The 57671-nt window shown below is 35.3% G+C and carries 47 protein-coding genes, 1 tRNA gene and 2 pseudogenes (1 of these 50 running past the window's edge); 41 read left to right on the forward strand and 9 right to left on the reverse strand.

Annotated elements, in window-relative coordinates; translation table 11 throughout:
• Nucleotides 1-261 precede the first annotated feature (261 nt).
• The gene (locus tag EKM79_RS03010; protein ID WP_125565762.1) at nt 262-711 is read right to left on the reverse strand and encodes a PTS sugar transporter subunit IIA; all 450 of its coding nucleotides are present in this window, start codon (nt 709-711) and stop codon (nt 262-264) included.
• A 591-nt stretch (nt 712-1302) separates the two neighbouring features.
• On the opposite strand from EKM79_RS03010, the gene EKM79_RS03015 reads away from it, so the two are divergent.
• The 11 genes from EKM79_RS03015 to EKM79_RS03065 all read left to right on the forward strand — a co-directional run bounded on the left by EKM79_RS03015 (nt 1303) and on the right by EKM79_RS03065 (nt 13462).
• Nucleotides 1303-2073 carry a hypothetical protein gene (locus EKM79_RS03015; protein WP_125565764.1) on the forward strand — a complete coding sequence of 257 codons (771 nt, stop codon included), beginning with the start codon at nt 1303-1305 and terminating at the stop codon, nt 2071-2073.
• Between the two features lie 35 nt (nt 2074-2108).
• Nucleotides 2109-2324: a hypothetical protein gene (locus tag EKM79_RS03020; RefSeq protein ID WP_125565766.1), complete on the forward strand. Its 216-nt coding sequence runs from the start codon at nt 2109-2111 to the stop codon at nt 2322-2324.
• 188 nt (nt 2325-2512) lie between these two features.
• Nucleotides 2513-3484, forward strand: coding sequence for an ABC transporter permease (locus EKM79_RS03025; RefSeq protein ID WP_125565768.1), 972 nt, complete (start codon nt 2513-2515; stop codon nt 3482-3484).
• Between the two features lie 11 nt (nt 3485-3495).
• Nucleotides 3496-4416, forward strand: coding sequence for a carbohydrate ABC transporter permease (locus tag EKM79_RS03030; RefSeq protein ID WP_125565770.1), 921 nt, complete (start codon nt 3496-3498; stop codon nt 4414-4416).
• 9 nt (nt 4417-4425) lie between these two features.
• On the forward strand, nt 4426-5679 hold the full coding sequence (locus EKM79_RS03035) for a family 20 glycosylhydrolase (RefSeq protein WP_125565772.1): 1254 nt from the start codon (nt 4426-4428) through the stop codon (nt 5677-5679).
• Nucleotides 5680-5703: 24 nt separating this feature from the next.
• A complete protein-coding gene (locus tag EKM79_RS03040; protein WP_125565774.1) occupies nt 5704-7155 on the forward strand; it encodes an ABC transporter substrate-binding protein in 1452 nt (483 codons plus the stop codon).
• 15 nt (nt 7156-7170) lie between these two features.
• Entirely contained in the window at nt 7171-8628 is a 1458-nt protein-coding gene (locus EKM79_RS03045; protein WP_125565776.1) for an ABC transporter substrate-binding protein, read from the forward strand.
• A gap of 102 nt (nt 8629-8730) precedes the next feature.
• Complete coding sequence (locus tag EKM79_RS03050) at nt 8731-9336, forward strand: YesL family protein (RefSeq protein ID WP_125565778.1); 606 nt, start codon at nt 8731-8733, stop codon at nt 9334-9336.
• Between the two features lie 77 nt (nt 9337-9413).
• The gene (locus EKM79_RS03055) at nt 9414-11060 is read left to right on the forward strand and encodes a sensor histidine kinase (RefSeq protein WP_164505986.1); all 1647 of its coding nucleotides are present in this window, start codon (nt 9414-9416) and stop codon (nt 11058-11060) included.
• 4 nt (nt 11061-11064) lie between these two features.
• Nucleotides 11065-12549, forward strand: coding sequence for a response regulator transcription factor (locus EKM79_RS03060; RefSeq protein ID WP_125565782.1), 1485 nt, complete (start codon nt 11065-11067; stop codon nt 12547-12549).
• Nucleotides 12550-12565: 16 nt separating this feature from the next.
• Nucleotides 12566-13462: an ROK family protein gene (locus EKM79_RS03065; protein ID WP_125565784.1), complete on the forward strand. Its 897-nt coding sequence runs from the start codon at nt 12566-12568 to the stop codon at nt 13460-13462.
• 145 nt (nt 13463-13607) lie between these two features.
• On the opposite strand, the gene EKM79_RS03070 is transcribed toward EKM79_RS03065, so the two are convergent.
• Both EKM79_RS03070 and EKM79_RS03075 read right to left on the reverse strand, forming a co-directional pair.
• Nucleotides 13608-15704, reverse strand: coding sequence for a GH92 family glycosyl hydrolase (locus EKM79_RS03070; protein WP_125565786.1), 2097 nt, complete (start codon nt 15702-15704; stop codon nt 13608-13610).
• 11 nt (nt 15705-15715) lie between these two features.
• Complete coding sequence (locus EKM79_RS03075) at nt 15716-16750, reverse strand: GntR family transcriptional regulator (protein ID WP_125565788.1); 1035 nt, start codon at nt 16748-16750, stop codon at nt 15716-15718.
• 121 nt (nt 16751-16871) lie between these two features.
• Here EKM79_RS03075 and EKM79_RS03080 point away from each other — a divergent pair, with 121 nt between their 5' ends.
• The 8 genes and pseudogenes from EKM79_RS03080 to EKM79_RS03115 all read left to right on the forward strand — a co-directional run bounded on the left by EKM79_RS03080 (nt 16872) and on the right by EKM79_RS03115 (nt 27697).
• Nucleotides 16872-18149 (forward strand): glycoside hydrolase family 125 protein, encoded by a 1278-nt coding sequence (locus tag EKM79_RS03080; RefSeq protein ID WP_125565790.1) that lies wholly within the window; start codon nt 16872-16874, stop codon nt 18147-18149.
• A gap of 7 nt (nt 18150-18156) precedes the next feature.
• On the forward strand, nt 18157-20856 hold the full coding sequence (locus EKM79_RS03085; RefSeq protein ID WP_125565792.1) for an alpha-mannosidase: 2700 nt from the start codon (nt 18157-18159) through the stop codon (nt 20854-20856).
• A 122-nt stretch (nt 20857-20978) separates the two neighbouring features.
• Nucleotides 20979-22091, forward strand: a complete 1113-nt coding sequence (locus tag EKM79_RS03090) for an ABC transporter ATP-binding protein (protein ID WP_125565794.1) — start codon at nt 20979-20981, stop codon at nt 22089-22091.
• 18 nt (nt 22092-22109) lie between these two features.
• The gene (locus EKM79_RS03095; protein WP_125565796.1) at nt 22110-22964 is read left to right on the forward strand and encodes a helix-turn-helix domain-containing protein; all 855 of its coding nucleotides are present in this window, start codon (nt 22110-22112) and stop codon (nt 22962-22964) included.
• 16 nt (nt 22965-22980) lie between these two features.
• Complete coding sequence (locus EKM79_RS03100) at nt 22981-24354, forward strand: glycoside hydrolase family 1 protein (protein ID WP_125565798.1); 1374 nt, start codon at nt 22981-22983, stop codon at nt 24352-24354.
• Nucleotides 24355-24450: 96 nt separating this feature from the next.
• Nucleotides 24451-24939 carry a prolyl-tRNA synthetase associated domain-containing protein gene (locus EKM79_RS03105; protein WP_125565799.1) on the forward strand — a complete coding sequence of 163 codons (489 nt, stop codon included), beginning with the start codon at nt 24451-24453 and terminating at the stop codon, nt 24937-24939.
• Nucleotides 24940-25286: 347 nt separating this feature from the next.
• Nucleotides 25287-26984 (forward strand): annotated as a pseudogene (locus EKM79_RS12320) (EndoS/ChiA family endoglycosidase); the annotation flags it as partial.
• A 494-nt stretch (nt 26985-27478) separates the two neighbouring features.
• Entirely contained in the window at nt 27479-27697 is a 219-nt protein-coding gene (locus tag EKM79_RS03115; protein WP_125565891.1) for a P8 family protein, read from the forward strand.
• 103 nt (nt 27698-27800) lie between these two features.
• Here the strand turns inward: EKM79_RS03115 and EKM79_RS03120 are convergent, their stop codons facing one another.
• Complete coding sequence (locus tag EKM79_RS03120) at nt 27801-29495, reverse strand: phosphoenolpyruvate carboxykinase (ATP) (RefSeq protein WP_125565801.1); 1695 nt, start codon at nt 29493-29495, stop codon at nt 27801-27803.
• Between the two features lie 271 nt (nt 29496-29766).
• Between EKM79_RS03120 and EKM79_RS03125 the strand changes: the two genes are divergently transcribed.
• Nucleotides 29767-29839: transfer RNA gene (locus EKM79_RS03125), tRNA-Asn, on the forward strand.
• A 38-nt stretch (nt 29840-29877) separates the two neighbouring features.
• Here EKM79_RS03125 and EKM79_RS03130 read toward each other — a convergent pair.
• Together EKM79_RS03130 and EKM79_RS03135 are read right to left on the reverse strand one after the other, a co-directional pair.
• Nucleotides 29878-30711 (reverse strand): DNA-binding domain-containing protein, encoded by an 834-nt coding sequence (locus EKM79_RS03130; RefSeq protein WP_125565803.1) that lies wholly within the window; start codon nt 30709-30711, stop codon nt 29878-29880.
• Nucleotides 30708-32006: a sensor histidine kinase gene (locus EKM79_RS03135; protein WP_125565805.1), complete on the reverse strand. Its 1299-nt coding sequence runs from the start codon at nt 32004-32006 to the stop codon at nt 30708-30710. Before EKM79_RS03135 ends, EKM79_RS03130 begins: the two co-directional genes overlap by 4 nt.
• A 111-nt stretch (nt 32007-32117) precedes the next feature.
• Between EKM79_RS03135 and argF the strand changes: the two genes are divergently transcribed.
• The 5 genes from argF to EKM79_RS03160 all read left to right on the forward strand — a co-directional run bounded on the left by argF (nt 32118) and on the right by EKM79_RS03160 (nt 37895).
• Nucleotides 32118-33116 (forward strand): ornithine carbamoyltransferase, encoded by a 999-nt coding sequence (gene argF, locus EKM79_RS03140; RefSeq protein WP_125565807.1) that lies wholly within the window; start codon nt 32118-32120, stop codon nt 33114-33116.
• A gap of 62 nt (nt 33117-33178) precedes the next feature.
• The gene (gene arcC, locus EKM79_RS03145) at nt 33179-34108 is read left to right on the forward strand and encodes a carbamate kinase (RefSeq protein ID WP_125565810.1); all 930 of its coding nucleotides are present in this window, start codon (nt 33179-33181) and stop codon (nt 34106-34108) included.
• Nucleotides 34109-34172: 64 nt separating this feature from the next.
• Entirely contained in the window at nt 34173-35753 is a 1581-nt protein-coding gene (locus EKM79_RS03150; protein WP_125565812.1) for a YfcC family protein, read from the forward strand.
• A gap of 90 nt (nt 35754-35843) precedes the next feature.
• Complete coding sequence (locus EKM79_RS03155; RefSeq protein WP_125565814.1) at nt 35844-36572, forward strand: NrtR DNA-binding winged helix domain-containing protein; 729 nt, start codon at nt 35844-35846, stop codon at nt 36570-36572.
• 135 nt (nt 36573-36707) lie between these two features.
• Nucleotides 36708-37895 carry an MFS transporter gene (locus EKM79_RS03160; RefSeq protein WP_125565816.1) on the forward strand — a complete coding sequence of 396 codons (1188 nt, stop codon included), beginning with the start codon at nt 36708-36710 and terminating at the stop codon, nt 37893-37895.
• A 37-nt stretch (nt 37896-37932) separates the two neighbouring features.
• On the opposite strand, the gene EKM79_RS03165 is transcribed toward EKM79_RS03160, so the two are convergent.
• Nucleotides 37933-38592 carry a histidine phosphatase family protein gene (locus EKM79_RS03165; protein ID WP_125565818.1) on the reverse strand — a complete coding sequence of 220 codons (660 nt, stop codon included), beginning with the start codon at nt 38590-38592 and terminating at the stop codon, nt 37933-37935.
• Nucleotides 38593-38650: 58 nt separating this feature from the next.
• A complete protein-coding gene (locus EKM79_RS03170) occupies nt 38651-39304 on the reverse strand; it encodes a histidine phosphatase family protein (protein ID WP_125565820.1) in 654 nt (217 codons plus the stop codon).
• A 103-nt stretch (nt 39305-39407) separates the two neighbouring features.
• On the opposite strand from EKM79_RS03170, the pseudogene EKM79_RS03175 reads away from it, so the two are divergent.
• The 13 genes and pseudogenes from EKM79_RS03175 to EKM79_RS03235 all read left to right on the forward strand — a co-directional run bounded on the left by EKM79_RS03175 (nt 39408) and on the right by EKM79_RS03235 (nt 51001).
• Nucleotides 39408-40020 (forward strand): annotated as a pseudogene (locus EKM79_RS03175) (NAD(P)-dependent oxidoreductase).
• A gap of 4 nt (nt 40021-40024) precedes the next feature.
• Complete coding sequence (locus tag EKM79_RS03180; RefSeq protein ID WP_125565822.1) at nt 40025-40462, forward strand: flavodoxin domain-containing protein; 438 nt, start codon at nt 40025-40027, stop codon at nt 40460-40462.
• A 200-nt stretch (nt 40463-40662) separates the two neighbouring features.
• The gene (locus EKM79_RS03185; protein ID WP_125565824.1) at nt 40663-42039 is read left to right on the forward strand and encodes a class II fumarate hydratase; all 1377 of its coding nucleotides are present in this window, start codon (nt 40663-40665) and stop codon (nt 42037-42039) included.
• 69 nt (nt 42040-42108) lie between these two features.
• Nucleotides 42109-43563 carry a flavocytochrome c gene (locus EKM79_RS03190; protein ID WP_125565826.1) on the forward strand — a complete coding sequence of 485 codons (1455 nt, stop codon included), beginning with the start codon at nt 42109-42111 and terminating at the stop codon, nt 43561-43563.
• A gap of 81 nt (nt 43564-43644) precedes the next feature.
• Nucleotides 43645-44577 (forward strand): LysR family transcriptional regulator, encoded by a 933-nt coding sequence (locus EKM79_RS03195; RefSeq protein ID WP_246005607.1) that lies wholly within the window; start codon nt 43645-43647, stop codon nt 44575-44577.
• A 54-nt stretch (nt 44578-44631) separates the two neighbouring features.
• Entirely contained in the window at nt 44632-45195 is a 564-nt protein-coding gene (locus tag EKM79_RS03200; protein WP_125565828.1) for a sunset domain-containing protein, read from the forward strand.
• Nucleotides 45196-45197: 2 nt separating this feature from the next.
• Complete coding sequence (locus EKM79_RS03205; protein ID WP_125565830.1) at nt 45198-46049, forward strand: DNA/RNA non-specific endonuclease; 852 nt, start codon at nt 45198-45200, stop codon at nt 46047-46049.
• A 233-nt stretch (nt 46050-46282) separates the two neighbouring features.
• A complete protein-coding gene (locus EKM79_RS03210) occupies nt 46283-47047 on the forward strand; it encodes a GntR family transcriptional regulator (protein WP_246005608.1) in 765 nt (254 codons plus the stop codon).
• A gap of 14 nt (nt 47048-47061) precedes the next feature.
• Nucleotides 47062-47544, forward strand: a complete 483-nt coding sequence (agaB, locus tag EKM79_RS03215; RefSeq protein ID WP_125565833.1) for a PTS galactosamine transporter subunit IIB — start codon at nt 47062-47064, stop codon at nt 47542-47544.
• On the forward strand, nt 47545-48351 hold the full coding sequence (gene agaC, locus EKM79_RS03220; protein WP_125565835.1) for a PTS galactosamine transporter subunit IIC: 807 nt from the start codon (nt 47545-47547) through the stop codon (nt 48349-48351).
• Nucleotides 48341-49159, forward strand: coding sequence for a PTS galactosamine transporter subunit IID (gene agaD / locus EKM79_RS03225; protein WP_125565836.1), 819 nt, complete (start codon nt 48341-48343; stop codon nt 49157-49159). Before agaC ends, agaD begins: the two co-directional genes overlap by 11 nt.
• A gap of 1 nt (nt 49160) precedes the next feature.
• A complete protein-coding gene (locus tag EKM79_RS03230; RefSeq protein ID WP_125565838.1) occupies nt 49161-49589 on the forward strand; it encodes a PTS sugar transporter subunit IIA in 429 nt (142 codons plus the stop codon).
• A 110-nt stretch (nt 49590-49699) separates the two neighbouring features.
• Nucleotides 49700-51001: an L-cysteine desulfidase family protein gene (locus EKM79_RS03235; protein ID WP_246005609.1), complete on the forward strand. Its 1302-nt coding sequence runs from the start codon at nt 49700-49702 to the stop codon at nt 50999-51001.
• Between the two features lie 46 nt (nt 51002-51047).
• Here EKM79_RS03235 and EKM79_RS03240 read toward each other — a convergent pair whose 3' ends face one another.
• Nucleotides 51048-53069, reverse strand: coding sequence for an Ig-like domain-containing protein (locus EKM79_RS03240; RefSeq protein ID WP_125565840.1), 2022 nt, complete (start codon nt 53067-53069; stop codon nt 51048-51050).
• A gap of 247 nt (nt 53070-53316) precedes the next feature.
• On the opposite strand from EKM79_RS03240, the gene EKM79_RS03245 reads away from it, so the two are divergent.
• The 3 genes from EKM79_RS03245 to EKM79_RS03255 form a co-directional block, all read left to right on the forward strand.
• The gene (locus tag EKM79_RS03245) at nt 53317-55005 is read left to right on the forward strand and encodes a hypothetical protein (RefSeq protein ID WP_125565842.1); all 1689 of its coding nucleotides are present in this window, start codon (nt 53317-53319) and stop codon (nt 55003-55005) included.
• A gap of 346 nt (nt 55006-55351) precedes the next feature.
• Nucleotides 55352-57226 carry a 1,4-alpha-glucan branching protein GlgB gene (glgB, locus tag EKM79_RS03250; protein ID WP_246005610.1) on the forward strand — a complete coding sequence of 625 codons (1875 nt, stop codon included), beginning with the start codon at nt 55352-55354 and terminating at the stop codon, nt 57224-57226.
• A gap of 12 nt (nt 57227-57238) precedes the next feature.
• Nucleotides 57239-57671, forward strand: partial view of a glucose-1-phosphate adenylyltransferase gene (locus EKM79_RS03255; RefSeq protein WP_125565846.1) — the 5' portion only. The gene runs 713 nt beyond the window's last position; only the first 433 of its 1146 coding nucleotides appear in the window; it begins with the start codon at nt 57239-57241; the stop codon falls past the right edge of the window.

Consider the following 57671-nt stretch of genomic DNA (forward strand, 5'->3'; position numbering starts at 1 on the left):
GGCATAAAAAAATCCACACCATTTCTAGTGTGGAAATTGCTCTAAGATGTCTCACCAATACTATTTGACATAGAGCCGATATTTTTTCTTGGTATAAATCAAGAAAAATATCTAGCCTTTTGATTACGTTCAATTTCAAATAATATAGCACTTGTTTATTGATTTAGTTACATCACATAAAAAATAACAATCGGATTACTGGAGCCATTGGTCTTAATGCTCGAAAATTTACCATGCCTTGTTGCGCTCTGTTTTGAAAAATCAGTCAGTAAATGATTGATTTAGTTTGTTTAATTCACCGTTATTAAACTTGATGTCGTCTAATTGAGCAGAGTTATCGTGCATAATGTCAGTTACTTTTTCAGTTAAACTATCGATAGTATTTTGATCTGAACCGTCTGGGAAAACACCAACAATCAAGTAATCAATCGATGCTTTATCGTTTCCCCATGCCACTGGATCCTTAAAGGTTAGTGTCATTGTATGAGCACGACTCTTTTTATCGCTTGTCGTGAACATGAATACAGCACGATCCTCAATGATAGTATTGCCAGCAGCTGCACTGGCAAAAATACTACTTTGAATGTTTTGCTCGTCTACGTTGAACTCTTCGGCAGTCTTCTTTGCAGCGAGTTTTAGAGCACTCATTTGGTTGTTATCCTTTAATTCGACGTTAGCAGTTGTATGATTTTTTCTAAAAATTTTGAACATAATGAATATCTCCCTTGCATTTTTTTATAAATTCAATGAAGTGTTTCGACATGTCTTAACTTCTCTACATGAATTATCATATTCTATCGAACCCGTTTCATAGCAAGGGAAAAGTTCAAATTCTTTTAATAAATTATTTATCGAGTGATATATGAAACTAGAATAGCAAATTTTAGGCAATCGCTGGTATTATTTTAATAATCAATATAAAGGAATAGATATGAATAAATTTGCTGGAATGATAATAATGATGATAACTTTTATACCATTAACAGCGTGCTATCAAAATGAAACTAAATGTACTAACGATTCAATTAGAATGATCGATAGACGTAAAAATGACTTAAAAATTTCCGATGAATCGGTTTTAGATATTATTTATACAAATATTATTTTTAACATAAATGAATCAAGAGACTTGATATCTTACATGGATGATAGGAAAAGAAGGAACAACAAATTGAGGCGTAATTCTGATATAGTTATACTGCGAGACAGGATACCTTTTCTAATCGATTATTGTGATATCCATTTGAAAAATCTAAAGTATAATAACAATTGGCACCGTTATAACGGTTGTGTAGGGGAATAATGAAAAAAATCTGGGGAATTTTTGTGATACTTTTGGCATCTGCCATGTTAGTAAGTTGCGGTAGTGGTCATAATACTGACGGCCATGTAATAAGTGGTGAAAATGCATCGTTAAAACATAAAGTAAAAGTTAATAAAAAGTACTGGAATAAAATAACTGATGATGCCGTAATAGAGTATTTACCAAGTGAAACTAATTTTGATGAGCTTTTTCCAAATACTTGGCATGATTTTAAGGATAAGAATAATTATATTATTGAGGGTACCATCGTTAATTATGAAAAGATGGAACATCGGCCTTTTATAATTCAAACTAAAGCAACCATTCATGTTGATAAGGTAATAGACGGCGGTAAAGCGTTGGAAAATCAGTACATTGCTACAACTTTTCCGACGGGCTTTGCCTTTACTCATGATGTAGAGTCTAGTGTTGACGATCAGCTGAATAATAAGAATACAGAAGTTTTATACAAACAAACTAGTTTTCCATTACCTAATATTGGTAGTCATGTAATAATGGGTATTAACTCTAATAGAAAAAAATTTGAAAAAAATAAAGCTTTGAAAAAGGAAATGGCCAAGTATAACCTGAATGGATCAAATTCATACTTTATAAATGATCCTAATTATAACTTTTGGATTAAAAATAGTACTGGTAAATTTGTAGTTAATAATTTGGACATTAGAAATATGAAGAAAAACAATCCTAATTATGACAAGGTATATAGTTTAGTAGAATTGACTAAACAGTTAAATGGTAAGGTTAAGTAGTTCATGATATTATTGATTCAAAAGGGGTGAGGACAATGATGTATTCTTCTAGTTTATTAGTAATTCTACTTATTGGTCTAGTATGGTATTTAGCCTCAAACAAGAGTAACAGTATAGGAAATAACAAGAAACTTATTCCAATTATTCTAGGTATTACGGTTATAGCAGTACTGGCAATTACAGTGGTACCAATGATTGGTGGATTTGGTATGTATCATGGAATGGGTGGATACGGTATGAGATGTTGGTAATTATATAAATATATACATATAAAAGTGTGGTCTTATTTATGAGACCGCACTATTTTTTTGTCTAAAAATCATTAGTTGATATATCAAGCAAGTATTTGTGTACAAAAAAAGGATATGTAACTTATTTTGTTGTTTATAAAAACGATAGAATAAATCTCGAAAGCGGTTACACATAGGGAGGAATAAAAATGAAAGATGTGACACCTAAGAGTGGACTAGAGAATTCAGTTGGCCGAAAAAAAAGATCTAAATTCAGACAAAAATTCTCAAATAACGGTCCATTCATTATCTTCGCGTTGCCTGGTGCTATTTGGATGGTATTTTTCTTCTACATCCCAGTATTTGCCAACGTTGTAGCGTTTAAGGATTTTAAGTTTTCACCAGATGGATTCTTAGCCAGTCTTGCACAGAGTAAGTGGGTAGGATTTCAAAACTTCAAATTCCTATTCTCATCCAATGCAGCCTGGTTGATTACGAAGAATACTCTTTTATATAATCTAGGTTTCATTACGTTAAATCTAATTATTGCAGTTTTCTTCGCCATTGTTATGAGTGAGTTGAGACACAAGAAGTTAGTTAAGACGTATCAGACTTCAATGTTACTACCTTATTTCTTATCTTGGGTTATTATCGCCTACTTCGTTATGGCATTCTTAAATCCTGAAAAAGGATTACTTAACTCAATGTTACATACAGATATAAATTGGTATGCGGAACCAAAATATTGGCCATTTTTCTTATTAATGTTAGGGACTTGGAAAGGAATTGGGTACAACAGTATTCTGTACTTCGCTACAGTTATGGGAATTGATCCTACATACTATGAGGCTGCCATGGTTGATGGTGCTGGCAAGTGGCAACAGATTAAAAATATTACAATACCACAATTGCTACCACTTATGACTTTAATGACCATCTTAGCAGTCGGAAATATTTTCCGTGCTGACTTCGGTTTGTTCTATACAGTTCCACAGAATTCAGGAGCTCTTTATAATGTTACATCAGTTCTTGATACGTATATTTATAATGGATTGACTGCTACTGGTGATATCGGTATGTCCAGTGCTGCCAGTTTATACCAATCAGTCGTTGGTTGTATCTTACTTGTTTCTACAAATATGCTTGTACGTCGCGTTGATAGCGACTCAGCACTATTCTAAGAGGTAAAAAAATGAGGAAAAAGAAAGCTATTGAGGATGTTCAAGTACGTGCTTTTGGTAAGAAGACGGATTTGTTCTTTAATATCATAATTGGTCTTTTCGCTATTACTTGTATCTTGCCGTTATTCTTCGTAGTAGTTATTTCATTAACTGACGAGAATACTTTGTCACAATATGGCTATCAATTGTGGCCTAAAAAATGGAGCTTTGCGGGATATGAATATCTTGCAACCATGGGTGGAGAATTAATGAGATCACTCTGGATCTCCGTTATCGTTACAGTCTTCGGTACGATCATTAATGCTACGTTTACTTCTACATATGCGTATGCAATTTCTAGAAAATCTTTTAAGTATCGTAAGTTCTTTACAATCTTTTGTTTAATCACGATGCTATTTTCACCAGGTATGGTTGCCAACTATATTGTTGTAACTAATTTGCTTAATTTGAAGGATACGCTCTGGGCCTTGATCTTACCTATGGCGGTCAGTCCGTTTAACATTATCGTGATGAGGACCTTCTTCAAACGACAGGTTTCAGAATCCATCATTGAATCGGCACGTATTGATGGTGCTAGTGAACTAAGAATCTTCTTACAAATTGTTATTCCTTTAGCTGTTCCGGGTATTGCAACGATTAGTTTGTTTGCGGCTTTAGGTTACTGGAATGATTGGTTCAATGCTTTACTTTACATTTCAGATGATAAGTTAGTTCCACTTCAATACTTGTTGATGAAGATTCAAGCTAATATCGAAATGTTGACACAAAACTCTGGTGCGGGTGCGCAATATGCCGGCGGTCTTGCAGCAATTCCTAAGGAAGCTACACGAATGGCGATGGTTGTTATTGCTACATTACCAATTGCCGCTACATATCCTTTCTTCCAAAAATACTTCGTCCGTGGTCTTACCATCGGTGGTGTTAAAGAATAGGAGCAGATCATGAAGTCGTTTAAGTGTACGAATCTTAGTGCAATAGAGATTGAAGAGATAGAGTCAGTTGTTGATCATTACAATATTGAGTTGAACAAGTTTTCTAATATAGCTTTGTGTCTAACTCCAAATAGTGAAGAGAATGATGAATTTCGAATTAATCATAACGATAAGTTCTTGAATATAACGGCCAATAATTTGACGGGTATCAAGTATGGGTTGTACGAATTAAAGAATACGGAATATAAGCATTTAGATTTATCATATTCAGCCGATTTACATGAGAGAGCAATAATGGTCGACTGTGGTAGAAAATATTTTTCAGTTGATTTTTTTAAGCATTTGATTGGGGAAATGTTCATTAATAGAATGAACACTTTGCAACTGCATTTTTCAGATAATGAGGGTTTTCGGATTGAATCTGAGAAGGTTCCTGAAGTTGTTTCTGAGCAATTTTTGACTAAGAAAGAGATCAGAGAGATTATTGCTTACGCTCACAAATTTGGAATACAGATTATACCAGAACTTGATAGTCCGGGACATTTAAAGCAGATTTTGTCCAAGTATCCTCAGTATCAGTTGAATAATTCCAACGGATTGAACATTGCTGACGAAAAGGCAATTGAGTGGTTCCAAGGTATTTTAAAAGAATATTTTGAACTTTTCTCTGATAGTAAATATTTTCATATCGGAGGAGATGAGTTCGTTGACTTCAGCAAGATAGATGACTACTCAGAGCTGGTTGAATATGCCAAAAAAGAAATTAGTTCTGATGCAGGTGGAATAGATACGTATCTACGATACTTGAATAAAACTGCTGAATTTGTTAAGCAAAATGGTTTCATTCCCAGAGTGTGGAATGATGGATTATTTAGAAGAGAGTATGAATGTAAGAACACTAAATTAAGTCCTGATTTTGAAATAACTTATTGGACTAAATGGAACCAAAATATGGCTCCAGTTCAAAAGTTTATTGACGAAGGATATCAAATAGTAAATTATAACGACGGTTATTTCTACCACGTTCTGGGTGAGGCGGCATCATACAAGTATCCTTCACCTCAGAAGATAGCTAGGTGGCAAATAAATGAATTTCCAGAATATCAATACGTTGATCAGGCAGGGATGAATCAGGTATTGGGACAGTCGTTGAACGTTTGGTGTGATAAGCCTGATGCTCAAACTGAAAATGAAGTTTTTGAAGCGTTAATTAAGTGTATGCCAGTAATATATGGAAAAGAATGGTGCGTCAAGAATAGTTAAATATCAAGGGAATAGGTGGTAATTATGAGGAAATCTGTAAAGTATTTATTGAGTTCTATATTAGTCCTAATAGCTGTTATAGGACTTAGTGGATGTAGCAGTAAAAAAGAATCCAGCAAGGATTCAGTTCCAACAATATTGATGTATCAAATTGGTGATAAACCAAAGAACTATGATACTTTGATGGCTAATGCCAATAAGATTCTTGAGAAAAAAGTAAACGCCAAACTAAAGATTCAATACATTGGTTGGGGTGACTATGCTCAAAAGATGGCGGTTATTGTTTCATCAGGTGAAAACTATGATATTGCTAAGGCTGATAACTATGTGGTTAATGCTCAAAAAGGTGCATATGCTGATTTAACTAAGTTGTTGCCAAAGTATGCTTCATCAGCATATAAGGATTTAGATGAAGCTTATATTAAGGGTAATAAAGTTAATGGCAAGCTCTATGCTTTCCCAGTTAATGGTAATGTTTTTGCTCAACAAACACTTAGTTTTAATAAGAAATACTTGGATAAATTAGATATGAATTCAGATGATGTAAATTCATACAAGGATCTAGAACCTTTCCTAGCCAAATTCAAAGAAGATAACCCTAAGAAAGTAGCTTTAGCAACAGGAAATATGTTCAGAATTGCCGAGAACTTCGATTATATTTTAAGTTCTGAATTACCATTTGCTGTTGATTACAGTGAAGGTGCTGATGGTAAAACAATCATTAATCCTTATGACAGTGAAAAAATGAAGGAAGATATGCGTGTTATTCGCAGCTTCTACAAGAAGGGCTATATCGATAAAGATGCTGCAACAAATAAGACCGGTTATCCTTTGACAACAGATAATTGGCTAGTTAGACAAGAAACACAAGGTTCATTAGGAATTGGTAACCAAGCACTGTCAGAAGCAGCGGGTAAGGAAATGGTTTCTAGATCAATTACTACCCCAGCTAAGACTAATACTCAAGCTCAAATGTGTGACTTTGTTATTAATAACGCATCTAAACATAAGATTACTTCATTGAAGATTTTGGGCGAAATCAATAGTAACCCTGAATTATTGAACGGTTTGGTATATGGTGTTGAAGGTGAAGCCTGGAAGAAAGTTGATAACGATCGAATTGAATTATTAAAGGGTTACAAAGATGGTTACCACATGGCTGCTTGGAACACAGGTAATGCTGATATTGTTTATAATACAAAAGATGTAACAGATGAAATGATTGAACAAAAGAAAGAAGATACAAAGAATGCTGTTCAATCACCAGCTCTAGGATTCCAATTTGATTCTTCAAGTGTAAAGACTGAAATCACTAATGTTTCAGCTGTTATGAACAAATATATTGCTGATCTTAATACTGGTACAGTTGATCCTGATAAGACAGTTCCTAAGTTGGATAAGGAATTGAAGAGTGCTGGATACGATAAAGTTCTTAAAGAAATGCAAAAACAATATGATGAATTTTTACAAAAATAATAGGGGGACCATTCGATGAAGAAATGGGTTAAGTATTTATTCGGATTAGTGCTTTTACTATCTGTAAGTGTTGTTGCTGTAGCATGTGGAAATAAGAAGAGTTCATCTGGCGATGGTGATACACCGACACTTTTAATGTATCAAATTGGTGATAAACCAAAGAATTATGACACTTTGATTGCTAATACTAATAAGGTTCTTGAGAAGAAAGTACACGCTAAGCTTAAGATTCAATATATCGGTTGGGGTGATTATGCTAAGAAGATGCCCGTAATTGTTTCATCAGGTGAAAATTACGATATAGCTAAAGCTGATAATTATGCGGTCAATGCTCAAAAGGGTGCATATACTGATTTAACAGAGATGCTTCCAAAATACGCTCCAAAAGCTTATAAGAATTTAGATCCAGCTTATATTAAAGGTAACAAGGTTGATGGTAAATTATATGCATTCCCTGTTAATGGTAATGTTTATGCCAAACAAGTAATTACTTTCAATAAGAAGTATTTAGATAAGTACAATTTAAGCATTGATGATATTAAGTCATACGATGATTTAGAAGCTGTATTTGCTAAATTCCACAAAGAAAACCCTAAAGTTCAAACTTTCTCAATGGGACAAACATTCAGAGCTGCTTCAGACTTTGATTACCCATTGACAGACGTTTATCCATTTGCGGTTGATGTAGTAGATGGTAGAGACAAAATCGTTAATCAATATGATTCAGAGAAGATGAAGGGTATTCTAAGAACACTTCATAAGTACTATCAAGAAGGTTATATTGCCAAAGATGCTGCAACCAGTGTCACTGATTATCCAATTAGTGGTAATACATGGTTTGCTCGTCAAGAAACTCAAGGACCTTTTGATTACGGTGACAATTTATTAACTATTACAGCCGGACAACCATTGGTATCAAAAGCCGTAACACCAGCTATCAAATCAGCTGCTCAGGCACAAATGTGTAGTTTTGTTGTAAGTAGTTCATCTAAGCATAAAGAACTTGCAGTAAAGGTACTTGAAGAGATCAATACTAGTCCTGAAATTTTGAACGGTTTAGTTTATGGTCCAGAAGGCGAAGCTTACAAGTATGTTGATGACAAGAAACGTGTTAAATTACTAAAAGGTTACAAAGAAAAATATCACGTATCTGCTTGGAATACTGGTGATAACAGTGTAATTACACCAACTGAAAATGTAACTGATGAAATGATCGAAACACGTGTTAGTGATACTAAAGATGCGATTGATTCACCAATTTTAGGTTTCCAATTTAAGACAGATAAAGTAAAAACAGAATTAACAAATATCTCTAATGTAATGAACAAGTATATCTCTGGCCTTAACACAGGTACATCTGATCCAGACAAAGTAATCCCTAAGATGGACAAAGAATTAAAAGATGCCGGATTTGATAAAGTTCAAAAAGAAATGCAAAAGCAATATGATGCTTTCTTAAAAGATAACAAGTAGAGATCGATTAGAGATTGTGGTTATTTCACAATCTCTTTTTGCTTTGAGATAGAAATTAAATATGTATACTAAACAGTGTAAATATGATTAAGGGGAATTCTCATGGTTTCGAAATCCATTCAAGTGCTCTTTATAAGGATATATACGATAATCAAATTGAATTTGATTTTTTGGGTCTTAGCGTTTGCTGGCGGAATAGTTGCGGGTGTTGGCCCCGGAATTTTAACAGTTAGTGAATTGTATTATACTCACGGATTTGATTACCGTGAGATAACATTTAAGTCAGCGTGGTCTAGTTTCAAGGGCAATTTTAAAAAGGGCAATACGATTTTTTGGACTTTTGCAGCAAAGGAATTATTTTTGTCCTATAGCCTCTATATGTCAGTGCAACTGCAAGGACCGATTTTTATCATAAGTGATTTTGTGATTATTGCGATGCTGTTATTGTCGATTTGTTTGTTTTGGTACGTAATGAACATTCAAAGTGGCTTTGAGATAGATTATCTTAATTCTTTAAAACTGGCATTCGCCCATTTCTTTTATAATTTTTTTGATAATGTGAAAGAAATTATCGGCTTAATTGTCATAATCGGTGTAACTTATCGCTACAAAGGCTTGATTTTGTTTGCTAGCATTAGTGCCATGATCTTAATTACGCATGCGATTGGAAAGAACTGGATCAAACATGTAGATGAAGTTTATAAATGATGAAAAAATTTGTTAAAAGGTTTTTTAAACACCAATATAACTTGCATCGAATAATGTATGTTTATACTCGAATATTAATGGCAACGGTCACTGTTGTATCACTGATTCTTTTAGGAGTTGCTGTGTCCAATATTAAATTTCAGTCCAATCAATCGTTGTTAATTGGCTTGTATAATTCCGCGGATATTATGTCTGACCAGCAAGCAGAGGTTAACAAGTTTGCTAGAGATTTGTCTGATGATCCTAGTCGTGTTCGCAATTATCGTGATTTCTTCTCGTTGAATTCTGAAGATTATTTGAATAAGAGCCAAGATGATTTTTCTGGTCAAACCTTTTATTATCTACCGACTGTTATGTATGATTTCTTTGATCAAAATAGTAGCTTGAGGAAAGTAACACTTAATGAGAATAGTTCTAAGGATAGCATGGTTATTACGCCAGATAATATTGGTGGAGAGAGAATCAAAGCAAATAACGTTCGAGCTGAAGGATTGTACTATACAGCACCGCTAGTTGATAAAACATCTTTGACTAATTTTGGTTCTGTATTAGTTAATTTTTCACCGCAAAGAATTACACAACGTTTTGATAGATTGAGTTTTAGCAAGGGATTGCAATTTTTAGTTTTGTCAGATACTGGCCAAATCCAATATGGATATAATCTTGATAATAGAATGAGATCTAGGAAATTGAAGAACGCTTGGATCGGTCAAAATTACCAATTTATTTCCAAGGATCTTAGGCAAAACTATTTTATTAAAGGCCTTAATATGACGGGGAATAGGTATATTTATACTTTGATTCCTAAGCGGGATGTTTATTTAAAAATGTTTATTTGGTCGTCAATGATTATAGTTCTGGCAATAGCAATTGAGTTATTCCTCAAATGGAGCTTTCGTTGGGTGTTCAAATACTATAATCAAGAATTATTGTGGATGACTGATTCAATGACCGCTATATCTAATGGTGAAATCGATGCTAGGTTACACGTTCCTAGGCAAGCTGGTGAGATTCGAACCTTAGCTGAAGGTATTAATACGATGCTGGATGCAATTGACAAGTATGTTTTACAAATTTATCAATTAAAGTTAGCTCAAAAAGACGCTAATTTGAACGCTTTACAGTCACAAATAAACCCACATTTTTTGTATAACACATTAGAGTACATTCGCATGTACGCTCTGAATGAGGGCAAAGATGAGCTGGCGGAAGTGGTCTTTAACTTTGGTAGTTTGATGCGTAATAACATTAGTCAAGAAACTAATGTCCCACTGGAACAGGAATTTGATTTTGCTGAAAAGTATAGTTATTTATATCAAATGAGATATCCGGATCAAGTTTCATATCAGTATTCGATTACTAATGAAGTGAGAAAAGTAGTGGTTCCCAAATTCATTATTCAACCGTTAGTGGAGAATTATTTTAAATACGGTTTGGATTTGACTAAGATTGACAATGCAATTCATGTCTCTGCCTTTGAAGAAGGAGATAATTGTGTGATAAAAGTTGAAGACAATGGTAAAGGGATGTCTGAAAAAGAATTGGAACAATTGAAGACACATTTGGATTCAGATATTGATGCACTTATTAAAAATTCTAAATCTGTTGGGATAGCTAATATACAGGCACGTATGCAGCTCCGATTCAATGGAAATTTTGATTTAAATATTTATCGTAACAAGTATCACGGAATCACAATACAAATGTCGTTCAAATTGAGGTGATCGTATGTACTCAGTAATGCTAGTCGATGATGAGTATATGATTTTGAAAGGTTTAGAGAGAATAATTGATTGGTCAGAATTCGGCTTTGAAGTCAGTGTAACTTGTAAGAGTACGGTCAAAGCGTTGGAATATTTGGAGAATTCATCGATTGATTTAGTGGTTGCAGATGTGAACATGCCAACTATGACAGGACTTGAGATGATTGAAGCTGCTAAACAAAAAGACATTCCTTTTGAGTTCGTTATTTTATCAGGCTATCAAGATTTCGAATACGTTCAACGTGGTTTGCAGATGGGTGCAGTTGATTATTTGCTCAAACCAATTGATTCTAATAAGTTGAAGGATGTTTTGACTAGGATTAAATCCAAATTGGATGCTGACAGTATTTTAAAAAGTAAGTTGTCTAAAATTCAAAATATAACTATGCAGCAGTTATTATTGAACAGGTTGAACGATTCGGAAAAGAGTGAGTTCCTGGATAATTATGGAATATCCAATGATATTATCGAATCCGGAATTACCGTTATCGCTTGTAATCGTCTGAATAATTTTGATAAGATATTAGAATTTTGTCATAAACAGAATCAGCCGTTGTTGTATACAGATGAGGATACATTATTTATCGCTTTTATTGGCAATAATGGTAGTTTGATCAAATTTATGCGTTCATTGGAAAATCTGCAATATATTACCGGCGAGTCTTACATTACCGTTGGATCGAGGGTAAATGATTGGACCAGCTTAACTGAAAGCTTTGAGCAATCTAAGAAATTAGGATCACTTTATAAGTTTTATACGCGTAAAGATAATTTCTTGAGTAATCAAACCAGAATGGATTGGTTAAATCAGGCAACTGTACCGAAGTTTACATTGTCAGAGATTCGCAGTGCGCTTAATGAAAATGATTATGAATCATCAATTGAAATTTTGAGGAAGATTTTTTCAGAGTTTTCTAAGAATGCGATAAATCCTAGTTATGCTAGGCAGATGGCCTTTTTGATCTTCTTAGAAATTCATAAAAAAATGGACTTGTCAGATGACGAATATCAGGACATAGTGGTCAGAATTAATAAAGCATCCAGCTGGAAAAAATTGGAAGATTTATTAGTGTCAATGATCGATGAATTGATAGATATTCGAGATAATAGTGAATTCCTGTCTTTGAATGTTCAAAAGACGATTGAAATAGTTAATCGTGAATACAAAGACGATATTAACTTATCGTTGATTTCTGAGCGATTACAATTAAATACCAATTACTTAGGACAACTTTTTAAGAAAGAAATTGGTGAGAGCTTTGCTAGTTACCTCAATCATTACCGTATTAGCAAGGCAAAGGATCTATTAGGCAATAGTCGCATGGGTATTGCAGATATTGCATTAGAAGTTGGTTACGTTAATACTGGATATTTCTTTAAGAATTTTAGGAAGATATCTGGTTTATCTCCAAAGGAATTCCGTCAAAAGATTCACGAAATGTCTAATTAATAATGAGGATAGTTAAATGAACAATTTGGGCTTGATCGATATTGGTGGTACATCCATCAAATTTGCCATTTGGCGAAACAACGAATTAGAGAAACTACCAGCGGTAAGTACACCGGATAATCTGGAAGAATTTTATCAGATTCTTACCAATATGGTTAATAAAATGAAGAGAGAAACTGGAATAGTTGGTGTAGGCATCAGTTCACCTGGAGCTGTTAATAAGGCTACAGGCGTCGTTGAGGGGACATCAGCAGTAACGTATTTACATGATTTTGATATTCTTAGTTCTTTAACTAAGAGGTTTGGTCTTCCAGTGAGTATGGAGAATGATGCTAACTGTGCTGCTTTAGCAGAATTGGAAGCAGGGGCAGGTAAGCATGCTGATAGTCTGATATTTTTGATTTTAGGAACTGGTGTTGGTGGATCAGTAATCGTTAATCACCAGATTTGGCATGGTGCACACCTTTTCGGCGGTGAGTTTGGATTTATGTTGGTAGAAGACTATAAGACTTTGAGTAAATTAGGAACGGCTGTTAATGCTGCGTCTAGATATAACGCTTCTCATGGCACAAGTTATTCAGGAAAAGAGATATTTGAGCTTGCTAAGTCTGGGAATATTGATGCAGAACAAGAAGTAAGAACTATGTATCAAGCGTTAGCTAGAGGAATTTTTAACTTACAGTATAGTTTTGATCCAGAATTAGTAGTAATTGGGGGAGCAGTGTCGAATAATCCAGATTTGATACCAGCGATTGAAGAAGAGATAGAGAATATTAGAGATGAAATTACAATAGCGTCTATCAAACCTAAGTTAGTTACCTGTAAATTTACGGATGGAGCTAATCTACGTGGTGCGGCTGTTGATTTTTATCAAACATTTAATACAAAACAGAGCGTGGAAAAACACGTTTAACTTCTGAGTATAACCTAGAATACCCCCGTATTTACGTAAGTAAATGCGGGGGTATTCGTAGTTAAACGGAAGAAGTTGTGTTTTACCGCGCGTTTACGCTGCAAATTTAATGAATTTTATAGTTATGTTACAACCTCTTTGTGCATTAATTTGGTAGAAGTATAGCGCGACTAATAATTGTTCCACCAGCAATTATTTGTTCGTGAGTAAGATAGTTTTTAGAAACTTTTTCACCGTTGACAGATTCTAATTGATTAAATTGATTTTGTGGAAGGTTGTCCTTAACCACAATAGTTGTTTTTAAATCATGAGGTAATTTAATGGTTATTTGATCAAATTGAGGTTTTCCCAGTATATATTGGTTACTTCCAGGACAAACAGGATAAAAACCTAATGAAGAGAAGATGTACCATGCAGACATTGAGCCATTGTCCTCGTCTCCAGGATAGCCATTGATACCATCATTGAACTTGTTCATCAATTGATTGACCAATATAGGAGTATATTCAGGCTTGTCAGTGTACATGAACAAGTATGGTATGTGGAAGCTAGGTTGGTTGGACAATGCCAATTGACCAAAATTTAGTTGGGCCATTTCAGTCATTTCGTGAATTTCCATCCCATATCCACCTACATGAAATAGTGGTTTTTGATTACATAACTTTATTAATGTATTTCTGAAACCATACTTTTCAGAGTATAGATTTTTCAGCCCATCAATGTCATGAAAAACGGAAAAACTATTTTGCCAGGCACTACCTTCCGTGTAATCTGTTCCCCAGCTGAGTGCATCAAACGGTTCTTTAAATTTGCCATTTGATAGTTTTGCCCGCATTAATCCAGTATTTTTATCAAATAAGTTTTTATAATTTTGTGATGATTTAAAATATTTTTGATAAATATCCCTTTCGTTTAGAATTTTCGCAACTTGACTGATACAGAAGTCACTATAAGCGTAATCGAGCGTATTGTTCACACTTTCAGAATACTTATCTGCCGGTAAATATCCATAACGGTCATAGTCATTTGTACCTTGTCTACCGAATTTATCATTTTTTGTCTGTTTAGTAGAACTGTCAATCATTGCTTTTAGGAATAATTTTAGTTTATTTCTTTCAATCAATCCCTTTGTGGCAGCGTCAGCAATCACAGCGTCTATTAGTGTACCCGGCATCATGCCTCGTTCGTCTGGAGCAAGCCATTTTGGCAAAAAGCCACTCTCTAGGTAACTATTGTAAAAACCATCTAGCATTTGCTTCATTTCGTTAGGGATAAGTATTGAAAACAAAGGATAAATAGTTTTACTAGTATCCCAGAATCCATTATTCATATATAAATAACCGGTTTTAACATCATTATTGTAAATATCATAATGAATAGGTTCGTCGTTATGGTCCAGTTCATAGCACTTTTGAGGGAATAAGAATACTCGATATAAATTATGATAAAAAGTAGAAATTTTTTTACTATTTTTATCGCTAATATCTACTAAATCGAAGAAACGCTGCCATTCTAATTTGGCAATGTTTTTTGAGACTGTTAGATCGGAATTTATTCGAGAAAGATTTAATATCACTTGTTCAGCACTTATGAATGAAGCTGCCAGTCTAACGTTCAGTTCGCCAATATTACCGAATTTGATCAGTACAGTTTTACCGTTATTGTTATCTATATGCTTTGTTTCTAAGATATTTGATGAAAATTCGAAGCAAACATATTCAATAAAATGCTTGCTAAAGTCTGAATGGTAATTTTGAACCCGCAGTGTGATGCGATTGTTTGTTACTTCGAGATTACTATCGCCAGGAATTTTGATCAGTAAACTATTATTCATGTTTTCGTAACGATAGTTAACGGTGGCACCATATGTGTGAGGCACTAATTCCGATGTGACGTTATAACGCTGGTCAAATATTTTTAAATAATTAGGTTGGAAGATTGCTTCATCAGGATTATAAGACCCACTAATATAATTCAAATCCTCAATGTCATTTAATCCACTTGTAGCGATGAAGCTAAGTTGTTGAAAGTCACCAATCCAGGGACTAGGTTGGTGAGTCAATCTAATGCCGCAGTAGTTGTGATCGATTGGAGAAAAGAACCAAGAAGTATCTTCATCGGTTGTTTGTGCACAAAAATAATTCATCCCAAAGGGAACTCCTGTGTAAGGTAAAGTATTCCCATGTGAGAAATTTGAATTATTGTTAGTACCGTGTCGGGTGTCGATATTTTCGATGTTCATTTCAGAACTCCTTATTTTGTAGATTGTCGACTTATTAATTTAACAGGAATAGTTATTGTGTCGGGTACAACAAAGTCAGGATCAGCAATCTCGTTTAACAATATTTCAGTTGCTTTTTGACCTATTAAATTGAAGTCTTGATTTATTGTAGTCAGACTAGGATAGCTAAGTGATGCCGCTTGGATATTATCGAATCCTACTATTGATATTCTTTCGGGAATTTCGATTTTTTGTTCGTGAAGATAATTGATAATGTTAATTGCGACAACGTCATTTTCAGCAACTATCCCGTTGATTTTGCCTTGTACGATATTGTCAGAAATAAGTTTAAGATCACTTTTTTTGTTCAATGTAATTAGTGGAATATCAGTATGAATATTTTGCTTTTTTAGTGTATTTAAAAATCCTAAATAGCGAGAGCGAACAGATATTTCTGATAGTGATGAGTTAGCAATGAAACAAGGTTTCGTACTACCTTTTGTGACAGCCTCAGTAGCTAATTGTCCACCGGTTAGATTATCTGGCATTACGCATGGCAATGGGAAATTTAGAATTTTTTTATCTAATAAAACGACTGGTATTTGTTTCAAATATAGTGAGCTTAAAATACTAATATCTTCGCTAACATGATTGACGTAGTAAAGAATACCAGCCACGTTTGTTAAGTTTTCGGGGTAGTATTTTTTGAATTCTTGATTACTAATAGTTTTCAAATGATATTCATTTGTATTATTTATCGCTGCGAGCACACCGCTCATATAGTCACCAAATTCGTAATTATTAGAAAATGGAATGACTAGTAGTATTTCTTTGACATGAATATCTTCAGAAACAGAGTTTTGGATGACAATTGTTCCTTTACCTTGTTTACGGGCAACTAACTTATCTTGTTCCAATTCGTTTAGAGCACGTTTAGTTGTTATACGACTAACTTCATATTTACTGGCTAATGATAATTCACTAGGAAGTGTCGATCCTATAGGATATTTTTGAGAAAGAATATCTTTTTTTAGAGATTGGTATATCATTTTATACTTAGGTTGCATGGCTATCCGTCCTTTACTTTACTGAATATAACATAAAATAATTAAAAAACAACTAGTAATTTGTTACCGCTTGCATTATACTTTCACTTGAATATGATATATCAACTTATGGAGGAGAATAATGAAATTAACACAACCAATTAAGGATTTTATGGAAGAGGTATCATCGAAAGCCTCTAAGACACCGGATTGGTCCAAAGTTTTTGAGGTTACTTACACTAATACTTGGGAAACGGCTATAAAAGAAATGCCTGAAAACGGTACTTTTGTTCTAACTGGTGATATTCCTGCTATGTGGCAACGTGATTCCACTTGTCAGGTACGACCTTACTTAGTTATGGCGCAACAAATCCCTGAAGTATCTAACTTGATATATGAAGTAGTGAAGAGACAATTTTTTAATATGAATTTAGATCCATACGCAAATGCCTTTAATGCTGAGGCCAATGGTGCCGGTCATCAAAGAGATTTGACTGAGATGACACCTTGGATTTGGGAACGCAAATTTGAAATAGATTCATTGTGCTTTCCAGTTCAGTTGTCATATCTATTGTATAAGAATACCGGAAGAAAAGATCAATTTGATGGACAATTTGTCAGTGGAATAAAAAAAATGTTAAAAGTTTTTGAGACAGAGCAGCATCATAATTCCTCTGATTACCGTTTTGAAAGAACCTATGATCGTCCAGAAGATACTTTGGTAAATGACGGGAAAGGTAGTGATGTTGGATATACGGGAATGATCTGGTCAGCATTTAGACCGAGTGATGACGCCTGTGTATATGGATATTTAGTTCCAGCGAATATGTTTGCGGTGTTAGTGCTTGATTATATTCAAGAAATATTTACTGAGATCATACCAAATGAAGAAATTTGTAATAAAGCAGCGAATATTCAACGAGAAGTAAGAGCTGGTATTGAAGCATTCGGAACGACGATTAATGCTGCTGGTGAAAAAATTTATTCATATGAGACAGATGGTTTGGGACATCATCTTATTATGGACGATGGTAATGTTCCAAATCTTCTAAGTGCTCCGTATTTGCATTATGTATCAATGGATGACCCCACGTATATAAATACACGGAAGACAATTCTTAGTTCAGAGAATCCTTATTTTTATGCTGGTAAATATGGACAAGGGTTAGGTAGTCCGCATACTCCAGCTAATTATATTTGGCATATTGCAATGTCTGTTCAAGGGTTAACCCAATCTAGTCAAGAAGAAAAGGCTAGGTTATTACAGAATATGGTCGATACAACTGCCGGAACTGATATGATGCACGAAGGCTTCGATGTGGATGATCCAAATAATTATACTCGTGAGTGGTTCTCATGGGCGAATATGATGTATTGCGAACTATTCCTCAACTATTACGGATATGAAATTAAGGAGTAATTTTAAAATGAAGAAGAAAAAAGTTTTTGTAGTTTCACACAGTCATTGGGATCGTGAATGGTATATGGGTTACGAACATCATCATATGAGACTAGTCCAATTGATGGATGATTTATTGGATCTCTTTAAGACAGAACCTAGATTCAATAGTTTTCATCTGGATGGTCAAACAATTATTTTAGACGATTATTTACAAGTAAGACCAGAAAGAGAAGCTGAAGTTAGAAAATATATTGCGGCTGGTAAGTTAAAAGTTGGACCATTTTACATTCTTCAAGATGATTTCTTGATTAGCTCAGAATCTAACACAAGAGATATTTTGATCGGTGCACAGGAGTCTCAAAAATGGGGTAACAAAGTTAATTTAGGTTATTTTCCAGACACTTTTGGTAACATGGGACAAACTGCGCAAATGATGAAATTGTCCGATCTTGATTTTGCGGCATTTGGTCGTGGAGTTAAGCCAACTGGTTTAAATAATCAAGTATTTGAAAATGAAAATTATAGTTCTCAGTATTCAGAGATGTGGTGGAAAGGTCCCGATGGTTCTAAGATCCTAGGTCTACTATTCGCTAATTGGTATAGCAATGGTAACGAAATACCAGTAGAGCGTGATGAGGCCAAAAGATATTGGAATCAAAAATTACAAGACGTTGAAAAATATGCTTCCACAGATAATTTGTTAATGATGAATGGTGTTGATCATCAGCCGGTTCAAAAAGATGTAATTGAAGCTCTTGATGTAGCTAGTGAATTGTATCCAAATTATGAATTCATTCATTCTAATTTTGATGATTATTTAAGAGCTGTTTCACAAGATGTACCAGAAGACTTATCATCGATTGATGGTGAACTAACGAGTCAGGAAACAGATGGTTGGTATACATTGGCCAATACGGCTTCTAGTAGAACTTATTTGAAGCAGGAAAATACAAGTGTTCAAAGGCAATTAGAGAATATAACTGAACCATTAGCAGCGATTGCCTACAAAGGAACTAATGATTATCCTCATGATCAATTAAAATATGCTTGGAAAACATTAATGCAAAATCACCCACATGATAGTATTTGTGGATGCTCGGTTGACGAAGTTCATCGAGAAATGTTAACTAGATTCGAAAAGGCTAGAGAAGTGGGTGCTTATCTAGCTAAAGATGCACTGAACATGATTGCATCAAGAATAAATACAGATATTTTTGATACCAACAGCAAACCGTTCGTTATTGTTAATACACAAGGTTATGAAAAGAGTCAGATGGTATCGGTTGATATTGAGTGGGACAGAGCACCGTTTTCAGAAGGTAAACCAAATGATCAGTATGAGTCAATACAGGCAGAATTAAATAACTTACCAGAGTTAGAAGTAGTAGATAAACACGGCTATAGTATTCCGTTTGAACTAGTTAATGCCGAAACTAGATTTGATTATGACCTTCCTGGAGATAGATTCCGTATTCCATATATGGGATTATTTATAACTATTCGCATTCCTGTTGAGAATTTACCTGCTATGTCTTGGACAACGCTAGCATTACAGGAAAAGTCTCAGGCTGTTGTTAAGTCGGATAATAAGTTGTTTGATGCGAATAGTAATGCCTTAGAGAATAATTGGCTTAAAGCAACTATCAATCCAAATGGTAGTTTGAATATTCTTGATAAGAAGACTGATCGTACTTATGATAATCAGCTTGTTTTTGAAGATACCGGTGATATTGGTAATGAATATATTTATCGTCAATCTGCCGATAATAAAACTATTTATTCATCTGATAGTTCATGTGAAATAAAAGTACTAACTAATAATGAATATGAGGCTCAAGTTCAATTAACACAAGAAATGCAGGTACCAGTATCAGCAGATGAAAGGTTAGAATATGAACAAAAATCTGTGATTGATATTACTGAAAGAACAGCCAGACGTTCTAATGCATATCGAATAATCAAGCTCTCAACGGTTATTAGTATTAATAAGATGGAAGATCAACTTAAATTTAAGACGACCTTTGATAATAATTGTTTAGATCATCGTATGAGAGTATTGTTCCCTACCAATTTAGATGCTGATACTAACAGCTCCGAATCAATCTACGAAGTAGTAGAAAGAAATAATCGAGTGAGTGATTCATGGAAGAATCCAACTAATCCTCAACATCAACAAGCTTTTGTTAATATTTCTGATAAACGTGGCGGCGTTACGGTTGGTAATTTTGGACTTAATGAATACGAGATATTACCAGAAAATAATACAATTGCTGTTACACTATTACGTTCAGTCGGTGAAATGGGAGATTGGGGTTACTTTGAAACAAAAGAAGCTCAGTGCCAAGGAATTCAGAGTTTCAATTTTAGTATTTCATTTAATGATGAGACTGAGTCTAGTCGTGTAAATAGTTATATGCAGGCCCGTAATAACCAAGTCTCATTACAGACAATTCAGACAGATATACATAAAGGTGATTGGAAGACTAGTCATTCTGTTTATAAGTTAGAATCCGATAATTATGTGATCACTTGTTTCAAACAGGCGGAAGATGGTACGGCTGATATAATTCGTGGATACAATGCTACTCATAAGTCTGAGTCCATAAAACTGAATGTTGAAGCTGATAAATTACAAGTAGTTAATTTATTAGAAGAGCCCTTAAATGATATATCCAAGGATATACTTAATCCAGCGGAAATAAAGACTTTCAAAATCAATTGGTAAGTGGTTTTTGAACAAATCAACTAAAAAGTATATCAATTTTTTGGATACTTTGCCGTTTTTATGAAAACGTTTCTATCATATTCTTATTATCGTAAAGAATAATAATAAAGGACGTTAAAAAAATGGTAGAAATCGACTTAAATCACATATATAAAAAATACGCTAATGCAGAAGAAGAAAATTCTTATGCTGTTTCAGATTTTGATCTTCATATCAAAAATGAGGAATTTATAGTTTTTGTTGGACCATCAGGTTGTGGTAAATCAACGACATTGCGTATGATTGCTGGTCTGGAAAGTATCACTGAAGGTGAATTAAAGATCGATGATGAATTAATGAATGATGTTGTTCCAAAGGATCGTAATATTGCCATGGTTTTCCAAAATTATGCTTTGTACCCTCATATGAGTGTTTTTAAGAATATGGCGTTTGGTTTGAAGTTACGTAAGTATGAAAAAGAAGATATCGAACAACGTGTTAAATATGCCGCCGATATTTTGGGATTGACGGAATACTTAGATCGTAAGCCTGCTGCTCTGTCAGGTGGTCAAAGACAACGTGTAGCATTGGGTAGAGCTATTGTCCGTGATGCACCAATATTCTTGATGGATGAGCCATTATCAAACTTAGATGCCAAACTACGTGTAAGCATGCGTGCTGAAATTGCAAGATTGCATCAACGTCTTCACACAACGACTATTTATGTTACTCATGACCAAACAGAAGCTATGACTATGGCTGATAGAATTGTTGTTATGTCAATGGGTGAAGTACAACAAATAGGTACTCCACAAGAAGTTTATGTAACGCCAAGAAATAAATTTGTTGCAGGATTTATTGGTTCTCCAGCAATGAACTTCATCGATGTAACGTATAAAGACGGAGTTATTACTGATACGGAAGGATTAAAAATTGCCGTTCCAGAAGGTCGTGCGAAGGTTCTTGAAAAACAAGGTTATAACGGTAAGAAGATGACTCTTGGAATTCGTCCAGAAGATATTCATGCCGAGGAAGCCTTCAATGAAACATGGCCTAACTCAGTTGTCGAAGCTGAAGTTGTTGTTTCAGAATTATTAGGTGCAACTTCGATGTTATATTCAAGAGTTGATGGAACTGAATTTGTTGCAATCGTTGATGCCCGTGATTATCATAAACCTGGAGAAAAAGTTAAATTATCTTTCGATATCAATAAGGCTCATTTCTTTGATATCGAAACAACATTAGCAATTCGCTAACACTCAAGGAGGCAATATATGGTAATTGATCAATTATTAAAGATGTATCCCAGTGCAAAGGTCGTTACAAGTCCAAATTGGAATGATCAATTAGTGTTTAATTACCATATTGCTGATAAGTGGATATCAATATCTAAGGATGATGTTGACGATAAGCAGAATAAATTGCTGAATTTAATTAGTGATCATGCAGAAACAGAGATTATTAATAGTTGGTGGCAATTTTTGAATCATAGAAGTAGTGAAATGCCACTGGCTTCTAAAAAAATAGATAAAATTAAAGTTGTTCAATTTCATGTTGATGATTTAGAATCATCAGAATATTCGAATCAATGGATTAGAGCTTTTTCGTCTTTTTTTGAAAGAGTAGTTGATTCGTTTTGGGTAAATTCTGAATATGGGATACTGATTTTAAATAATTCAGAAGTATTTATGGAACATTCAGAATTAGTTTCAACGGTACAGTTACTGGACGAAGATTTCGGCACAAAGTCGCAAGTATACATTGGACAAACTTGGCCATTGGATGAGAATGTACCAGAGATATTTAAATTGGAGAAACGAATTTTTTCTCAAAATGATGGGGATCCTGTTAGTAACTTATCTACAGATGTTATATCGTTCATGTTTAATCAAAGTTTGGCCAACGAAAAGTTATTTATTACTTTAAAAAATATCATTACTTCTAATTCAGAATATATTTCAATGATTAGATCTTTATATATCAATCAGAATAATATTGCCAAAACATCAAAAGATCTGTACGTTCATCGTAATACATTGTTATATCGCATTGATAAGTTCAATCGCGAAACGGGTCTGAACTTAAAATCAATGGACGATTTAGTACTCTGTCATTTATTACTTTGTTAACGAGAAAGAGGTCAATATGATTAAATTCCCAGATAATTTTTTGTGGGGTGCAGCTGCATCGGCGCCACAAACCGAAGGCCATAGTTCAAGTGATGGTAAGTCTCCAACGACATGGGATGAGTGGTTTAAGCTTAATCCTGAAAAATTTAACGATGGGCAAGGTCCGCAGAATACTTCTAATGTGTATGAGATGTACAAAGAAGATGTCGCCAATATGCCTAAAGTGGGGATGAATTCCTATCGTACTTCTATTTCGTGGGCCAGGTTATTGCCTGATGGTAAAAATTTAAATGAAGAAGCAGTTAGTTTCTATCGTTATTACTTTCAAACGATGTTAGATAACAATATTGAACCCATTATAAATTTGTTCCATTTTGATATGCCATGGTGGTTGATGGAAAAAGGCGGATGGGAAAATTGCGATTCAGTTGAAGCATTTGCTTTCTACGCTAAAACAGCTTTTGAACAATTTGGAGATTTGGTTAAAACATGGTCAACATTTAATGAACCGCTGGTTCATATTGAGTGCGGATATTTGTATCAATTTCATTATCCAGCAATTGTTGACTTTAAGAAGGCTGTTCAAGTCGGATATCATACACTGATGGCGCATGTTTGTGCAGTAAGGGAATTTAGGAATAGTAATATTGATGGAAAAATTGGTATTATCTTAAATGTCTTACCTGCATATAGTCGTAGTGATAGTGAGGAAGATTTAAAAGCAAAAGAGGCAGCTGATTTACTTAATACGTATAGTTTCTTAGATCCAACGGTTCTTGGAGTGATCCCTACTAAGTTGGTTGAACTTTTAAGAGACAATAATTTAACTCCAGACATACAAAGTACCGATAAAGAATTGATCGCCCAGAATACAGTCGATTACATAGGATTGAATTATTATCAGCCTAGGCGTGTTAAGGCACCATCTAACAGTCAGCATCCAGCTAAGATGCCAAGTGATTTGTACGAAAGTTATGATTGGCCTGATAAGAAAATAAATCCTTATCGAGGATGGGAAATTTATCCAGAAGCATTGTATGATGTTGCTATAATGATGCGAGATCAATATCATAATATTCCTTGGTTTGTTAGTGAAAACGGTATGGGAGTAGCTGATGAACAGCGTTTTAAGGGAAAAGATGGAATGATAGATGATCAGTATCGAATTGATTTTATGAAAGAACATTTAGAATATCTTCATAAGGGTATAGAAGCAGGTAGTAATTGTTTCGGATATCATGTGTGGACTTATGTCGATTGCTGGTCGTGGCTTAATGGCTATCGCAATAGATATGGATTGTTCAGTGTTGATTTAGAAAATCATTACAAACGAACCATGAAAAAAAGTGGTCTGTGGTTCAAAGAACTTGCAGATAACAATGGATTTTAAATTAAAAAGCAGGATGTTTTCTGATATCAGAGAATGTCCTGCCTTTTGGTATACAATATGATTATTAATGAAATCACTTTTAGAAGGAAAATTATAATGTCCCCAGATAAACAAGTTACCAGCTATCTAGATAATTTAGGTATTGAATACAAAATGATCGAGCACCCCGCTGTATATACTACAGAACAGGCAGATGAGTACGTTAAGGGAATGGATGTAGCTCGGATTAAGTCGATGTTTTTGACGGATAAGAAGAAGCATAATTTTTATCTATTTATTATGGGTGATGATCATCGTCTTGATATGAAAAAGTTTGGTGAAGTAGTCGACGGAAAAGGTATCAAAATGGCTTCTGAGAAGAGTTTAAAAGATAAAATGAATCTGAGTGCTGGCATGGTATCTATTTTTGGCTTGCTAAATAATAAGGATAAAGACGTTAAAGTATTTATTGAAAAGAAAATTGCTCTTGATGGTTATATGACATTCCATCCTAATGACAATACCAAGACAGTCTTTATTAAAGCTGAAGATATGTATAGATTTATTAAATCCCTGGGATACGATTATCAAATAATTGATCTATAACGCCGTTATGGTCTGCTAGAGATTATCTAATTTTAGATAGTCTTTTTTTTAGCTGTAATTTGTTATCAAAGCTAAAAATAGTTCACTATCAATTTTTGTGAAATCGCTTACCATTATTTTGTGAGATGAGAAAGAGAAAATGAAAAAGGAAGGGATGGTGCAAAGTAGGGGCTCTTTCGTTACATCTTAAATTAATAATTACAAAAAATGATAAGGGTAATCATATGAGGATGAAGAAAAATACAATAAAAAAGACGTTTTTCCGTAGTTTGATTTTTGTAATGGGATTAATATTGGCGCTAGGTTCAGTAGGTAGTACAGCTCAAGCGGCAGTAACAACTAATAATAACAAGCATTTTATGGTTTACTATCGTGCTTTGCGTGATAAGACAATGCAGGGTGTGAATACTAGTTTGCCTGATGAGAACTGGATCACTATGAGTGATATACCATATGGTATTGATATCGTTAATGTATTCAGTTATGTACCTAAAGGTCAGGAAGCACAAGCACAACCATTTTATGATGCATTGAAGAATAAGTATGCTCCAGAATTACACGCACGAGGAGCTAGATTGGTTCGTGGAATTGATTATGGAGAACTATTAAAAATAAAATATGCTGGAGATTTCCCAACTGAAGAGGAATTTGATGCATACGCTAAACAAATGATAGCTGAATTCGTTGATTCCATTGGAATTGATGGGTTGGATATCGATATGGAAACAAAACCAACTGAAGATGAAATAAAAATTTCAGATGGTGTTATCAAAGCTCTATCGAAATATTTAGGACCTAAGTCTGGTACTAACAGACCATTCCTATACGATACAAATGCTTCAAATCTAGCACCATTTAAAAATGTTAGTGATTCTTTTGATTTCTTAGCTTATCAACAATATGGAAGTGATAATGTTCGTACGGATAAAGCTGTTAGTGATTACTCAGGTGTCCTACCAGCTAGCAGATTTGTTCCTGGACTAACTTTCCCAGAGGAACAAGATCCCTCAAATCGTTGGTATGATGCTACAGAACCATACTTGAACAGTAATTTTTATAAAGTGGCAAATTACGCTGATCAAAATAATCTTGGTGGAATGTTTGTCTATGCATTAGATCGTGATGGAAGAACATATGATGCATCTGATTGGACACACATCAAACCATCTAACCTTATTTGGACTAAGACAGCAATTATGCAAAGTGGTGGCGAAAGTGTTGCAAATGCCAAAGAATATGCCGACCATTTCTGGAATCGTGTTAAATATACGGTAAGTACTAAAGATGATATTACTGCACAAATTATGAATGCTAAGACTATTTATGATGTTAACAAAGTCATCCTTGGTAAGGATTACGGTCAAGGTATCAGTTCAACTTATGATCCAATCCTAGAAAAAGGATTGCTATCCATTAATACGGCTGAGTTAATTTCACAATTGAATACTGCTGATAAATATTTAGAACATTCAAAAGACTATGACAGTGCTAAAATTGCTGAATTAAAGAGTGTTAGAGATAAAGTAGCTAAGGGTTTTGCTGGAAAATCATATACACAAGTTCAAGTAGATTCATGGACTTCGCAATTGGCTACAGCTAATAATGGTCTGCTTGGATACTCAGAGACAAAAGTCAAAGGTATCGTAGATACTAAATCAGCTGATAGTTTGAACAAGTCATACGTTGAACTATATGATATTAATGGTAAGAAGATTTCTAATCGTGGCTTACAGCCAAAAACTGCATGGGCATTCGATAGAAAATTAACTAATAATAAGAATGGCAGTGTATATTATCGTGTAGCAATTAATGAATATGTTAACGAAAAAGATGTAACTGTACGCAATGGTAATTCAGTTGGCAATTTAACTAACATTGAAAAAGTTAAAGGTGTCTTGAACGTTGATAAGTCACAAGCTGGATATTCATTATACAAACAAGACGGTTCATTAGTTGGTAATCGTGCTTTAGCAGGTGGTACTAACTGGGTTGTTTCTGCTAAAGCAAGCAGTGCTAATGGTAATTTATTTTACAAGGTTGCCAAAAACGAATGGGTAATGAGTGGCAATGGAGTTTCATTTAACTGATTCATTTTGATATGTCTACTCCCTGGATATAAAAAATAATCAAATAACGAGAGAGTGGAACAAAACATGTTCAGCTTTCGAGCATTAAGGCAAATTACCCCAGTAATCCGATTTTGGATTGCTGGAGTAATTTGTATTAAGCGGAAAAAGCTATGTTTGGTCCCACGTTTATGCTGCATGTTTAAGGACAATAATAGTTTTGTCCCAAACATTTTGTGATGTTTGACAATTTGTAAAATCGAATATGTAAAGAATAGATGTTCAAAATACTGTAGTCGGTTGGGACAGTAATAATTATTGTGTCAAATAAAAAGCAAACAACTTATTAAATATTATTTATAACTTTATGAACTTGCAAATTAACAGTTGTTTTCACTAAACATATGCAAATAAACGACTATAATAGAGATTGTACAATGAAAGTTGTATCAATTAGAAAGGAAGCTTTAAGTATGGCTGCAGTAGTTGAAAAAAGAAGTTTGTTAGATGAAAAAATGAGTGAAGTTTATGACTGGAGTGACTCAGATCTACCAGTTCGTGATGCCCTTTGGGATCATTTCATGGAAGCATCAAATCACAACACTGATAAAACTGAAGCAGAAGTCAAACCTTACAATGATATGAGTAATGACGAATTGAAAGGTAAGGTTGAAGCAGTATTGAAGGCTTAATCATACGACCCTTGATAATTGTTAACAGACCGTAAGGTCTGTTTTTTTTATGTTAAAAACATTAAAGGACAGGCTTTTCGGCCTGTCCTTTAATATCTTAATTTTAGAAATTCATCAATTGATTCAATAGTTCTTTGGCTGATTCATTCAGGCTATCTTTTGATTTGTCATAACCTAGATGGGTATAAATTTCGCCCACGTAAACTTTATCTTCATATAATTTTTTAAATACTTTGTCGATAATTGGACGAGTTTTTTCTTCTTCCTGAACTGGTCCAAAAGGATTAGCAAAGAATGTTGTACTCATACCGACTTCGTCAGTCGTGCCAAGAGCTTTTCTCTTTCCAGAAACGAATGTTTCCTTAGCTTGAGATTCATCGGCAAATTGATGCAAGCCAATTTCAGCGTCATAGTTGTTAGCATAAACCCACATATCAATGTTGTGATGTTCAACTACGCGTTTATAGGTATTGGCTGGTAAAATTACACGAGCATTTTTCAATTCAGGATTCAAATAAATACCACGATCCATATTATTGAAGGCAACTGAACTGCTCAAATCATCTAAACGGACAAAAGCACCCGTTTCGGTTCCTTGAGCATAAACATTACCCTTTTCATCGAATGCAAAGCTACCCATATCATCAAAAATAGTTTCGATATCTATGATTTTATCATCAGCGACTTCTTGCAAAGCCTCAATAGATTCGGACTTTCCGGCACCCGAATCACCGAAGAAGACAACTGATTTTGTTTTACCATTGGAAAAACTAATACGAACCATTGAACCGTGAATTGGTAGGCGGTTCTCATAGATCATGTGAAGATTGTGTAATGTTAAGCACATTTTTTTCATATAGCCAAAATATGTAGTCTTGTCATTATAAGGAACTTCACCAACCCAGATGTCGTTAATTTCATCATGATAATAGTGGGAAGTATTGCCTTCAGTCTCATCTAACCCGAATAGTAAAATTTCGTCAGGCTTTTGGCCCTTAATACTTGCTTCATCGGCCACATCGAATAAGTTAGCTAGGGCTACGCCGCTGACAAAATAGTCACGTTGGAAGTAAATATAGGCAAGACTTTCACCGATATGTGCAGGGAAGCAGAACCAGTCATTTTGTGTTCCATTGAATTTTGAAATAGGGTTATTTTCAACGGCACTGAATACACCCTCACGTTTATTAGACTTTGTGTGCATCATCATAGGTGGACGGAGCATTAAGGTATCCAAGAAACGAATACTCTTTAGACCCTCGTATCCAGCCGGTGTTGGCCACTCAATTGATTGAGTTAATACACAGGCATTAGTACCAGCATTTACCTGACGATATGTACGATTTGCGAATCCTTGAACTTTTTCTTCTATGGCACGATATAAGTGTAAGACAATTTCATTGAAGTGATTGTCAATGTTCATGAAGTCGTTTTTGACGATATCACTATTGTGTTTGTTGATAAGAGAAACTCTGAAGTATGAACGATAATATGAGTATAGATCTTCAATACTCTTTAAGATCAGGTCGTTATCATATTTCCCGTAAACATCTTTATTATCAATTAAAATTGCTTTCAAGGTATTGATATAATCTTTTGGATCTACTCCTTCGTAACTGTTGGTCAATGATTTTTGACTTTCGTCTAAGTAGAGCTTTACAAAATTGTAAAAGCCTTCACTATTGATCAATTGGAATATATCTTGAACGTACTCCTCGTTATAGTTGATAACTGCTACCGAACGATCAGGATTCATATAAAATGCCCCTGATTCTACAGCATTTGATGTTTTAACCATGTAGTAAGTTCTCCTTTCAAATTATGAGCTTAAATAATATTTTAAAACAAAACTCTTGAAACTTACACAAAAAATTAAATAAAAATTAAAATTTTCTAATAAAAGGCTGATGTGATAGTCTTTTTAGGTATAAAAAACTTTTTTATATAAACGTCAAAATAAGTAACATACACACTGTATACAACACATCAGACAAATTATCAATAAATTGATTTTTAAATTAAAAAAATTGCAATATAGTTTTAATGATGATATATTCATACACATAAATTGATCAGTAGTTCAGTTGGTAGAACGCGTGACTGTTAATCATGAGGTCGCTGGTTCGAGCCCAGCCTGGTCAGTAAAAGCGAGTCCACAGTGAGTGGACTCGCTTTTTTTACTACTCTTTACTCTCTTCAACTAATCCATCGAAGAATTTTTGTAATGATACTTTGCCACCGGTACTACGCTTGTTTTCCAGAAATAGCATTTCATTTCGCACATTACGATATTCGTACAACATGTTGGAGTACTCTACAACTATTTCATCACCGAGATTGTCGATTGAGATATTTGCAAGATTAGTCAATCCTGTTTTAACCGAACGACGTATTCGTTGTAAAAGAACTTTGCGTTCTTGATCATTTATATTATATTCGTCCTCTAAGTTAACTTCGCTAAAACTTAGTTTTTTAGTAGTCATAATTTGAGCTAGTGACATTATGTCGGAAGCTCCTTTTTCGGAAGAAATTCCGAGATAAGTCAAAATGGATCTCACTTTTTCTTTTTGTTTGTGACCGTCATCAACTGGAGTGGCGGGAGAGTTACCACCGATCAAAGATTGAATGCTAGATAATTTTCGTTCCATTTGAATGTTTTGCGTTACTTTTTCGACAACAGTTTTGACTTCAATCATATTGATTGGTTTGTCGATGAAGAATTCGATACCAGCTTCATACGCTTGTTCACGTAAGTCGTTATCACGTACCTGAGAGATCATAATGAACTTTAGACTATTTTTTGATTGTTTAAGTTTCTTAATTAATTCGATACCACTAATGTGAGGCATTAGTAAATCTACCAATACTATATCGACATCCAACAACATGATTTCTGACAGTGCTTTTTCAGCATCAGTTGAAATACCTACTACGTTATTATTCATGTTTTTATCAATAATACGATGCAAGATCATAGTGACCGATTTATCATCATCCACAATATAAAAATTCATTCGGCATGTTCCTCCTGAAGTAGTTTGTTCTTATTAAGTGTAACTTTGAAATTAGTCCCCTTGTTTAATTTTGAATCAACTTTAATGGTTCCGTCAAACTGTTCTTTTACTAATAATGCCACATGGGATAGACCAATTCCACGATAAACATCTCCGGATGCATTAAACTTAGTCGTGAATCCTGGCTGAAAAATCATATCTTTGGTTTCTTCATCCATACCAATTCCGTTATCGGAAACATTTAAAATTACTTGGTTATTTTTATCCTCGACAGTCAATCTGACTAAACCATTCGGTTTATTGTCCAAAGCGTCGACTGCGTTAAATATTAAGTTAGAAATAATGGATACTAAGTAGTAGTGATTAGGAATGACCAAATCGAGATTATTTTTTACCTCTATAACAACATTGGGATTTTTTTGTTTAATGGACTCACGAATGTAGTTGGTAATAACCTTTAAAACATCGCTTAGCATCATTGGCATATCATTATCAGATCCGAAGTAATCTCCTAAACCTCGAATGACGTTTTGATAATCTTTTTTGATTTCGTGAACATCACGAGCTATATCAAGAGCCATATCTTGTTGTTTTGGATCGGCATGTTCATTGTGCAAGTCTTGATTTAACAAGTAGGCATTTTTCATAACATTTTCTATCTCAGATATGTTTTTTCTCATAAAATAAACTTCGCTTTTGACTGAAGCAGCAATCCAAATGAATTGATAGTAACGTTGTTCATGCTTTTCTTGTCGAACCATTAGTGTGAAGTAATGATATAGGAAGGCGAGAAGACAACTAATAATTGTTCTAACTAAAGCGGTAATGAAGATAATTTGGAATAATCTATAAGTATAGTGCGAGAAGTCAGTTAATAAACTTATTTCAAAGAAGTTAGCTACGTAATCGCAGATTAGAATTGTTAGGAAAAAGGAACTATTATTACGAACACCACGACGCCAATATAAAAAATAATAAATAATTCCATAAGTAATGTAGAAAACCATGTCGGTAATAACAAATTGAATGATTTTTTCGATACTGCCATCATGACTAATGAATAGTAGAAGACCTCTGAAGATAGGTGAAGCCATCGCAATACAAAATGAGAGTTTGATAGGATTCAAATCGTCATTAAAATATAAAAATATTGGTAAAAGTAATGCGGCTAAAGTTAATATAAATCCTGGTGCATAAATTTGAAAATTAACTTGTGATGCCAAAGCGATGGAAGTGGCTGCTATCAGGGTTCTACGCCATCTTCCCTGCATAATAAAATTATTACTTGTAAACAAGTGTAAACACCTCCAGAAAATAATTTATAAAGAAATTTGAAGTTCTATGAAGTTTTGTGAATACGCTTACTAGAATTGGACTTGTTAAATATCGAAGGAGGAATTCACAAAATGTTCAATTTACGTAATCGTAGTTTTTTGACACTATTAGACTTTACACCAAAGGAAATGGGATACCTACTAGATCTTTCTGCAGATCTTAAGAAGGCTAAGTATGCAGGTACAGAACAACAAAAACTTGCTAAGAAGAATATTGCTTTGATTTTTGAAAAATCTTCAACAAGAACTCGTTGTGCTTTCGAAGTTGCCGCTCATGATGAAGGTGCTCAAGTTACATATCTTGGCCCTACAGGTACACAAATGGGCAAGAAGGAAACTGCTAAGGATACTGCCCGTGTTCTTGGTGGAATGTTTGATGGAATCGAATATCGTGGATTCTCACAACGTACAGTAGAAACATTAGCTAAGTATTCAGGTGTTCCAGTTTGGAACGGACTAACTGATGAAGATCACCCAACACAAGTTTTGGCTGACTTCTTAACAGCTAAGGAATGCTTAAAGAAACCTTACAACGAAATCAACTTTACATACATGGGTGATGGACGTAACAACGTTGCCAATGCTTTGATGATCGGTGCTTCAATCATGGGAATGACATTCCACTTAGTATGTCCTAAGGAATTGGATCCAGCTAAAGAATTGTTAGACAAGTGTGAAGCTATTGCTAAGAAGACTGGCGCTAAGATCATGGTTACAGATGATATCGACAAGGGTGTTCTTGGTTCAGACGTTATCTATACTGATGTATGGGTATCAATGGGTGAACCAGATGACATCTGGAAGAAACGTATCGATCTACTACAACCATATCGTGTAACAAAGGATGTTATGGCCAAGACAAAGAATCCTAATGCTATCTTCGAACACTGTCTACCATCATTCCACAATACTGAGACAAAGATCGGTCACGAAATTTACGAGAAGTACGGTTTGAAAGAAATGGAAGTTTCTGACGAAGTCTTCGAAAGTGATCAATCAGTTGTATTCCAAGAAGCCGAAAACAGAATGCACACAATCAAAGCCGTTATGGTTGCTACATTAGGTGAATAAAGGAGAAAGTAAAGAAAGTCTGAATTACAGGCTTTCATTACTTGTTTATGGAGGATAATGAAATGTCTAAAATGGTCGTAGCTCTCGGTGGAAACGCCCTAGGCAAATCTCCTGAGGAGCAATTAAAACTAGTTAAGAATACCGCTAATTCACTTGTTGGGCTAGTTGCTGCTGGTAACAAAGTTGTTATTAGTCACGGAAATGGTCCTCAAGTTGGACAAATAAATTTAGGAATGAATTACGCTGCTGAGCATGGTCAAACAGCAGCATTCCCATTCCCAGAATGCGGAGCAATGAGCCAAGGTTACATTGGTTATCATTTACAACAAAGTCTTCAAAATGAACTTCACAGAAGAAAGATCGAAAAGGACGTTGTGTCTGTAATAACTCAAGTTGAAGTAGACGCAGATGACTCAGCTTTCCAAAATCCAACTAAGCCAGTTGGAGCATTCTACGACCAAGCTACTGCGAAGAAATTTGAAGATGAAAAGGGTTATACATTCGTTGAGGACGCTGGACGCGGATATCGTCGTGTTGTAGCTTCACCACTCCCAAAGGAAATTGTCGAATTGAAGAGTATCAACGATCTGATCGAAAATGATAACTTAGTCATCGCTGGTGGCGGTGGCGGTGTTCCTGTTATTAAGAACAGTGAAGTACTTCAAGGAGTTCCAGCTGTTATTGATAAAGACCGCTCAAGTGCTTTACTAGCTGACAAAATCAACGCAGATACATTAATTATTCTAACAGCCGTTGACTATGTATATGTAAACTTCGGCAAGGATAATGAAAAGAAGCTAACAGAAATCAATGGAGACGAAGCCCGTAAGTATATTGACGAAGGTCAATTTGCTGCTGGAAGTATGTTGCCAAAGATTCAAGCTTGTTTGAGTTTTGTCGAAGGAAATAATAACCGCAGTGCATTGATTACATCTCTGGATCATTTAGACGATGCACTTGCTGGAAAAGTCGGCACAATCATTAAGAAGTAATTAATATGAGGGGTGGCCTAAGACCACCTCTCTTTTTTTGAGATATTTTACAGGAGATGAAATTATGGGAAATGTAGGCGCAGTTAACGAAGCACCACAAGCACCAAAGAAGAAAAAATTCAAATTAAAGATGCCTGGTGCCTTTGTTATTCTGTTTATTTTGACAATTGTTGCTGTTATAGCAACATGGACCATTCCTGCCGGGGCATATTCGAAGATGGTTTATAGTTCTTCAAGTTCCAGCTTGAAGATCACCAGCCCAACTGGGAAGGTATCCAATGTACCAGCAACTCAAAAAGAGCTCGATAAACTGGGTGTTAAAATCGATATCAAGCAATTTACATCTGGCGGTATTACCGACGCTGTTTCAATCCCAAATACTTATAAAAGATTGAAGCAAAAACCAGCTCAAGTAGGTGCAATAACCAAAAGTATGGTTCAAGGTACGATTGAAGCCGTTGATATTATGGTCTTCATTTTCGTACTTGGTGGTTTAATAGGTGTTGTAAAAGCGAGTGGTGCTTTTGAATCAGGACTAATGGCGTTGACCAAAAAGACTAAGGGACATGAATTTCTGTTGATCTTTATGGTTTCTATCCTAATGGTTCTTGGTGGAACTCTTTGTGGTATTGAAGAGGAAGCTGTTGCGTTCTATCCAATCTTAGTTCCTATCTTTATTGCCATGGGATATGATTCAATTGTATCAGTAGGTGCAATATTCCTTTCAAGTTCCATTGGTACTTGTTTTTCAACAATTAACCCATTCTCAGCTGTTATTGCCTCAAATGCTGCTGGTATTCCATTTACAGAAGGTATTGTCTGGCGTGCAACAGGATTAGTTATTGCCGCGATAGTTCTTGAATTTTACTTGTACTGGTACAGTAAAAAGGTCAAGGATACTCCTACATTCTCATATACATATGATGATCACGAAGAATTTAACAATATGTGGTCCGTTGAATCAAGTGATGAGAAAAAAGGTAAAAAGACATTCTTTACATCACGTAAAAAGTTTATTTTGATTTTGTTTGTTGCCGCATTCCCAATCATGGTTTGGGGTGTTATGTCACAAGGTTGGTGGTTCCCAACAATGGCCTCATCATTCTTGGCATTCGCTATTGTTATCATGATTCTTACAGCAACTGGCCGTTACGGTATTGGTGAAAAAGGTGTTGTTGATGCCTTTGTTAATGGTGCTTCTAGCTTGGTCGGTGTTTCATTGATCATTGGTTTGGCACGTGGTATCAATATTGTTCTTAATAATGGATATATTTCAGATACTATTTTGCAATATTCATCATCATTAGTTTCACACGTAAGCGGGCCAATATTCATCATCGTTATGATGTTTATCTTCTTCGTTTTAGGATTTATCGTTCCATCATCATCAGGATTGGCTGTCCTATCAATGCCAATTTTTGCCCCACTAGCTGATACTGTCAACATTCCTCGTTTTGCAGTTGTTACGGCTTATCAGTTCGGTCAATATGCTATGTTATTCTTAGCACCAACCGGATTAGTTATGGCTACACTACAAATGTTGAATATGAAGTATTCACACTGGCTAAGATTCGTTTGGCCGGTAGTTGTCTTCGTATTAGTATTTGGTGGAGCACTCCTAGTTATGGAAGTTCTCTTCTCATAAGTAAATTCAAAGTCATGCATGAAAAGTGTATGGCTTTTTTGTTTGTAATAGTAAAATATAACTAATTAGATACAAGGAGCCTTATAAGAAATGATAAATAGACCATTGATAAGTATTACAAACGTTATTTGGAGTTTTGATCTTGATTCCAACTCTTTGCTTATTTTGCTATTGAAGCGTTCTGAAAGTCCATACAAAGGTAAATGGGGATTGCCCATGACTTATTTGCGTGAGAACGAAAGTGCAGATGATGCTTCTTTGAGATTAGTTAGGGAAAAAATTGGCGTAAAGTTATCAAAGGTCAATACTGAACAATTACAGACATTCACGAATGTTAATCGTGTAAAGGGTGAACGTACATTGTCACTAACTTATATGATCTATTTGCCAGATATGCCTGAATTAGTTGCAGGTTATGGTGCGGACGATGCTAGATGGTTCCGAGTATCAGCTAATAATCATAGTTATCAATTAAAAAATGGTGATTTAGAATTTAAAACTTTGTCAGAAAAAATATCTGAAGAAAAATTTTATTCTACAACTAATCACGTAATGGTTTCCGATCATGAGTTAATCTTACGTACAGCTTTTACTAGAGTAAAAAATCGTTTGAATTATTTGCCAACGATCCTATTGGTTCTTGGTCCCACTTTCACTTTACGAAAGGCCAGAATGATTTATGCCATTTTCCTAAGAACAAAGCTATCAGAAATCGATAATTCTAATTTTAGGAAGACACATGGCAGCTTATTCATAGAGTCTGGATACGAGCACAAACCTAGGTCAGGTCGACCGGCAAAAATTTATCGATTGAAATAAACTTGACATCACAATAAGCGTGATGTTAAGCTCTTTTTATCCTTAAAGGTATAAAGTACCTAAATCAATATATTGATTTTTAAAAACAAAATTATTGATATTCCGGATTATCAATAAAAGTGAAAAGAGGGCAATATGCAAGATACTTTGATTCAAAAGAATTCTAAAAAAGGGCGTAAGCTCTTATTAGTAATTGGTACTGCTTGGTTATTTGATGCGATGGACGTCGCATTGTTGTCATTTATTATGCCATTAATAAAAGCAGAATGGAGCTTAACACCTGCACAAGTGGGTTATGTGAGTTCTGTAACTTCATTAGGGATGGTTTTTGGTTCAATTCTTTGTGGTTACATGGCCGATAAGTTTGGTCGTAAGAATGTCATGATCATCACATTAATAGTTTTCTCTGTTTGTAATTTACTATTAGCTTTTACAACTAACGTTAATCAATTTATGCTGGTACGATTTATTACCGGTATGGGACTTGGTGGGGAACTTCCTGTAGCCGCTACAATGTTAGCAGATAATTTCAAAGGGAAAAAACAAGCCAAAATGTTAATTATGGCTGATAGTTTCTGGGCGATTGGTTGGATATTAGCAGCAGTTATTTCTAATACAATCACACCATTGTACGGATGGAGAGCCAGTGTTATCGTGACATTCTTTGTAATGATGTATGCTTTTGTTATGCGTCGTCACTTACCAGAGAATTACGAGAAAAAAGAAAAAACTAGTTTAAAGGAACAATTTTCTGGAATTTTTAATCATGATGTAATTGGCAAAACCTTAGCACTTAGTTTTCTCTGGTTTGTCGTAATGTTCTCATATTATGGCATGTTCCTATGGTTACCTAGTGTACTAGTATTACGTGGCTTTTCTATTATTCATAGTTTCCAATATACTTTATTAATGAGTTTGGCACAGTTACCAGGTTATTATCTGGCTGCATGGTTAATGGGTAAGATCAGTCATAAAAATATTTTAACTATGTATTTGATTGGAACAATCAGTAGTGCATCTGTTTTTAGTGTTGCTTCTAGTGAAGGAATGCTATTGGCAAGTGGAGCATTCTTATCATTCTTCAACTTAGGTGCATGGGGAGCTTTAATTGCCTTTACACCTAGCCACTTCAAAGCTGATATTCGTGGAATGGGAGTAGGATTCTCACAATCAATTGGTCGTATTGGAGCAACAATTGGTCCATACTTAATCGGTATGTTAATCGGTATGGGCTTTGGAATTCCAGTGGTTTTCGGAATGTTTGTAGTTGCTTTGATTTTAGGAGTTATCGTCTTAGCAGTTGGAACGTCAGAGACATACTAAGCAAAAATAAAAAGTCGCAGAATTTCTGCGACTTTTTTTAGTTTAGCATTTGATTGTAGCTAGTTACGCGGTTGAATCCATCATCACGTTCAAGCATTGTAAGACTTGAATTACGAGGACTCTCAGTCACGTCAAAGTTACCAGCGTTATAGCGATCGGTAATTGAACGAATCGTTGTTCCATGTGAAACCAATAAGATTTTATCACCGTCATGGGCGATTTCATCGAGCTTTTTGAATCCCTTGTTCAAGCGCGTCCAATATTCCTCAGCATTCTCGGCATCGTGAAATGGATCAGCTTCCTTCATGAAGTCCTTAGTTGCATCCAAACCATGTTGAGCAATTATTTCACTGAAGGTAGAAGCACCATGAGGTTGACCAACCATAAACCATGCTTCTGGAGAATTCATACCTTCGAAATAACCGTAAAATTGTTCCCTGAATTCCATTAATTTTTGAGGTTGAACTTTATCTCTATTAACATTAGCATCCATTATCAACTTACAAGTATCGATTGCGCGACGTGCATCAGATGAAAATGCAGCACTAAAATCTACGTCTTTTAGTGCTTGGGCTGCCTTTTTAGCCACCTCAACGCCATCTGGTGCTAAAGGTGTATCTGACCATCCTTGCATCTTGTTATAACGATTGAACCAAGTTCTACCATGGCGAACCATGTAAATTTGATATTTTGCCATTTCTTCCTCCTCAGAATTTCATACTGTAATTTTACTACAAGTGAGGGGGTAACTTCTATTAATGAAGTTTTTGATTATAACTAGTAACGTGGTTAGTCCCATCAATACGCTCTAACATTGTCAAACTGGAATTACCTGGTAATTGATTCAGTTCATAATCACCATCTTGATATTTGAATGCGAGCGACAATATTGTTGTGCTATGAGTAACTAGTAGAATTTTGTCACCGTCATGCGCAATTTGATCAATTTTTTCAAAACCACGATCTAATCTATTCCAATATTCATCGGCATTTTCAGCATCGTGAAACGGATCAGCTTCTTTTACAAAATCCATTGTGGCATCGAATCCATATTTATAGACAATTTCTTGGTAATTCTTGGTATTATGAGAATTTGAGATTTTGTCCCAAGCTTCATCTATGTTATCACCTTCAAATGATCCATAAAATTGTTCCCTAAACTCAGTCATTTTTTGTGGAAGTGGCTTGTTTTTGTTTGCTTCAGCAATAATTTCAGCTGTATCCATCGCACGTCTAGTATCAGATGAATAAGCTGCAGCAAAATCTACATCTTTGAGTGCCTCAGCAGCACTGTGTGCGACCTCAATACCATCTTGTGTTAGTGGTGTGTCTGACCAGCCTTGGATTTTTTGATAACGATTGAACCAAGTCTTTCCGTGACGGATCAAGTAAATTTGATATTTTGCCATAATGTCCTCCTCAATTTTCATATGATTATTCTACTATATCGAGCCATAATTTTAGAACTTTGCTCCTTCATTGTGTAAAGTAATTATTAATGGGAGGTATTTTATGTTGAAAATTGCAATTATTGGTGCGAATGGTAAGGAAGGTTCACTTATTGCTAAGGAAGCTGAGAATCGTGGCATTGATGTAACTTCGATAGTTCGAAATAAAGATAAATCAGTAACAAGCAAATATTTAGTTAGAGATGTTTATAGTATTACAAGTGAGGATTTAAAGGGATTCGATGCAGTAGTAGATGCCTTAGGATTCTTTGGTGATATGGTCAAGGAGTACGTTCCATCAACTGAGCACTTGATCGATATTATGAAGGGACTAGAAGCCAGGTTATTGAGCAGGTTCTTTGTATATGAATAAGGATCATACGGCACAATTATTCCAAGGTGCCGATTTTCCCGCTGATGTTAAGCCATTGAGCGAAGAGATGGGAAAGGCACTGGATGTATTGAAACAAAGTAGCATTAATTGGACTTATATCAGCCCAGCCGCTGATTTTGACCATAATGCAGCTCGTACTGGTAAATATGTTGTTGCTGGAGAAGAGTTCACGACAAATGATGATGGACAAAGTAAGATAAGTTATGAAGATTATGCTATAGCAATGGTTGATGAGATTGAAAATGCTAAACATAAAAATGAAAGAATTAGTGTAAGGTGGTAGTTTAATGAAGGTATTGATAACTTATATTAGTATGAGTGGTAGAAATGAAAAAATTGCTAATCATTTGGCAGATTATTTGGGCGATAAAGCTGAAATCGATTTGGAACAAATGGTTGATACAGATGCTTATTCGATTCCGGAATATGATGCTGTTATTGTGGTTACATATACGTACGGAGATGGTCAAGTCCCCGATGAGGCTCAGGATTTTTATGAAGATTTGTTAGATGTAGATTTGGAAAAGACTAAATTTGCAGTTCTAGGTTCAAGTTCAAAGACTCACATTCACTATGGTCGTGCAGTGGATTATTTCACTATGCAACTAAATTCAGCTAATGGTGATCAAGTAGCTGATTCAGTTAAAATCAACGAAGATCCGGATGCTGATGATTGGAAACGTGTTGAGAGTCTAGGAGATTATGTAATTAAGAGTGTTAAATAAATATTTATAAACTTATTGCTAAATTATTAGCGATAAGTTTATTTTATTGCCATAAATCACTGATAGATCAACCTCATAAAAAATATTAATGAAGTATATACAGTTTGACTATGACTTCGCTATCCATTTATGATAAAAACATCACAAGGAAGCGTTTACAGATTTTTTTGGCGCAACTTAAATAATTGGAGGTTACACACATGACAGATTTCAGAATTGAATCGGATACTTTAGGAGAAGTAAAAATCCCAGCTGATGCATTATGGGGAGCTCAAACAGAACGCTCAAGAAATAATTTCCCAACTGGTGAGAAGATGCCATTAGTAATTATCAAGGCTTTGCTTCAAATTAAGAAAGCTGCAGCAATCTCTAATAAAGAACTAGATGCTATTGAGCCTGAAAAAGCCGATTTGATTGTTGAATCAATCGATAAGTTGTTGGCATTAGATGACGAAGACTTAAGAAAAGATTTTCCATTAGTTGTTTATCAAACAGGTTCAGGTACTCAAACAAATATGAATACAAACGAAGTTGTTGCTCATATGGCAGCTAAAATAAACCCAGATATTGAAATTTTGCCGAATGATGATGTTAATAAGGGACAAAGCTCAAACGATATCTTCCCAACTGCTATGAGTATTGTTGCTTCAGTTGCAGTTGATAACTTAGAGGATTCATTACAACATTTGATTGATGAATTGAAAGTTAAACAAGAAAAGTATTGGAAAGTCGTAAAGATTGGACGTACTCATTTGCAAGATGCTACTCCATTAACATTTGGCCAAGAAGTAAGTGGTTGGGCAAGCATGCTAGAACATGATCTTTCATACTTAAAGAGCTTAAATCCAACACTTGGTGAATTTGCTATGGGTGGAACAGCTGTTGGTACAGGTTTGAATGCTGCTCCTGGATTCGCTGACATTATCGCTAAGAAGATGACAGAAGTTTATGGTGTTAAGTTCACTGCAGATACGAATAAATTCTACGGATTAGCTGCACATTCAGGCTTAAATGTTGTTCATGGTGCAATTAAGACATTGGCAGCAGATTTGATGAAGATTGCTAACGATGTTAGATTCTTGGCAAGTGGCCCTCGTTCAGGTTATGGAGAATTACACATTCCAGCTAACGAACCTGGTTCTTCAATTATGCCTGGTAAGGTAAACCCTACGCAAGCTGAGGCTGTAACAATGTCTGCTGTACGTGTTATGGGTAATGATGTTGTTGTTGGTATGGCATCTAGTCAAGGTAACTTCGAATTAAATGTCTACAAACCAGTTCTTATCAGTGCCTTTCTAGAATCTGCAGAGCTTCTAACAGGAACTATGACTGGCTTTGCTGACAAGATGATCCATGGATTAACAGTTAATGCTGATAGAATGGAAGAATTAGTTGATCAATCATTGATGACTGTTACGGCTTTGTCACCACACATTGGTTATCATGAAAGTGCAACAATTGCACAAACTGCTGAAAAAGAAGGAACAACTCTGAAGGTAGCTGCCATTAAATCTGGTTTAGTTACTGAAGAACAATTCGATAAATGGGTTGATCCACTAAAGATGACAAATATTTAGAGAATTAGGAGAGACGTAAGTCTCTCCATAGTTCTTTTAGAAACAACAAAGCAAGGGTAGGAAAGATAAATGACAAAAAAACACAGTAAAATTAAAAAGGCTAATAAAAGAAAACAAGCTGCAAAGTTCAAGTTTGAGCCAACTGATATTAGTAAATTGCAAGATCGCTACGATTTAGTCATTGTAGGATCTGGTGCTACAGGATTGACTGCTGCTATTCAAGCACATGAATTAGGATTATCACCAGTAATTCTGGAGAAGATGTCTAGTATTGGTGGAAATACAACACGCGCTTCATCAGGAATGAATGCTAGTGAGACTTCAGTTCAATTGGACCACAAGATTGTTGATAGTATGGATGCTTTCTATCATGATACATTTGTCGGTGGTGGCAAGAAGAATAACCCTGAATTGTTGAAGTTCTTTACGACTCATGGTGCATTAGCAATTGATTGGTTAGCAAGTCATGGAATTGAGTTAGATGATCTAACGACAACTGGTGGAATGAGTGTACTAAGAACACACCGTCCTAGTTCAATGGCACCAATTGGTGGTTTCTTAGTCACAGAGTTATTGAAACAAGTTGATAAAGAAAATATCCCACTATTTACTGATGTATTAGTTAAGAAATTATTGCAAGATGATGGTGCAATTGATGGTGTTGAAGTCGAGATAAATGGAGAGAAGTCTACCATTAATGGTGATGCTGTTATCTTGGCAACAGGTGGCTTTGGAGCAAATCCTAAGTTATTAACTAAATATCGTCCAGATTTGGAAGGATATGAGACAACTAATTCACCAGGTGCCACAGGTGACGGAATTACTTTGGCTAGCGCTGTTGGTGCTAAGTTAGTTGATATGGATCAGGTTCAAGTCCATCCAACAGTTCAACAAGATACTGACCATCCATTCTTGATTGGTGAGGCTGTTCGTGGTGAAGGTGCAATTCTAGTTAATAAATCAGCAAAACGTTTTGTTAATGAGCTAGATACTCGTAAAAATGTCACAGCTGCAATTGATGGCTTGAAAGAAAATTGTGCTTACTTGATCCTTGATCAAGGTATTCGTGATCGTGTCAAAGCTATTGAATTCTATGATAAAGTTGGATTAGTTGTAACTGGTTCATCTATTGAAGAACTTGCTGATAGTATCGGTTTAGATGCTAAAACACTTGAAGCAACAGTGGATACTTGGAACAAAGCCGTTGATGATCATAACGATGCTGAATTTGGTAGAACAACTGGTATGGATCGTAGTATTGTCAAAGGTCCATTCTTCTCAATTCACATTGCTCCTGCTGTTCATTACACAATGGGTGGCGTTAATATTGATGCAAAAACTCATGTATTGGATGAAAAGGGTCAAGTTATCAATGGATTATTTGCTGGTGGAGAAATTGCTGGTGGATTGCATGGTAACAATCGTATTGGTGGAAATTCGATTGCTGAAACAGTTATTTTCGGTCGTCAAGCAGGTCAACAAGCCTTTAAATTTATTCAAAACCTGGATAAATCAAGTAAGTAGTACAATAAGTTGATATAATTTATTTTGTAGTCTGGGTTGGTTCAATTCATTATGGATTAGAAGCTAATCGAGGTGGTAATAATGCAAAGTAGGTTAAGCAATATGAATACACGTGATTTGTCGTATTTTAGAATTTTGGTGGAAAAACGTAATTATACTGAAGTGGCAGAAATGTTTTCAGTATCTCAGCCGACTATTACTCAGGCAGTGAAGCGGTTAGAGAAAGAATTTGATTCCAAACTGGTGCACGTCGATCGCGTCCATCAAAAAACTGAGATAACTCGATCGGGTTATTTATTGTACGAAAAATCAAAGGTAATTCAAAAAAATATCGACTTGGCTCGAAAAGAGATAAAAGCGTCTGATAGTGAAAAAATAAAGTTTGGATTGCCACCGATAATTGGTACTTTGTACTTTCCACAAGTAGTACAAAAACTTGCGCAAGAATCACTTTTTCAGAAGCTGCAAATATCTGAGAGCGGTTCTTCTGAATTATTGAATGAATTGGATAATGGTAATGTTGATATTGCTGTCATCGCTACGATCAAACCAATTCAAAATCCTAAATATGAAGTTGAGTACTTGGGTAGTCGTCCCTTCAGCGTAATTGTCAGCGCTAAAAATCCTCTATCCAAAAGTACGAAGCCAGTTGATTTTAGAGATTTGATGGCAGAACGATTTATCAGATTAACTGGTAAATACATTCATTCTCAGATGCTAGAAGATTACTGTAAATATTATGAGATCGAGCCGGAAGTGGTCTATGATACACCGGATATATCGTGGTTTAAAAGCTTAATTAGAGCTAATGTTGGTATTGGTATTTTAGTGAGAGACGAAGTTGGTGAATATGATCGAGACCTAGTTTGTTTAGATATTGCTAATCCATTACCAGAGAGCTTTAATATTTCGGTAGTTCGTCGCAAGAGTTATATCTTGAAGCCGGACGAACAAAAACTGGTCGATATTTTACAACGAATGAATATTAAGAATACTAATGGCGGTTACTATTGAGGTAATCGCTTTTTTGATACAATGGAATTGAAAAAATTATAGGGGGAAAAGGGGATGCAATTATCTAAACGCTTCAAAAAAATTGTTTGGCTTAGTTTGATAGTATTATTGTCTTTTACGGCGTTATATGGAACTGTAACGATGACTGACATCGGCAGCAATATTATTCAAGCAGCTAAAAAAGTAAAGTATATAGGCAAGGATAAGTATGCGATAGCAAAAAAAGAACATGATGCACTATTGGCTAAAAAGAAAAAATTGGTCAAGCAAGAAACTAGTACGCATTCGCAGATTGACGATATTAAGAAACAAGAGGCTGAAGCTAAAAAAGCTGCCGCAGAACAGCAAGCCGCGGCAGAAAAACAGCAACAAGAACAACAAAAAGCATCTGAAGCCGCTGCTAAAAAACAGGTTCAGGCTACTTCTTCTGCGAATAGTTCTACTAATTCAAGAGGAGATATGAACACCGCATCATCTGGGCAAATCGTTGGTAATAAGAACTCTCATATTTACCATGTACCAGGACAGCGTGGTTATAATATGAATTCTAGTAATGCAGTTTACTTTCAAACTGAACAAGATGCCATTAACGCTGGTTATAGAAAGGCTAAGGTATAAATATGAAAAGTTTAATTAAAGTATTAGCCGTTATAACGATGACGATGTCATTGACAGCTTGCTCTGAAAGTCAATCAACTGATAGTAAAGACAATGAAAAAACTGAAGTTGTAAAAGATTATTCGTATCAAAAAAAAGCAACTAAGTTAGAAGCCAGTAACAAGAAATTAAAAAAATCGATTACTAAATTGCAAAATCAAATTGCTTCAAATCAAGATTATTTGAGTCAGCATGATCAAACACAATACAGTAATAATAATTCCAAGACGTCTTCGGCTGAAGATTTAGCTAATCTTGAATATACCGGAACTCAAGAAATTGTTGTGAATAACAATAATCCTAATTTTTCAAAGGATGATTTAGTGACAAGTATGGGTGCTTGGCAAAGGTATGGCGATTTAGATAATTTGAATCGGGTTACTGCTGCTAATGCAATGTTAAATGTTTCTTTGATGCCAAGTACTAAACGAGAGGGATTAACGTGGGATCCTACTGGTTGGCGAAATAAGCGTATTAGCTCGGGGTGGTTGTACAATCGTAGTCATTTAATTGGATATCAGTTGACGGGACAGAACAACAATCCTAAGAATTTAATGACCGGAACACGCTCATTAAATAGTCCTGAGATGTTGGCGCATGAAATGGATATTGCTTATTATTTGAAGCAAAGCAATAGTCACTATATAAGATATCGTGTCACACCGATATTTAGAAACGATGAATTGTTAGCTCGTGGAGTTCAGATGGAAGCTCAATCAGTTGGTGATGATTCAGTCCATTTCAATGTTTATATTTTTAATGTTCAATCCGGAGTTACTCTGAATTATTCTGATGGAACTAGTCAGGTTGGATAAATATTACTTAAAAGTACATCGAAAGATGTGCTTTTTTTGTTCATGATATTTAATTTATAGTCCTAATGCCTATTATGACTGTTTTTTATGTTTTTTTGTGTACTCAAAAATTAGAATATATTTTTTTGATTTAAATTATAGATAATTGGAAGTATGAGTGTAGCGCACCCAAAAGATAATTAATAAATCAGAAAATACAACATTTTCTGTGAAAGCGTTGACATACCTTATGTATGGTGCTTAAATATAGTCGTGGTTGTTATAACAATATAACAAGTCGAGGAATTCCTATGGGTCATACAATGCCACTGTATCAAAGAATGTTGAATGAATTAATGCGGCAAATTGAATCAGGACAGCTGCCTGAGAATAGTAAGTTGCCGTCAGAACAACGACTGGGAGAGTTGTATAACGTTTCTAGAATCACTGTTAGACGTGCTTTGACAGAGTTAGAAAATAGAAATTATATATATAAGAAACAAGGTCAAGGATCTTTCGTAATGTCGAAAGATGAATCAAATTTGGAAATCAGTTATTTGGATGTTCAAAAAATGATCAAAAAAATGGGAGCAAATCCTAAAATAAAACTGGAAAAATTCAGTGTTAATGTTGATGGTACTGAAAAGCGTGCTCGGGCTGAATTAGGGTTGAATGATGATGATTATCTTTATTCATTTCAGTATTTGTACTATGCGAATGATGAACCAGTTTTTAGTGAAAAAGTTTTTTTGCCATTTGACAGTTTTCCAATGATTCATAAACAAGAGATTGTTGATAAAGACTTAATTCCATTTTTAGCTAAAAGGTATGAGTTGCAAGCTGAGTTCTTTTCTAAAACAGAGGCTAGCTTAATTACTAGTAAGAATCGCAAGATATTTAATTTGAATGTCGGAGATCCTATGGTGAATGTCACTACCAAGGGTATTCAAGATGGAAAGTTTATTTATTACAGTCAGTCGATTGTCGTTGGAGATTTGATAATGTTTATAGTCAAGTGAAAGAAGGAATAAAGATGGGTGAACCTAATATTGTATTAACAAGAATTGATAACAGATTAGTCCATGGACAAGTTGGTGTTGTTTGGACTTCATCTGTTGGGGCTAACTTATTGTTGGTTGCTAATGATGACACAGCTAATGATCCACTACAACAAGAATTGATGGCTGCTACAGCTGATAGCTCTGGTGTTGGTATTCGTTTCTGGACAATCGAAAAGACTATTAACAATATCCATCGTGCTAGTGCTAAGCAAAAGATTTTTATCGTTGTTCGTACGCCAGAAGATGCTCGCAAGTTAGTTGAGGGCGGAGTTCCTATGAAGGACATTGATATTGGTAATATGCACTTCTCAGATGGTAAGAAGCAAGTTACTAAATATACATACATGGATGATAAAGATAAAGAAGACTTGAAGGCTTGCGCTGACAAGGGTGCCAACGTATACGTTCAAGAAGTACCAGAGGACAAAAAACAACCATTGGAAGAAGTGATCTAGATGCAAGTTACATTAATGCAAGGGCTATTGATTGGTCTTTTCGCAATTATTTCTGGTATTGACTTTTGGTGGGAAGGTTTCTACATCTTCAGACCAATGATAGTTTGTACCGTTACAGGATTAATTTTAGGAAATATTACTTTAGGGATAGTTGCCGCCGGACTAACTGAATTAGCATTCGCTGGTTTAACTCCGGTTGGTGGAACACAGCCGCCTAACCCTATTATGGCTGGTATCATGACTGTTGTTTTAGCTTATACAACAGGTAAAAGTCCAGCTACTGCTATTGGATTGGCATTACCATTTAGTATTTTGATGCAATATATTATTTTATTCTATTATTCAGCATTCTCAGTTTTAACAAAGAAACTAGATACATATGCTGAAAAAGGTGAATCAAAGAAATTCACTAACTTAGCTTTACTACCAACATGGATCGTTGGTTTAACATATGGTATTATCGCATTCTTATGTGTCTATGGTGCACAAGCTCCGATGAAGTCATTAGTTAATGCAATGCCTGTTTGGTTGAGTCATGGTTTTGAAATTGCCGGTAGTATCTTACCTGCCGTTGGTTTTGGTTTATTGTTAAAGAGTATGTTAAAGGCACGTTATGTTCCATATCTATTGATTGGATTTACAGCCGCTTGCTTTATTAAATTTGGAAACTTGATGCCAGTTGCTGTCATTGGTGTTGCTCTAGCATTGATTGAATACAATAGAAGTAAGAAGGATGCTGAAAACGACAAGAAGTTGAAGACAGCTATGGAAAATTCAAATGGAGGAGACGACGAAGATGGAATCTAAAAAATCAGAAACTCCAACAAGAGGTAAATTAACTAAGCATGACGTTGGTATGCTTGGTATTAGATCTATTTTTAACCAGTCAGCAATGAACTATGAAAGAATGCAGGCTGATGGCTGGACGTTAGCAATGATTCCTTCATTGAAGAAGATTTATAAGGATGACGAGAAGGGCTTGGCAGATGCCATGAAGTCTAACTTGCAATTCATTAATACTAACAACTATGCTGCTCCTCTATTAATGGGACTAGAAGCCTCACTAGAAGAGAACGGTGAAAAACGTTCAACAATTGATGGTTTGAGAATCGCTTTGTTCGGACCTTTAGCAGGTATTGGTGATGCCATTACTTGGTTCACAATTCTACCTATCGTTGCTGGTATTACAGCATCATTTGCTAAACAAGGAAGCATCTTAGGACCGCTTATCTTCTTCCTTGTCTATGTTGCAATGTTCTTCGCTCGTATTCCTATTGCTCGTTTGGGATACACAACAGGTACTAGGGCTATTTCTAAGATTCGTGAGAACTCAGCCATTGTTTCACACGCTGCTAGTGTCTTAGGTTGTACAGTTATCGGTGGTTTGATTGCTACATATGTTCAAATTACTGTTAAGACTAAGATCCCAGTTACAGCAGGTCATACAATTGCTATTCAAACACAATTCTTTGACCGTATTTTCCCTAATATTCTTCCATTAGGTTACACATTCTTGCTATATTGGTTGCTTAAGAAGAAGAATGTTAGTCCTGTAGTTTTGATTCTTGTTACATTTATCCTTGCTATCGCATTATCATGGTTGGGGGTTCTATAAAATGAAAATTGTTGTTACTGGACATGGAAACTTTGCTTCAGGAATTCATTCAACGGTCAAATTATTGGCTGGTCAATTACCAGGAGTCAGTTTTATAGATTTTACTGGAGATATGAATGAAAAGAGTCTTTCCGAAGAATTCACTAATGAAATCAAAAACGATGATTCAGTAGTGTTCTTCTGTGACTTGTTAGGCGGAACTCCTTTTAAAGAAGCCGTTAAGTTAAGTATGAGTAGTGATAAAGATATTCAAGTTACTTGTGGTTGCAATGTTGGATCATTGATGGAGATAGGCCTCCAACTATCCTCATTCGATGGGAATGCTACTGATTTAGCAAATAAACTTGTAGAAACAAGTAAGTCACAAACTCAATTATTCGTACATAAAGAAAATAAGTTTGAGGCAGATGCTGAAGACGACGGAATTTAATATGTCATTTATGAACTCTATACTATTGAAGCTAGTATGGAGTTCTTTTTTTTGACTAAGTATGTTATGTTTTTAACAAAGTATACAAATATCCTAGAAAGGAAATAATCATGTTTCAACAAGCGGGTACAGGAAAAGGTAGTTATGAAAAAATGTTCATTAAATCGCTTAAGGAAGGTGTTGTTCCAGCAACTGGATGTACGGAACCAATTGCGGTAGCATACGCTGCAGCTAACTGCATGCCATATCTAAGTGGTGATATTCAAGCAATTGATGTAAGTGTATCTCATAACATTATGAAGAACGCTATGGCAGTGATTGTCCCTGGAACGGGTAGGCCAGGGTTGTTGGTGGCTGCCGCCGCTGGAGCAATTGCCGGTGATCCTGCTGTGGGCTTGAGTGTTATTTCTAAATTAAGTGATGAGCAGCTTCCAAAAATCAATGAACTAGCTGATTCCGGCAAGATTGTTACACATATTGCTGAAGTTGAAGATGACTTATACGTTGAGGTTACAGTGTCAGATGCAACGGATAAGGTAAGAGTCTGTATTGCTGGCGATCACACAAATATATTCTTAATTGAAAAGAATGATAAACCACTATATTCTAAAGATCGTCCGGCTACACATGCGATATCAGAAACTAAACAGTTTTTGCAGACGGTCAAATTAAAAAATATCTGGGATTTTGCGTTAACTGAGCCGCTAGCTAATATAGTTTTTATGCGTAAGGCTGCTAATTTTAACTTGGCACTGGCAGAGGATGGATTCCAACATGACTATGGAATTAAGTTAGGTAAGTCTCTTAAATCATCTAGGCTTCAAAAAAACACTAGTTTGACGGAACAAATCATTTCTTACACTGCTGCGGCTTCGGATGCTCGTATGGGTGGTTCACAATTACCAGCAATGTCTAATTCGGGTTCAGGTAATCAGGGAATCACTGCTACAGTGCCAGTTTGTATTGTGGCTAGACATGAAAAGTCTAGTGAAGAGCAGTTGATTAGGGCTTTAACATTGTCACATTTAACAGCACTTTATATTCATGCCTTTTTACCTGTGTTATCGGCATTTTGTGCGACGGATTCAGCCGCTATGGGTGCCGCGACTGGTTCCATTTACTTGCTGACAAATGATTATTACCAAGCGTGTTCAGCTATTAAGAATATGATTGGCGATGCCGCCGGAATGGTTTGTGATGGTGCAGGATGTTCTTGCGCAATGAAAGTTGCAAGTTCAACATCATCAATGTGTCGTGCAGTCGATTTAGCGATTCAGGGAGTGGAAATTCCTTCGACTAATGGATTGGTCCAAGACGATGTGGATCAAACTATTAGGGGGTTGGGTAAGTTGGTTACCAATGGCTTCGGAAAAACTGACAGTGAAATTTTGAATGTTATGATGAATAAATAAACAGAGCGCTACAAAGTACAACTGTACTTTGTAGCGCTCTGTGTGTCTAAATACTTTCAACGACTGACCATTTCAACTCAGTGTTATAAATGCCAGCGGTTAAATTATTATCGTTCATGTGTAGTAAAATTCCATTTTCTTTGGCCCAGCCAATAGACGGTACTGGATTTCCTTCTTTAGTTACTTGAATTACATGATCGTGACCAAGTATATCGTAGCCAACTCCATCTTCGTAAAACCTTAAGTTTCCTAACAACTTAACATCCTCCGCATTTATGAAGTCACTAGCTTGTTGAACACGGATTTCTGTATTCGGCTTGTTACGACGTTGATCGTCTATTTCAACGATATTTTCAGGTTCATTTAGTTCGTCTGGACGATAGATAGTTTCGTTAGCTGAGAATGGGGTAATAACTCCAAAATCAATATTTTTAACGTTTATTTGAATTTTGTTAGTTGAGTAAGTAATAGCTTCTTCATCACCACTGCTATGATAATCATCAGGGTTGGAAACTTGCCCAACTAAGTATGGTGTCGTTCTCTGAGTACTAAGTTCATCAATTGCGCCAACGGTCATGGTTACTTTTACTTCGTGGCTTTGTTTAATAGAGAATCCTAGGTTTTTAATGATTAATTCCTTGGTACCATCTTTATTGTTAGAAATAATTTCATAGTGATCATTAGATAATTCTTCATTATCTACCACGACCGAATTTATGGTAGAGCTTTCTCTGATTGGAAAATGATAAGTACTATTAGTTAGAATTCCTGTATTACTATTGTTTGTAATCGTGGCACTTTCTAAGATTTTATCTTCTTCATTTACACCAAATAAATGAAGATCGCTATCTAGTTCATCTTGATAGCTAGTGTTAGTAATACTATTTTGGATTTTTATATCAGGAGAGCCATCGGGTATAACGGTCAGAGTAGCTTTGTTAGTAGTGTAGCTCTTGTTGATGGCACCCAACTTAACGTTAATAACAGCCTGGTATTTACTTTGATTGTCATCTTCCATATTTGTAGCATCGGTTGTTATTGACATAGGTCCGTTTAATTCATTGTCTTTATTTATCTGAACCCTAGATCCATCAGGGTTGTCACGATACCACTTGATTGTGTACTCATTTGTGCCACCGCTATTATCTCCACCATCGTCTTCATCATCGTCATCGTCGCCGTCATCAATATCGTCCAAATTACCTAAATTACCTTCAATGGAAAATGTTGCTTTATTGCCGGCATGAACCGTTTGATCTTCAAGACCTTGTCCGACTTTAACTTCTTTAGTTGCATAAATGTCATCACCAATTGGATTATGAAGAGTACCGATAACCGTTACAGTACCATGAACTTCCGGTTTAGTTACGGCTGTTAGAAGTCCAGTGTCTTCGTTGATAGTTGCTAGGGATGGATCATCAACACTCCAAGTCACTTCACCGGTATAGTTGGCAGGAATTACATCTGCATGAGCATAAGTAGATGTAGCGGCCATATCGAATGAAGTACTGTAAATATAATCGTCATCTGTCCTGATCGTCATTTCCTTACCATCAGTGGGTTCAGGGACTGTGTGCACAGCTGCAACGTGTGAATAGATTTTTTTGGCAAAGTAATTCCAAATAAGACCTTGCCATTGTACTTGTAACTGATAGTAAGTAGTTTCATCAGCTTTTTTACCGGTTACCACGAGGTTTTCTTTTGTTCCACCATCAGACTTGCTGACCTTGGTCCATTCTTTGTCACCAACTTGATATTTATACCATTGATATCGAGGCGTTCTAGTAAGTGTTGTAATTGCATATACTGCTGAACGAGCCGAGTCAGTCCGCAAAGTTGTTGTATTATCGACAACAACATAACTGTCCTCTTTAGGTTGTAATGCGAAACCAGTTGTTAGCCAAATACCGAAGAATTTTTTTACGTCTTTGGTTGGCTTATGATAATAGCCGACATCCTCTGCAGTAGTGTCGGTTTCATCAGCGTGTACATTTAAGCCTGAAATTTGGAAGCAGGCTATAGTTAATAAGAGAGCGAACACAGTCAGAATAAACTTTTTAAGCCGCATAAATTCTCTCCTCACTTATATGGTGATATAAGTTTAACATTATATACTATGTGTATTGATTCATTTTGTACAAAAAGTATTTTAATAATATGGGTTATTCTTGCGCTGTAATCAAGGTTAAAAATAATGCATAATAAAAGATCATTTTTCCAGTATGCCCATAATTCATAAACTAATAAACTGCTACAATGTAAATAGGTATATATAGAATGCTGTATGATGCTTTTGATAAGAAGATGAGATAAGAATGAAAAATAAAAATAGACAAGTTCTATTTGCTTTAGTAGTTACTTTCGGTTTGATACTCACTTTTTTCACTGCTATTAATACTTATGCGGCAACGGGTACTAGTACTGAAACCGCCAGAATAAATAATGTTATGATAGACAATGGTAATTACAAAACGAAGATTGATTTCAAGATGACTAGTGATGGCAGTCAGCTGATTTTATATTCGCCTGATTATGACAATTTAGATATAAATTATCTGAAGGCAGAACTAGGTAATTCAAATGTTGTTACGAATAAAAATGGCGATTATGTAATCGTTAATTTAACAAATGAATTGAACAGTAAAAATTCAGGTTCGTTCAATGTTGAAATGAAGCAATTTAATGATGATAACTTAGCTATTAGAGACATGAATGGTAACAACTTGGCTGTAAGAAGTTTGACGCCAGTTGATAGGGCCAATGAGAATGATTCAGATAATATTGATGTCTCAAATAAACCGGTTTTGAGATTAGTCGATTCTGGTACTAGTTCAAGTCCGATTGGAACTGAAAATAGTTATTATGTCACCGGTAATTGGTACGACTATGATAGTAAAAATGTGGCATTGTACTACAGCCTAGACGTTAATGATCCTTCTAAGGCATCTAAAGTTGCTAGCTATACTCAAAGTGAATCCGATGGACATAACTTAGTGGTTCACTCTTTTAGTGAAAATATCAATTTATCTGGTAAATCAGGTAATCATACTGTTTATTTTTGGATTAAAGATTCTGATGGAAACTGGTCTAGTGTTAGTAGCAGTGTGATTAATGTCGCTGCTACCAATAAAGTGTATTCTGGATTCAGTCCGGCTAGTGCTTTGTTTGCTTCAAGGGCACTTGTACCTGCTGCAGCTACTGCGGGCAATTCTGTAGTAAAATTGATACTTACAAATAATGGAATCGATACTCCGAATACTTATACAGCAGATAATCCATACATGAGTAAATCTACGGGGTTTCAATTCAAAGTGTACATAAACACCCCTAATGTTGATGTCTACCATGCAACAGTGTACTATGAAACGGATGTGGAAAGTCAAAAGGTATATATAAGTACTGGGGGAGGATTTAACAGTACAATAAATGTTCCAGCTAAAATCAATACTTCTTTGTATACGGATAATAAATTGCATTATGTAAAGGTAATGCTGCGTCAGTCAAAGCAATTAGGGAGTGTAATAAGTAATGATCCTAACGGACAAATATTAGCCAGCGATACTCTCTATTTCAGAACTGGGTATAGTTTGGCTGTAGATCCACCAAAAAGTATAGATTTTGGTAGCTATATGCCAGGAGGTGGAAAATCACCAATTCTAAATGCCAACTTAGATGGTTCCAAGTTGTTAGTTATTGATGGTCGTAATGTTGATAATTATCAAAAATTACAATTAATAACACATAATTTGAAAAACTCGACCGGCAATCAGCTGGGCGGCAATATTTATTGGGGAAATACGCCATATGAGTATGGCTCTCCTATCGATATAAGGAATATTGATGGCCCAAGTTCAAATAACACTATTAAGACTTATGATTTATCCAGTTTATTGGAGCAGAATTTAAAGATGAAATTGGATACAAATGATTTATCGTCAGGAACATATGATGCCAATTCTTCTATAGGAAATGTATGGACGTGGCAATTTGTTTCCAGTTTGTAGAACTCTTAGGAGTTCTATTTTTTTTTGCGTAATTTAATTATTGGTATACCTGAAAGATAAATCGCCATATTGTGTTTTTGTGATTTTTTCACTCTTTAAAATAAATTATTTTCTTAATCAAAAATAATATTATATATTTTTTTACAAATCCACTGGTTGAGCCTATAATTGCACCACTCATGGCTGATATAACAGTAATACTCACTGTATATATACGGCTTGTAAATAATATAAGTAATTTCATATAAAAGCAATACAATGGCTACAAACTAATTTATAATGAGTTTGTAAACAAGAATTAATTAATTATTTCACAATTTATCTAAAGGAAGTGATTAATTTGGTATTGAAATATAATTTAGCAGAAAGTGGCTATTTATTTAACACTGGGAAGTCTTATAAAAGTTATGAGTTTCTGGGGTGCCATGTTCTAAAAAACGGAATAACTATTTTTAACGTTTGGGCTCCACATGCTAAATCAGTAGCTGTTGTAGGAGATTTTAATGGATGGCATGATTCTGAATTAACCGCAATAGATACAACTGGGATTTGGCATGGTGAGTTTCGTGATGTTGAAATTGGTTCTTTGTACAAGTTTTCAATTACTGATTCTAATAATGAACGACATTTAAAAATTGATCCTTATGCTAGAGAGTTTGAAAAAAAACCTGGGGATGCGGCAGTAGTTGTTGGACCCATAAATAAAAAATGGCATGACAGTTTGTGGTTAGCACGTCGCAAACGTAGTGACATTAAAAAACGACCGTTAAATATTTATGAACTACATTTAGGTTCATGGCGACGTCATGAAGATGGTAGTTACTATACGTATTCCGAAATTGCGACCGAATTGATTCCCTATATAAAGAAAATGGGTTATACCCATGTTGAACTTATGCCAGTTATGGAACATTTACTTGATGCTTCTTGGGGTTATCAACAATTAGGGTATTTTGCAATAACCAGTCGTTTTGGCAATATTGATGGTTTCTTAGATTTGGTTGATAAACTTCATCAAGCTAATATTGGTGTTTTAGTTGACTGGGTTCCGGGACATTTCATCCGTAATTACGATGCATTGTATCAATATGATGGAACAATCACTTATGAGTATCAGGATGAAAATCGAGCTGATAATCGTGGATGGGGTGCGTGGAATTTTGATTTAGGCAAAGCGCAAGTTCGAAGCTTCTTAATTTCAAGTGCTTTCTATTGGTTGGAGCAATGTCATTTAGACGGCCTCAGAGTAGATTCTGTTTCAAATATGCTTTATTTGGATTATGACATTGGTAAAGAAGGATTAAAGAATGATCAAGGCGACAACCGTAATTTAGAAGGCATTGAATTCCTCCAGAAGCTCAACCAGATTGTCCACGAAGAACACCCAGATGCTTTGATGATTGCCGAAGAATCTTCAGCTTTTGCAGGAGTCACTAATGCTGTGGAAGATGGTGGACTTGGTTTTGACTTTAAGTGGAATCTGGGTTGGATGCATGACACATTAAAATTTTTTGAGATGGACCCACTGTATCGGCATGATCACTTTGATTTATTAACCTTTGCTTTTGTATATATGTATAATGAAAAATTCATTATGCCGTTCTCACATGATGAAGTTGTTCATGGAAAAAAGTCATTAATGCATAAAATGCCTGGAGATCGGTACAATCAATTTGCTAATTTACGAACAATGATCACATATCTTCTGGCATTTCCCGGTAAAAAGTTAACTTTTATGGGCTCTGAATGGGGACAATTTCTTGAATGGCGTGATTGGACTTCCTTAGAGTGGGTAGACTTAAAGGACCCGCTTAATAATAAAATGCAAAAATTTACTCAAACACTTAATCAAACTTATCGTGATAATAAGCCATTATGGGAACAAGATTATGAATCAAATGGAATGATTTATTCAAATACAGACGATGCTCAAAGTTCTACTATGGGATTTATTCGGCAAGGAAAACGAAAGCATCAGTTTGTAGTCGCAGCATTTAATTTTGTACCAGTTGAACGAAAAGATTATCGAATTGGAGTTCCATATGCAGGTGAATATGAACTATTAATTAACACGGAGGATAAGACCTTCGGAGGTACTTGGACAAAACTGGAGACGAAGTTTGTCGCTGATAAAACACCGTTTCATGGGCAACCTGCAAGCTTTATATTGACGCTTCCAGCCATGGGAGCATTATTGATTCGACCAACCAAATTGAAGTAGGGGTGAGTCATTATGACAGAGAAAAATGAAATGTTAGCAATTATTTTAGCAGGTGGACAAGGTACTAGATTAGGGAAATTGACTAAGTCAACCGCAAAACCAGCAATCCCCTTTGGCGGACGTTATCGTATTATTGACTTCACATTAAGCAATTGTGCAAACTCAGGTATTGATACAGTAGGCGTCATAACGCAGTATCAACCTTTGGAATTGAATGCTCATATTGGAAATGGATCAAGTTGGGGATTAGACGATCAAAATGGTGGTGTAACGGTGCTACAGCCTTTTTCATCTAGTGAAGGTGAGAAATTCTTTGAGGGAACGGCTCATGCTATTTATCAAAATATCGAATATATTGATCAACAAAATCCTGAATACTTACTAGTTTTGTCAGGTGATCATATTTATAAGATGGATTATGGTGCAATGCTTGAATATCATAAGG

It is taken from the genome of Companilactobacillus insicii, assembly GCF_003946015.1.
GTDB classification, from domain to species: domain Bacteria; phylum Bacillota; class Bacilli; order Lactobacillales; family Lactobacillaceae; genus Companilactobacillus; species Companilactobacillus insicii.

Bases quoted from the DNA above. Each gene is read 5' to 3' on its own strand.
- EKM79_RS03010 (WP_125565762.1), bottom strand. From the start codon at position 711: ATGTTCAAAATTTTTAGAAAAAATCATACAACTGCTAACGTCGAATTA.
- EKM79_RS03015 (WP_125565764.1), top strand. From the start codon at position 1,303: ATGAAAAAAATCTGGGGAATTTTTGTGATACTTTTGGCATCTGCCATG.
- EKM79_RS03020 (WP_125565766.1), top strand. From the start codon at position 2,109: ATGATGTATTCTTCTAGTTTATTAGTAATTCTACTTATTGGTCTAGTA.
- EKM79_RS03025 (WP_125565768.1), top strand. From the start codon at position 2,513: ATGAAAGATGTGACACCTAAGAGTGGACTAGAGAATTCAGTTGGCCGA.
- EKM79_RS03030 (WP_125565770.1), top strand. From the start codon at position 3,496: ATGAGGAAAAAGAAAGCTATTGAGGATGTTCAAGTACGTGCTTTTGGT.
- EKM79_RS03035 (WP_125565772.1), top strand. From the start codon at position 4,426: ATGAAGTCGTTTAAGTGTACGAATCTTAGTGCAATAGAGATTGAAGAG.
- EKM79_RS03040 (WP_125565774.1), top strand. From the start codon at position 5,704: ATGAGGAAATCTGTAAAGTATTTATTGAGTTCTATATTAGTCCTAATA.
- EKM79_RS03045 (WP_125565776.1), top strand. From the start codon at position 7,171: ATGAAGAAATGGGTTAAGTATTTATTCGGATTAGTGCTTTTACTATCT.
- EKM79_RS03050 (WP_125565778.1), top strand. From the start codon at position 8,731: ATGGTTTCGAAATCCATTCAAGTGCTCTTTATAAGGATATATACGATA.
- EKM79_RS03055 (WP_164505986.1), top strand. From the start codon at position 9,414: ATGGCAACGGTCACTGTTGTATCACTGATTCTTTTAGGAGTTGCTGTG.
- EKM79_RS03060 (WP_125565782.1), top strand. From the start codon at position 11,065: ATGTACTCAGTAATGCTAGTCGATGATGAGTATATGATTTTGAAAGGT.
- EKM79_RS03065 (WP_125565784.1), top strand. From the start codon at position 12,566: ATGAACAATTTGGGCTTGATCGATATTGGTGGTACATCCATCAAATTT.
- EKM79_RS03070 (WP_125565786.1), bottom strand. From the start codon at position 15,704: ATGAACATCGAAAATATCGACACCCGACACGGTACTAACAATAATTCA.
- EKM79_RS03075 (WP_125565788.1), bottom strand. From the start codon at position 16,750: ATGCAACCTAAGTATAAAATGATATACCAATCTCTAAAAAAAGATATT.
- EKM79_RS03080 (WP_125565790.1), top strand. From the start codon at position 16,872: ATGAAATTAACACAACCAATTAAGGATTTTATGGAAGAGGTATCATCG.
- EKM79_RS03085 (WP_125565792.1), top strand. From the start codon at position 18,157: ATGAAGAAGAAAAAAGTTTTTGTAGTTTCACACAGTCATTGGGATCGT.
- EKM79_RS03090 (WP_125565794.1), top strand. From the start codon at position 20,979: ATGGTAGAAATCGACTTAAATCACATATATAAAAAATACGCTAATGCA.
- EKM79_RS03095 (WP_125565796.1), top strand. From the start codon at position 22,110: ATGGTAATTGATCAATTATTAAAGATGTATCCCAGTGCAAAGGTCGTT.
- EKM79_RS03100 (WP_125565798.1), top strand. From the start codon at position 22,981: ATGATTAAATTCCCAGATAATTTTTTGTGGGGTGCAGCTGCATCGGCG.
- EKM79_RS03105 (WP_125565799.1), top strand. From the start codon at position 24,451: ATGTCCCCAGATAAACAAGTTACCAGCTATCTAGATAATTTAGGTATT.
- EKM79_RS03115 (WP_125565891.1), top strand. From the start codon at position 27,479: ATGGCTGCAGTAGTTGAAAAAAGAAGTTTGTTAGATGAAAAAATGAGT.
- EKM79_RS03120 (WP_125565801.1), bottom strand. From the start codon at position 29,495: ATGGTTAAAACATCAAATGCTGTAGAATCAGGGGCATTTTATATGAAT.
- EKM79_RS03130 (WP_125565803.1), bottom strand. From the start codon at position 30,711: ATGAATTTTTATATTGTGGATGATGATAAATCGGTCACTATGATCTTG.
- argF (WP_125565807.1), top strand. From the start codon at position 32,118: ATGTTCAATTTACGTAATCGTAGTTTTTTGACACTATTAGACTTTACA.
- arcC (WP_125565810.1), top strand. From the start codon at position 33,179: ATGTCTAAAATGGTCGTAGCTCTCGGTGGAAACGCCCTAGGCAAATCT.
- EKM79_RS03150 (WP_125565812.1), top strand. From the start codon at position 34,173: ATGGGAAATGTAGGCGCAGTTAACGAAGCACCACAAGCACCAAAGAAG.
- EKM79_RS03155 (WP_125565814.1), top strand. From the start codon at position 35,844: ATGATAAATAGACCATTGATAAGTATTACAAACGTTATTTGGAGTTTT.
- EKM79_RS03160 (WP_125565816.1), top strand. From the start codon at position 36,708: ATGCAAGATACTTTGATTCAAAAGAATTCTAAAAAAGGGCGTAAGCTC.
- EKM79_RS03165 (WP_125565818.1), bottom strand. From the start codon at position 38,592: ATGGCAAAATATCAAATTTACATGGTTCGCCATGGTAGAACTTGGTTC.
- EKM79_RS03170 (WP_125565820.1), bottom strand. From the start codon at position 39,304: ATGGCAAAATATCAAATTTACTTGATCCGTCACGGAAAGACTTGGTTC.
- EKM79_RS03180 (WP_125565822.1), top strand. From the start codon at position 40,025: ATGAAGGTATTGATAACTTATATTAGTATGAGTGGTAGAAATGAAAAA.
- EKM79_RS03185 (WP_125565824.1), top strand. From the start codon at position 40,663: ATGACAGATTTCAGAATTGAATCGGATACTTTAGGAGAAGTAAAAATC.
- EKM79_RS03190 (WP_125565826.1), top strand. From the start codon at position 42,109: ATGACAAAAAAACACAGTAAAATTAAAAAGGCTAATAAAAGAAAACAA.
- EKM79_RS03195 (WP_246005607.1), top strand. From the start codon at position 43,645: ATGCAAAGTAGGTTAAGCAATATGAATACACGTGATTTGTCGTATTTT.
- EKM79_RS03200 (WP_125565828.1), top strand. From the start codon at position 44,632: ATGCAATTATCTAAACGCTTCAAAAAAATTGTTTGGCTTAGTTTGATA.
- EKM79_RS03205 (WP_125565830.1), top strand. From the start codon at position 45,198: ATGAAAAGTTTAATTAAAGTATTAGCCGTTATAACGATGACGATGTCA.
- EKM79_RS03210 (WP_246005608.1), top strand. From the start codon at position 46,283: ATGGTGCTTAAATATAGTCGTGGTTGTTATAACAATATAACAAGTCGA.
- agaB (WP_125565833.1), top strand. From the start codon at position 47,062: ATGGGTGAACCTAATATTGTATTAACAAGAATTGATAACAGATTAGTC.
- agaC (WP_125565835.1), top strand. From the start codon at position 47,545: ATGCAAGTTACATTAATGCAAGGGCTATTGATTGGTCTTTTCGCAATT.
- agaD (WP_125565836.1), top strand. From the start codon at position 48,341: ATGGAATCTAAAAAATCAGAAACTCCAACAAGAGGTAAATTAACTAAG.
- EKM79_RS03230 (WP_125565838.1), top strand. From the start codon at position 49,161: ATGAAAATTGTTGTTACTGGACATGGAAACTTTGCTTCAGGAATTCAT.
- EKM79_RS03235 (WP_246005609.1), top strand. From the start codon at position 49,700: ATGTTTCAACAAGCGGGTACAGGAAAAGGTAGTTATGAAAAAATGTTC.
- EKM79_RS03240 (WP_125565840.1), bottom strand. From the start codon at position 53,069: ATGCGGCTTAAAAAGTTTATTCTGACTGTGTTCGCTCTCTTATTAACT.
- EKM79_RS03245 (WP_125565842.1), top strand. From the start codon at position 53,317: ATGAAAAATAAAAATAGACAAGTTCTATTTGCTTTAGTAGTTACTTTC.